This is a genomic window from Methylobacterium sp. AC315 (assembly GCF_979253755.1).
This window is the reverse complement of the sequence record NZ_CEEDEA010000012.1, coordinates 110,409-158,237: the sequence shown is the minus strand read 5'-3', so window position 1 is coordinate 158,237 and position 47,829 is coordinate 110,409. Positions and strand designations below refer to the sequence as shown.

Here is a 47,829-nt window from a genome sequence, read left to right as displayed (position 1 = left end):
ATCGGGGAGAAGCAGTCTGGCCATGCCAAACCAACGCTGAAAACCAAGCTCGGTGCCGTTCTGTTAGGCGTTCTTAGTTCTGAATGAGGACGGCGCATCAGGCGCCGTCCTACCTATTCCCGCGCGACGACGGGCCGCCCGAAGCTCACATGATTGTGCCCGGCCCGACAGGGTCACCGGGCATGATATCGGGTCCAGCAGGATCGCCGGGGACAGGGTCAGGCGGCGGCTGCGGCGACGGAGGATCACCCGGCGTTGGGTCGGTCGGAGGCGGTTCGCCGGGGTATGGGAGATCAGGGCCGCCGGGGTCGGGAATACCTGGGTTGGCCATGCCTTTTGTCCTCTTGGCGCTGGGCCGCGATCGAGGCCGCCATCACGCAAATCGGGAAATGGTGTCGAACGGTCTTGGTTGCATTTGGAAAGCGCTCGACCATCGCGACGAGCGCGCCTTTAGGAAATTCGCGAAGGTCGCCCGACCCCGATCCCGCAAGCCTTGATCCTGTTCCGCTGATTGGCAGATACGTCGATGCGCTGATGATGCTCCAAGCGCGCTAAGAAGCCCGCTCGCAGCCATCGCCAGTGTGTCGGCTTCCCCTATCGTCGAAGGTCTCGATCGCCACCCTAAGCGCTCCAATTTCGCGAGGCATCGCACCGCGGCCGCGGTTGATCTTCCTCGTGAAGCGGACGTGGAAGATCTCAACGAACAGGCGCAGTCCGAGAGCAGCGCGCCGAACAAGGTGTGGATCAGCGTCGAAGCGCCACCCCTTCCGCAAATGGGCTGAAGTTATTCGATCAAACTCGAATTGCATCACAAGGTGCGGTCGCGATCGGCGCAGATTATCACCCTACCTTAATCTCAGTTCTTGTAATTTTGACTGAGATTTAGCTGCATCTATGCCGGGGTCACGCTTCGGGCGCCGATCCACCGTCATGCATGGGGCTGGATTTGCAGGGCCTGCTTCAGACCTGCATCAGGCGGATGTTGTTGGTGGTGCCGCTGACGTGGAACGGGATGCCTGCGGTGACGACGATGATGTCGTTCGCCTTGGCGAACCCCTCGTCCTGAGCGTGGTGACACGCCTTCGTCGTCATCTCCTCGTAGGAGTCCACATCGCCCGTGTGCACGCTGTGGGCGCCCCACAGCAGGCATAGACGCCGCGAGGTCGCGAGGCTCGGGGTCAGCGCCAGGATCGGCGGTTCGGGGCGCTTGCGCGCCACACGCGCCGCGGTGGTGCCGCTCGCCGTATAAGCCACGATCGCCTTGGCGTGCACGGCCTCGGCGAGCGTCGCGGTCGCGGTGGCCACCGCGTGCGGCGGCGTCTCCTCCTCGCCGGGATCGGTGGCCGCCATGATCGAGTGGTAGAGCTTGTGCCCCTCCACGCTGCGGATGATCCGGTCCATCATCGACACGGCCTCGACCGGGTAGCTCCCCGTGGCCGACTCCGCCGAGAGCATCACGGCGTCCGCCCCGTCGTAGATCGCGGTCGCCACGTCCGAAGCTTCCGCTCGCGTCGGCGCAGGGGCATTGACCATCGAGTCCAGCATCTGCGTGGCCACGATCACCGGCTTCACCGCAAGCCGACAGGCGCGGATCAACTCCTTCTGACGGCCCGGCACGTCCTCGTGGGGGATCTCGACGCCGAGATCACCGCGGGCGACCATGACGGCGTCGGAGAGCCGGATGATGTCGTCGATCCGCTCCAGCGCCTGCGGCTTCTCGATCTTCGACATTATCCCGGCCCGATCGCCGATCAGGCCGCGCGCCTCAATTACATCCGAGGGCTTCTGCACGAAGGATAGGGCGACCCAGTCAATGCCGAGGTCCAGCCCGAAGGCGAGGTCCGCGCGATCCTTGGCCGTCAGCGGCGAGAGATCGAGCAGGGTGCCGGGCAGGTTGACGCCCTTGCGGTTCGAGATCACCCCGCCCGTGACGACCTCAGCGGTGATGGTGGCAGTCTCCAGCCCGACGACGCGCACGCGCACCCGCCCGTCGTCGATGAGAAGCTCCTGGCCCGGCACGAGGGCGGCGAAGATCTCCGGGTGGTGGAGCGGGATCGCCTGCTTGTCGCCATCCGCTCCCTTCAGCACGAAGCGGACGCTCTCGCCCACCGTCAGGTCGAGGCGACCGTCCTTGACCGTACCCACGCGGATCTTCGGTCCTTGTAGATCCTGAAGAATGCCAATTGGCCGACCGACTTCCTTCTCCAGGGCGCGGATCGCGGCGTGGACCTTGGCATGGTCATCCTGGGTGCCGTGGCTGAAGTTCAGCCGGAAGGTATCGACACCTGCCAGGAATAGGGACTTCAGCCGGTCGGGAGCGGAACTGGCCGGACCCACAGTAGCGACGATCTTGGCGTGGCGGTGACGGCGCATGGGCAGTTCGGCCAAGAACGGCCGCCTCTGTTCCGGGGGGCGTATCAGGCGATCAGGAGCGAGCGAAAGTAGTTGACGCTGAGCCCGGAGACCTCACCCACTGAGCGGCATCGATGGCTTTCGCCATCGATGCCGCAGATTTTCCGGCTCGACCGACAACCATACGATCATCCGACATCTCCGGGAGATGTCGGATGAGGCAAACGGAGGGATCGGCCGCCGCCACGGCGGCTGCAAACAGCCGCCGGAGAAAATCGCCGGGTTCGGTGACGATCCGGTTCTACTCGTTGTCGCCCTTCACGGCGGCGATCACCGCGTCCGTGACCTGACGGGTGGTGGCCGTGCCGCCGAGATCGGGTGTGTGCAGGCTCGGATCAGCAGTGACGCGTTCAACCGCGCGCATCAGCCGTTCGGCCGCGGGCTTCTCGCCGAGGTGTTCCAGCATCTGGCATGCGGTCCAGAAGGTCGCGATCGGGTTGGCGATGCCCTTGCCGGTGATGTCGAAGGCCGAGCCGTGGATCGGCTCGAACATAGACGGGAACGTGCGCTCGGGATTGATGTTGGCGGTGGGCGCGATGCCAAGCGATCCCGCCAGAGCCGCCGCGAGATCCGACAGGATGTCGGCGTGCAGGTTCGTCGCCACGATCGTATCGAGAGTCTGGGGCTTCATCGTCATGCGCATGGTCATCGCATCGACCAACATCTTGTCCCAGGTCACGTCCGGGAAGTCGGCAGCAACCTCGGCGGCTATCTCATCCCACATCACCATGGCGTGGCGCTGCGCGTTCGACTTGGTCACGACCGTGAGTAGCTTGCGCGGGCGAGACTGGGCGAGCTTGAACGCGTAGCGGATGATGCGATCGACGCCCGAGCGGGTCATCATAGACACGTCGGTGGCGACCTCGTTCGGGTGACCCTGGTGAACGCGTCCGCCGACGCCCGCGTACTCGCCCTCGGAGTTCTCACGGACGATCACCCAGTCGAGTTCCGGCCCGGTGACGTGGCGCAGGGGGCTGGTAATGCCCGGCAGGATGCGGGTCGGTCGGACGTTGGCGTACTGGTCGAACGGTTGGCAGATGGCCAACCGCAGACCCCACAAGGTGATGTGGTCGGGTACGTCCGGCGCGCCGACTGCGCCGAAGAAGATCGCGTCGTGGTTACGGATCTGCTCGCGTCCATCCGCAGGCATCATAACACCGTGCTTCTTGTAGTAGTCCGAGCCCCAGTCGAAGTGATCGAACTTGAACTTGAACGTTCCGTTCTTCTCGGCCAGGGCATCGAGTACCTCGATGCCTGCCGCGATCACCTCAATGCCGATGCCGTCCGCGGGAATGGCGGCGATGTTGTAGGTCTGTGTCATGACGGGTCTCCGTGAGTTTGAGAGGGTCTAGGAACGGGGAAGGTTCAGCGGGCGACGGCGCCCGTGGGTTCGGCACGCCGCCCCGCGCGAGCAACTAGGAGGGTGACGACGGCGGAGAGGACGAGCAGCCCGGCGACGAAGATCAGGCCGCCCGTGAAGCTGCCGGTCCGATCCTTGATCCATCCGATCGCCCAGGGGCCGACGAAGCCGCCGAGGTTGCCGATCGAGTTGATCGTGGCGATGCCCACCGCCGCGGCCGAACCAGACAGGAACATCGTCGGCATGGCCCAGAGCGGTGGCTTGGCCGAACTGATGCCGATGTTGACGAGGGTGAGGGCCGCGACGACCGCAATGGTCGAGGATGCTCCCCCGGCCAGCATCAGACCCGCTGCCGCGACGAGGCAAGCGATGACCACGTGCCACGTGCGCTCGCGTGTCTTGTCGGAGTGCCGCGCCCACAGGATCATGGCGATAATCGCGATGGTTGGCGGAACGCCGTTGAGGAAGCCGACCGCCATCGTGGACAAGCCGAAGCTCTTGATGATCTGCGGCGCCCAGATGCCGAGCGTGTACAGACCGGCCGAGGTGCCGAAGTAGATCAGCGCGAGCGCCAGGACGCGGGGGTCGCACATACCCGCTACGATCCCGTGCTTGGCGACCACCTTCTTGCGCGCATGTTCCTCGTTCATCTCGGAGACCAGCCACGTGCGCTGATCGTCCGGGAGCCACTTCGCCTTCTCGGGCCGGTCGGTCATGTAGAAAAGCACGATCACGCCGAGGATGACGGCCGGAACGGCCTCGATGATGAACATCCACTGCCAACCGTGCAGACCGAGGATGCCCTCCATCTCTAGTAGCGCGCTCGACAGCGGCGAGCCGAGCACAACTGAGATCGGTGCTGCGGCCATGAACAGGGAAACGACGCCCGCCCTGTAGCGGATCGGGAACCAGTAGCTCAAGTAAAGGATGATTCCGGGGAAGAAGCCCGCCTCCGCCGCGCCGAGCAGGAACCGGAGGGTGTAGAAGCTGTACTCGCCCTGCACGAAGGCAAACGCAAACGAGATGATCCCCCAAGTGATCATCACGCGGGCAATCCAGAGCCGCGCACCGACCTTGTCGAGGACCATGTTCGAGGGAACCTCGAACAGGAAATAACCGAAGAAAAATATCCCTGCTCCAAAGCCGAATACGGCTGACGTGAAGCCGAGATCCTTGTTCATCGTCAGTGCGGCGAACCCGATGTTCACTCGATCGATGAAGGCGATGAAGTAGAGCAGGCAGATGAAGGGGACCAAGCGCCATGAGACCCGGCGCATGGTCGCCTTTTCAAGCGACGCGTCCATCGTTTCCTCCTGCCGCCGGGTTGCTCCGTTGATCCTGGAGCGCCATCTTCCATGCAAGCTAGAATACGGTTAGGAGCGTCAGGTATCGGTGTCAATCCCTGTTCCTCAGCAGGCATGGAAGATGATAGGCATGCTGCGACGGGGGAGGCGAAGAATGGCGCGAGCGCGAGCCGAAGTACGGCCAGACACGGAAGAGACCGAGAAAAAGACCTCGCTCGTCGATGACGCCTATGCTGCCATGCGTGCTGCGATACGCGATGCCAGCTTCGCGCCGGGCTACCAAGCGTCAGAGCAGGAAATCGCGTTGCGATTGGGCATGAGCCGCACCCCCGTGCACGAGGCCGCGATCCGCCTGCAAGAGGACGGTCTGGTGCGTGTGCTGCCGCGCAAGGGCATTCTGATCCTGGCGCTCGCGCCAGATGATGTGCGCGAGATCTACGACGTACTCATCGGCATCGAAGGACGTGCGGCAGAACTTGTTGCTGCGCTGCCGGTGGTCGAGCGGCTTGCCGCCGTGCGTGTCCTCGATGTCCACACGGACGCCATGGAGGGCGCGCACAAGAGTGGGGACTTGCCAGCGTGGGGCGAGGCGGACGGAGCGTTTCACGCGGCGCTGATCGAGCACGCGCGCAACGGCCGGATAAGCCGGATCATCCAGGCGGTGAACGACCAGTCCCACCGCGCCCGAATGCTAACGCTCAACCTCCGCAGGGGGCTTGATGCCTCGATCATTGAGCACCGCAAGCTGGTTGTGGCCATTCGCGCAGGCAAACCCGTCGAAGCGCTGGAGGCCGCACGCCTGCACCGTATCCGCGCACGGGACGAGCTACTGCCGATCCTGAAGAATTACGGACTGAAGCACCTTTGAGGACGATACCGGCGAACCGGAAAGCGTGACGATTCTCGGTCAGTGGGGAGAAATCCCGGAGACTTCGCCGAGAGCCTGCCGGGATAATCTCGGTCTCAGTGCCGAAGGGGATGGATCAACTCTACAGGACTCGCATCGCGGGTGCGTCTTCGCGCAGGACATACCCGCGGCCCCAGACGGTCTCGATGTAGTTCTTGCCCTGGCTGGCGTTGGCGAGCTTCTCCCGCAGCTTGCAGAAGAACACGTCCATGATCATCAACTCGGTCTCGTTCATGCGACCGTGAAAACTACGCGGCCAAAAGCGATCGCGAACAAGAGCGTTGCGCTCACCATCCTTGTGCTGCCAGCCAGTCGTCGAACGCCTTCTGGTCGGTCTCGTACTCGAAGTCGAAGTACACCCGGTCGAGGCGGGCATGACGCACGCGTTCGACAATGAGCCGACGCCATTTGCCCCTGGCGTCGGCTTCACACCACTGCGCGGCGTATTGGTGGCGATCGTTCTGTGACCGGGAATTTAGGTCCAGTACCATCGCTGTAGAGGCGGCGGTGGCGAAGTTGTTACGCGCGATCATCGCCTTGAAGTGAGGATCAGAACGTAAGCGGGCGATCATGCGCCGGATGCTCTCGATATTTCGAATAGCCATCACGAGCACCGCGCATCGATCGAACGACGTGACAGTAGATCGACGACGTGAAGATCGCGGAGGATTTCAGCATCATATGCCTGCACGCGGTCGCGAAGTTCTCCGGTGAGAAGTGTACCGGCCTCGGCCAGCCGCATGCGGATCCGCTGGATTGTCCGCGGCGAAACCCTCGCCATCGCCCCATCACGCCGGGTATAATCATGGAGATATCCGGGACCGCGGTTGCACCAGGATCGCGAGAATTGCTCGTGTGACGAAGCCAAACCTACTGACTTCATATCATCGAATAGACGTAATAGTTGAAAACCGTACATGGAAATTTCCTTGGGTGGGATCTCGGAGATATCCCTCCATGTACTTATACATGAGCGCCGATCACGACGATCAAATATCCGTCCAATACGATGGACCGGAGCGTTTTAGACCAACAAATGACGGCACCGGTACATCGTAGAAGCTGATAACGGCCACGCCCGATCCGAAGACGAACCGAACGACCACGCCGTGAGAGGTTCAAGCGGCATCTTCCATTAGGCCGGACAGCGGGAACGCATCAGGCGGTTCCTCGATCTTCTTGAACTCCAAGATCTCGCTCACGCTTAGCGATCTTGGCAACGGTAGCCCGGCTGCATCCGGTCGCGGCTTGAATTTCCGACCAAGACATCTTCTTCTTCAGCATCATAGCGATGCTGGAGTTGCGCTTCGCGTCTTCGGCGCGGCCCTTGTAGCGGCCCTCAGCCTTCGCCTTAGCTTGTCCTTGAGCTTGACGCCGTCGCCGGTCCTCGAAGTCCTTCCGGGAGATCGCCGCCAACATATCGAGAAGCATGGCGTTGATGGCGGCGAACATGCGGGTGGTGAACTCGTCCGTGTTCTGGGAAATCATCGACCAGGATGTCGGAAGGTCGAGCGCTACCACCCGCACGTGTCGGTTCGAGATCTCGACCTTCAAAGTCTCCCAGTCGTCGGCGGTGAGACGCGACAGCCGGTCCACCTGCTCAATTAGTAATACGTCGCCGGGATGCGCATCTCGCAACAGGCGGAAGAGTTCGGGCCGGGCGAGCTTCGCGCCCGACTCGTTCTCGACATACCATGCGGCAATGCGCAGGCCACGTTCGTGGGCGAAACCTTCGAGAGCACCGCGGGCACGCTCGGCATCCTGGTGGACGGCTGACGCGCGCATGTAGGCCCGGACGTGCATCTACCATCCATCAGTTCACTTAGGATGGTTCAATGATGACCGGTTCAATTTGAATGGTCAAGTTGATGATTTCTAGCCGTCGCCCGGCTGGTTCAGGAGCGGCATACGAAATAAGACCTGCACGCCATGCAGGAACGCGACGGAGCAGCCAGGATGCCGTCACGTCGCCGATCCAGCTTAACCATTCGCTAACCATGTTCCGAGATATTTCAACCGAAGGTTGAGGGGGATACGGGCGAATGGTTGTGGTTGTTGGATGCTGCGCCTGCCTCGTCGCGACCGCGCTTGTGGCGATGGTGAATTTCGCTGAGACCGGTGTTCCGCACCTCGAATGGGACAATGCGGGGCAGGGCACCGATATCTGAGTGGCGGGAGGCCGGGGCGCATCCCACAAGCAATCATTTCTGGCTGTGGGATCGGGCAGTTGCCGAACCGTATGACCGGAAGTAATCTCGGCGGCGTCGCGAAAAACGACCGCCCGGCCTAGGGCTGTCGAATACATGTCATCCGCGCGCCTCGCGCGGGTCGGCCAGCGTCTCCAAAGCAACCGCCCGACGACCTCGGGCAACCGTGGTGATCGGCACGCAGAGGTGCTGATCGCATACGGTCGCAGGAGCGCACCCATGCGACAGTCGATCATAATCCTCGGCGCGGGCCTCGGCGGCCTCGTGCTGGCCCGCGTCCTCCATCTCCACGGGATCACGGCGGCGATCTACGAAGCCGAACCATCGGTCGATGCGAGAGCCCAGGGCGGCCTGCTCGACATCCACGAGCACACCGGACAGATCGCCTTGAGGGCTGCGGGTCTCCACGACGACTTCCTCCGCCTTGTGCGCCCTGGCGAAAACGCCAAGCGCGTCGTCGATCAGGGCGGCGATATCCTGTTCGACCTGCCCGGCGACCTCGTGGGTCATCGGCCCGAAGTCGATCGCGGTGACCTGCGGCGGATGCTGATCACCTCGTTCCCCGCGGAGACGATCCGCTGGGGCCACATGGCGATCACGGTCACCGCGTGCGGGAATGGGCGGCATGCGGTCGCCTTCACGAACGGCGCGACGATCACAGCCGACCTGCTCGTGGGCGCGGACGGGGCGTGGTCGAAGGTTCGTCCCCTGCTCTCGTGGGAGAGGCCCGCCTACGCGGGTGTCTCGTTCGTCGAGACGACCGTCCGCGACGGCGACACGCGCCTCAAGGCCAGCGCGGACGCGATCGGCGGTGGCACGCTCATGGCCGTGGCACCGGGCCAGGGCATCCTAGCTCACAGGCATGCAGATGGACGGCTGCACACCTACACAGCACCGAACAGGCCGGAGTCTTGGTTCGATGCCATGGACTTCTGTAACGTGGAGGCTGCCCTGGCCCACGTTGCGGCGGAGTTCGTGGGGTGGGCGCCGCACCTGACGGCCCTCATTACGACCCACGACGCCAATCCCATCCTTCGTCCCATCCACGCGCTTCCAGTCGGCCACCGCTGGGACCGTGTGCCCGGCCTGACCGTGCTGGGTGACGCGGCGCACCTGATGTCGCCGTTCGCGGGCGAGGGGGCGAACCTTGCCCTCTACGACGGTGCGGAACTCGCCAAGGCGATCGTTGAAGCACCCGACGACATCGGAACGGCGCTCGCCGCATACGAGTACGACCTGTTCCCCCGCAGCGCCCGGATCGCCGATGCGTCTGCGCAGAACCTCATGCAGTTCTTCGGCGCTGGCGCACCTCACAGCATGGTCGCGATGCTCGCTCCCATGCTTCCGTGAGCGTCCACTACGAGTCGGATGCAGTGGTAGAGAATGGTCTGGTGAAGTGTGAGATCCATCAGCGCCTCCCCATGAACTTCCAGCCGACGAAGAACCCGACCGCGAAGGCGATCATCCGCATCGAGATCCAGGCCAGCGGGCGACAGCAGGCGTAGGCGATCACGACCATCGAGATCAGCGTCATCAACGACGAAGCCTCTCGATCCTGTCGAAGGCCGCCGACGCAGTGGCGAACTGGGCCGACATCCTGATCTTGTCCTGCTCCGCCGCGCGATCGGGATGCAGATGCGCCAGCAGTGCGCGCCGGGCGGCGACTACCACGACATCTTCCGCCGTCACCGTCAGCCCGACGACCGAGTACACCGCTTCTCGTTCCTCGATATCCTCAGCCTCGGCGATCCTGGTCTGAAGCGTGGAGATCCAGGCGCGAGCGGTCTCAAGCTGGTGCTGGAGCGCTTCGATCCGGAGGACCGCCTCGTGGTAGTCGGCTTGGAGGCGTTCGTACTTGTGCGCGACATCTGGATGTTGGTCTCCTTCGTGAAGAAGAGCATCTACCAGCCGCAGAACGCACCGTGCCTTGATGGCATACTCCTCCAGGAGGGGACGGAGTGCTTCGAGACGATCATTTTCGAGATCGGCGTTCCAGTCCATCATCGGACGCCCATATCAAGCCGCCTCGTCAAGAAGCTGCTCCAGGTCCTGTGCGACCTCCAGCATTTCGACACCCCAGCCCGCGTCATTGTCTGGCTCGACGAGGGTGTGCTCGTTGAGCAGCCGCGCTGCCGCAACGACCGGCTCGTGTTCTCTGGGAGCATGCGCCAGTAGGGCTATCCCGCAGGCGGAGAGCTTCCTCCGGACGATCTGAGCCCGTTCGGGGTGTACGCGCCGGTTACCAGCCGCGTAGATCTTCTCCAGCAAGAAGCCTTGGTCGGTGTGGCGGAGTTCGGCGATCAGGCCGGGAGTACCACGCCGTCCGGGCTTGAACTCCACGTAGGCAGCGGAGCCGAGGAAGACCTCGTTGATCCTCGTGGCCAAGCAATTTCTGTAACGCCGTCCTGCGTCAGCAAGCGCTGCGGCACTGTCGAGGGCGATCAGCGTCGGGTCGTCATGGAGATCAAGTTCGACTGGGGGGATGTCGAAGCGCGCGGCCCAGTACCGGATCAGATCACCGCGATGACCGCCCGGCTTAAGCCGACACAGGCTTGCCCGAATTGCATCGTCGGTGGCACCGGAACATCTCGCCCTGATGTACGAGAGCGCATCCTGAATCTCTGCAACTTGGCGAACTTCGTAGAGGCACCCGACCAGTGCCGGGTGAAGGAGAACAGGGTCAAGGGCATCGACGACCTGGATCTGTGCACCAACAAGGTTACCGGCGATCTGGCCTAAGACCTTTACACGCTGCCGGTCGGCCGGATCCTTCGAGAGGTACATGCGAGCACAGTCGTAGTAGACACGAGGCTCTCCGATCGGATCAGGCCCAAATCGCCGAAGGGTTCCGAGCAGACCAACCGGTGGACCGGCAAGTATCGTCCTGACCAGATCACGAGGTCGGCGGACAGAGAGGATCGTTTGACCGATGACCGTCGCGGAAGTCGCGGCTCCAAATTTCGGCGTGATCGCCGAGGAGCGCAGGTGGCTGGCGATCTCATCGATGCCGAGGATCTCGACGAGCGCCAAGACGAGAAACATCGCCTGCCGCCGCTGTGCTCCGAAGCAGAAACTTGCCGCCAGTAGGCGCGGATTAAACCGATCGAGATCCATAACTCGAGCAAGCGCCCAGCCGGTGTAGGGTCTGGCCGGTGGCCTTCTATCCCGAGTCGTCAGATCAGCTTCTTGGGATAGCAGCATTGCCTATGGATAACATGATATCGGACTAAAATCGAGAACATACCCCTTGGTGAGACGCTGCGGTCTATTGCGTAGATCGCTTGTTGCGGCTGTCAGGCAACGTACTTGCTCTGAACGAGTTTCAGATTTAATTCGCTTCAGTGGGAACATCGGCCGTTAGGGTAAAGGCGTTCGGCGGCATGCAGAACACTCTGCCGAAGATCGACCGCGGGGCGATCTTCTCGGATCTTCTACGACGGCAGGTTCTACGTCGTGAAGCACGCTTGCCGCTGTTAGATGTTCGCGCTGAGTACCATCGGGCCGTCGAGCAAGCGCTCTGGCGGCGCCACGTCGAACTAAATCACGAACGCGTCCGGGCAGCCGTTTTGGCGCAGCTTCGTGCCAAGCATGGCGAACGATTTGGCGGAAGTTGGGGAGGGCGTATGGCGGTCTCGCTTCTGGCGCAGCAGGCGTTGCAGAACAGCTTCAGAAACCAGTGATGGGACAACTGTGAGTGGGAAACTGCGCTATGGGTCAGCCGCTCAAATCTTCGGCTGTCGCCGCCTGCTAACGCTGGAAAAAGCGTTCGACCATCTCGTCGTGCAGAGGAAAGGCGGTGCGCACTGGCTCGTGAATTACGACCACTTCCAGCACTTCGCCATCGTGGGCGAACGAGCCTTCATGTTCGACGGGCCGCGCTTGCCCAAACAGGAGATTCTGCCGTCGATCTGGTGTCGTCACGACTGTAAGCAGCCTCAGGCGATCGGTCTCGATGCGCACGCCGGTTTCCTCGAAGACCTCACGCGCGCCTGCCTCCTGCCATGTCTCTCCGCGCATCTGATAGCCGCCGGGCAACGCGAGTTCGCCATGCCCGTCTGCAACACCGCGGCGGATCATCAGAAGGCCGCCTCGGATCGGCACGAGGACAACGACGACAGTCGGTGTGTTGTCATAGTTGTCCATGATTAGGCGCCCTGCCGAACGGGAGACGTTCTACGCGGCGATAGGTTCAGCAATAGACGAGGTCGCAGGGTCGCAAGCTCTCTCGACGCTGCTTCCGCCGAACATGCGCCGGAACAGTTCCGCAGGTGTCCTCGAAAGGCCGTCCCCATCTGCGATCCGCACATCGGCCTTGCCTGATGCGCTCAGGCTCATGCCCTGAGAGATCGCATTCAGGAGTGAGGTGTGGTGGAAGATAGTCTCGCTCGACTGTGTGCGGGCGATGACAGTGAAGTTCACGGGCGATAATCCTGATGCGGGTTCGCTACGCGACCGTTGGCACGCTTCACAAACCCTGATTGCAAAAACGATTAAGGGCTGAGCCCTGTCGTGAGACGACGGCCGACCGGCATGCGTCTTCGCCCGCAATATCGACTTGTGGTTGACGGAATCTTGTCTGTGGTGGGGCGCGGTGACAGAAGCTGGCCGATGATGAAAATCGAGCCTCTGCCCGCGTGGTCGCTTCTCACGCGGTCCGGTGTTGCGGGACTGCTCGCGCGGCCTGACGGCGGCCCACCTCCTGCAATTCGGTTGGGGCCGAATCTCGACGCGATCAGCGCGGCCGAGATGCCGTTGCTGGCGACGCTGCGCCTCATGATCGCCCAAGCCCAAGCCCAAGCGAACAGCGGCCTGACGCTGACTGCCAAACATGCCCTATCGCGCGCCGACACACGCGCCCTGTTCGATAATCTCGTCTGGCCAGACTACGACAAGACTGAGGTGCTGGCCGTCAACAAGGTCCTCAACGAGGCCGACGTGATGCCGATCGAGACCACCCGCCTGATCGCACAGGCGGCCAAAATCTTCCGCCGCCGTGAGCGCAAACTGCTCGCCACCAAGGTCGGGCAGGATCTCGCGTTGGAGGACCGGAGCGTCGAACTCTTCCGGCGGTTGTTCGCGCTGGTGTTCTGGCGGCTCGACCTCGGCTCGCTGGACCGCGTGCCGATCAATGGCTGGCCGCAGGATCACGTTGGCCTCGTGCTCTGGTGTCTGTCGGCGGCGGCACGTGAGTGGAGCAGCGTCGGGGATCTGCTGCCGGTCTGCACCGTGCTTGATGCGGCAGCGGAAGAGACGGCACCCGACTTCCTCGCCTTCGCTTTCGAGGGCCGGATTCTGCGGCCGTTGACATGGTTCGGCCTGCTGGAGACGCGCAGGGTCGGTGAGCCGGGATCCTTCGCGTGGCGCTATGTGCGCGAGTACCGCACGGCCCCGCTGTTCGATCGGGCGCTCGCGTTCGAGGCGGAGGTCTCTCAACCTACCGGGTCGAGGCACTGAGCCGTGGCGCTCATGGTGCGGGCGCTTCATTGCAAAGATGGCCGCCCAACAAGGCGCATCGAAGGGCCGGGCGAGGTCGCTTGATCCAACCCGGCCTTACATCGCTCACTCAGCCAGTTCGCGCATCACCTTGATCAGATCCGATTTCCCCTCAAAACCGATGCCTGGAAGCTCCGGCATGACGATGTGCCCGTTCTCGACCTTCACACCGTCCGGGAACCCGCCGTAGGGCTGGAACAGGTCTGGGTAACTCTCGTTGCCGCCGAGCCCCAGCCCGGCGGCGATGTTGAGCGACATCTGGTGCCCACCGTGCGGGATGCAGCGCGAGGGCGACCAGCCGAACTGCGCAAGAACTTCCAAGGTGCGCAGGTACTCGACCAAGCCGTAGGACAAGGCGCAGTCGAACTGGAGGTAGTCCCGGTCCGGCCGCATGCCGCCGTAGCGCAGGAGGTTGCGTGCGTCTTGGTGCGAGAACAGGTTCTCGCCGGTCGCCATCGGTCCGGGATAGAACTCGGAGATGGCGGCCTGGAGCGCATAATCGAGCGGGTCTCCGATCTCCTCGTACCAGAACAGCGGATACTGCCGCAGCATCTTCGCGTAGGCGATACCGGTCTCCAGGTCGAAGCGGCCGTTCGCGTCCACCGCAAGCTGCGCTTGCGAGCCGATCTCCTTGAGAACTTCTTCGATTCGGCGCTGATCCTCCTCAATCGGCGCACCGCCGATCTTCATCTTGACCACGCTGTAGCCGCGGTCGAGATACCCGCGCATCTCCTTGCGCAGGGCGCTGTAGTCCTTGCCGGGGTAGTAGTACCCACCCGCCGCGTAGACGAAGACGCGGGGATTCGCCTCGACGCCCTTCTGCTCGGCGAGCATCCGGAACAGCGGCTTGCCCGCGATCTTGGCCGTGGCATCCCAGATCGCCATGTCGAGGGTGCCGATAGCCACCGAGCGCTCCCCATGACCGCCGGGCTTCTCGTTGGTCATCATCGCCGCCCAGAGCTTGTGAGGGCAGAGGTTGTCGCCCGCCTCATTCAGAACGCTCTTGGGGTCGGCCTCCAAGAGGCGGCCCTTGAACCGCTCGCGGATCAGGCCGCCCTGACCATAGCGGCCGTTGGAGTTGAAGCCGTAGCCCACGACCCGGCGGCCATCACGCTCCACATCGGTGACCACCGCAACGAGGCTGGCGGTCATCTTCGTGAAGTCGATGTAGGCGTTGCGGATGGGGGATGAGATCGGCTTGGTGATTTCGCAAACGTCAACGATGTGCATGGTCGTTCTCCTGTGTTGAGCGGGTTGGAGAGGGTAGGGGGTGGTTCGCCCGTAACGGTGCCGATGGTCGGCGTCAGTGCGCGCCTACGGCGCCCCTGGGAGCGGGCACAGCGCGCTCGGCTTCCGTCTCGGGGATGACGTCTCCGGCGGTGACGGCTGCCCGGTTGCAGTAGGCGATCTCGGCTTTGGTGAGATCGAAGGCGCCCTCCCACTTCGCCACGGCGATCGTCGCCACGGCGTTGCCGATCAGGTTGGTGACCGCTCGCGCCTCATTCATGAAGCGATCGACGCCAAGCAGAAGGACGAGACCGGCGACAGGGACGGTGTGAATGCTCGATAGCGTCGCCGCGAGTGTCACGAAGCCCGCACCAGCCACACCCGCCGACCCCTTCGAGGTCAGGAGCAGCACCCCGAGGACCACGAGTTGGTCGCCGATGCCGAGGGGTGTGTTGGTGGCCTGGGCGACGAAGATCGCCGCCATGGTCAGATAGATGCAAGTGCCGTCCGCGTTGAAGGTGTAACCAGTGGGCAGCACCAGCCCGACGACGGACTTCTCGCAGCCTAGGCGCTCCAGCTTGGCCATCATCCGGGGCATGACGGCCTCGGTCGAGCAAGTCCCGAAGGTTATAAGGATCTCGTCCTTGAAGTAGCCAAGTACCTTAACCAGCGAAAAGCCGGTCCAGTGACAGACGGAGCCGATCACCACGGCGATGAACATGGCCGAGGTGACGTACACAGCCAACATCAGGTAGGCGAGCGACCATACCGTGCCGAGACCGTATTTGCTGATGGTGAAGGCGACGCCCGCACCAGCACCGATTGGGGAAAGACGCATGACCATCGCGACGATACGGAACAGTCCGTCGAGGACGCTGTCGATGACGGCGACCGCCGCCTTGCCGCGCTCACCGGCCTGGATGAAAGCAAGGCCGAACAGCACCGAGAGTAGGATGATCTGGAGCATGGCGCCCTTCGCGAAGGCGTCCACCATCGTGGTCGGGATGATGTCCATCAGAAAGCCGACGAGGCCGGGCTGAGCCTCGGCCGCCTTGGCGTACCCCGCGATCGAACTACCGTTCAGCTGCGAGGCGTCGATGTTCATGCCGACGCCGGGCTGCATGACGTTGACGACGATGAGGCCGATCACGAGAGCCAACGTCGAGACGACCTCGAAGTAGATCAGTGCTCGCACGCCGATCCGGCCAACCTCCTTGAGATTGCCCATCTTGGCGATGCCAACGACGATCGTGCCGAAAATGACCGGCGCAAGCAGCATCTTGATCAGCTTGATGAAGCCGTCCGCGAGCGGTTGCAGGGTGACACCGACATCGGGGAGGAAGAAACCGATCAGACCGCCCAGAATAATTGCGATGAAGACCTGAATGTAAAGGCGGCTGAGCCATTCTTTCATCGCAATAATCCTCCCGATATTCACGCGCTGGACCACAGAGCGGTCGGCTCCTCGTTCGGGAGCTTGGAGGCGGCATACGGCTGGACACCGCGAGTCGGCCAATGCCATGTTCGGATCACGCTATGCGTGAACGGCATTGGCATGGACCTCGACTGGCTCAAGGACTTCCTGGCCCTAGCCGAGCAGAAGAATTTCTCGCGCGCGGCGGAGGCCAGGAACGTTACGCAACCGGCTTTCAGCCGCCGAATTCGGGCGCTGGAGGACTGGGTCGGTACGCCTTTATTCCTGCGCGGGGGCCAAGGCGCGGCACTCACACCGGCAGGTTCTTATTTCCAGCCCCTCGCGGCGGACCTCGCGCGCGACCTGGAGCAGGCGCGACGTGGGGCGCGCGCAGCGGGCGATCAGGAGACGACAGATCTGTCGATCGCAGCCACCCACGCGATCTCGTTCACGTTCTTTCCCGGCTGGATACGCCGTCACATGTCGTTCGAAGCGCTCGGCGGGCTGAGCTTAAGCTCCGACAGCCTGCAAGCCTGCGAACAAATCATGCTCAGCGGCGAGGCGCACTTTCTGCTGTGCCACTACCACGCCGACGCGCCGATGCGCTTAGATCCCGATCGCTACCCGAGTCTCCAAGTGGGCCGGGATGTGCTGATCCCCCTCTGCGCGCCCGGCGCGGATGGATCTCCCCTGTGGCCGATGCCGGGACGGGACACCAAGCCGATCCGCCACCTCGCCTACAGTCAAGCGTCGGGCCTCGGGCGCATCCTGGCGGCCCACCCAGCCGGGAGACGCCAGACCGCCGACATGGAGACGGTGATCACCTCACATCTGGCCGCGACTCTGATGACGATGGCCCGACAGGGACAAGGCGTCGCGTGGTTGCCGCGCACGCTGGCGGAGGATGAATTGTCGCGGGGGCGCTTGATCCGTGCCGGATCGGACGACTTCGACATCGCGATCGAGATCCGCTTGTTCCGGTCGCGTGAGAGGCGCAATCGGGCCGCTGACGATCTCTGGAGCAATCTGCTCGCGAACCAGATTTGAGCGTACGTTACGACTGGCCGTGGTTCTTAGAGGCGACGGCCAGCTTCAAGAAACCGCACGCCCCGCACCACGCGTGTCGGCCGCCACCTCCGGCCCCATGCCCCGATCGCGTCGTGGAGTGGCGTTTTTTCAGCGGTGGCTCCGAAAACGTAGAGGGCGAATTTCGATCGCCGCTCGAACAGCTACGCTTAGCCAAGCGGTATTCCAGGCTGCGCGAAGCCGCTGGCCGATTGCAGGTGTCAAGTTTCGCAAGCGAGTCGGGGCTAAAACGCCCCCCCGGTGCCCCGCGTCGGCACGATCACTTTGTCACACCCTTGGCACACCGGACGCCAAAAGGTCCTGAGGGGCTGACCATCCCTCAGCCAAGTCATTGATTTATATTGGAAAATTGGCGCACCCGACACGATTCGAACGTGTGACCTTTGCCTTCGGAGGGCAACGCTCTATCCAGCTGAGCTACGGGTGCTAGCCGCGTCGATTTCCTAACCCAACCGCGGCGCCAGTGCAACGGTCTGGGTGAGGCTGCCTTTGCCTGCGTCCGTGTCCGGACTGGGACCGGATACCGAACCGGTTCCGGCCGTCGGCGGCGCGATGGCTGCAGGGTGTTGCCCTGGCGGTCTTGTCTTCGCGTGCGGTTTCCCGGTCCTTGGTGGTCGCTAGGGAATTATGGGGCGAGGCGGGTGTCGCAGCGGGTCGGCGGGGAAGACCGAGCGGCGAACAATTTCGGCACGCTGCGCGTGCTGTTCGCGATCCTGGTCGTGCTCTCGCACGCGCCGGAGCTGGCGGATGGCAATCGGTCGCGCGAATGGCTCACGCAGGTGTTCGGCACGCTGTCGCTGGGCGAGGTCGCGGTGGACGGATTCTTCCTGGTGAGCGGCTACCTGATTACCGCGAGCTACCGCGCCAAGCGTTCGTTCTCCGACTACCTGAAGCGGCGGGCGCTGCGGATCTATCCGGGCTTCGTGGTGGCGTCCCTCGTCTGCATCGCCGTCGTCGCGCCCCTGAGCGGCGGTGACCTGGCCGCGATCTCGCCCGCCGAGACCGTGCTGCGCCTGTCCCTGCTGCTGATGCCGGTGGTTCCGGGCGCGTTCGAGGCGCTGCCCTATCCGATCCTCAACGGATCGCTCTGGACGATTCCGTGCGAGTTCGGCTGCTACCTGCTGCTCGGTCTGGTCGGCGGCGCGCGCGCCCTGCGGCGGCGGCGGCGGCGGCGCTACCTCGTCCTGCTCGCCGGCCTGGGGGGAGTGCTGGCCCTGCGCTGGCTCGTCCTGCCGATCGGCCAGCCCGGGCATGGGCTCGGCGTTCTGTCGGAGATGATCCGCCTGAGCTTCGTGTTCTGCTGCGGCGGCGCCTTCCAGCTGTTCGGCGACCGGATCGCCTATACCGGCCGGGGCGCAGCCGCCGCCGCGTCGCTGCTCCTGCCGCTGATGTTCAGCCCGCCGCTCGCCGAGCCGGCCTTCGCGATTCTCGGCGGCTACCTGATCTTCTGGTTCGCCCTGGCGGTGCGCCCCAACGCCCTCAGCCGCGCCACCGCGCGCGTCGATGCCTCGTACGGGCTCTATCTCTATGCCTGGCCTGTGCAGAACCTGCTGGTCGCCCATCGGCCGGATCTGCCACCCTGGACGGCCGCGATCCTGACCCTCGCGGCGGCGGCCCCCCTGGGGTTCCTGAGCTGGTACTTGGTCGAGAAGCCGATGCTCCGACACCGGCCCGGTACGCACCGGTCTGCGATCCGGGGTTCCGGCGACGCCCTGACGGCCGCCCCCGCGCTCGGCCCGTGACCGCGCGGTAACCGCGGGGGGCCTCGCGGGTTCTCGTCGGGAGAGCACCGGCCCTGCGGGTCGGGCGGAGGCCGGAGCAGGCGATGACGCAGACGATCGATCGCGGAACGCTGGACCGGCTGATCGCCCTCGGCCGGGCGCGGGGCGCACTCACGGCAATCGACCTGCAGGCCGTCCTCCCGGTCGACCGCATGGATGTCGACGCCCTGGTGCTGGTGATGCTGGAGCTCGACGCCGCGGGGGTGAGCGTCGAGCCGGAGGCCTTCGGACCGCCCCTGGATCGGGCGATCCCGGGATCGGTCATCCTCCCGGAGCAGCAGCCCGGGACGCCGCCGCCGGTCCTGCCGGCCGGCGGGACCGGGGCTCCGGCCGCGGCGGCGGAGCCCCGGCCGATTCGATCCGCCGCCGCGCCGGGCCTGGATCCCGACGACAGCCGCGACGCCACCCGGGCCGTCGCGTTGGCGGCCCTCGCGACGTTCCTCATCCTCGGCGCCGTGCTGCTGATGCTGTGAGCGGCGGGCCGGAACGCTTGCGCGGGCGGCTCCGTTGGCCCAGGCCCTGATGGATCGAGAGGATAGACCCGAACCATGCGTCAACGAGCCGACGGCACCCTGGCCCTGCTGGTCGCGGCCCTGCGCGAGAGCGCGACGCATCTGGAATCGCTCCTGAGCCTGGCGCGGACCGAGATCGACGGCAACGTCCGGGCCATCGTCTCGCTGGTCGCGATCGTCGGCACGATTCCCGTGCTGCTGATCGTCACGTTCTTTCTCGGGCTCGACGGACTCGTGAAGCTGCTCGCCGTGCCGTTCGGCTCCGAGGCGCCGGCGGCGCTGATCGTGGCGGCGCCGTTCCTGGTCGCGGCGTTCGCGCTCGGCTGGCTCGGCCTGCGCCGGATGGCGCTGTCGAACCTGGAGCCGTGGCGGACGTGGCGGCAGGTCAAGCAGGATGCCCGGGAGTTGGCGCGGCCCCGGGGGTAATCCTAGGTACCCGCCGCCTGCGGCAGGAGGGGGCGCCCTACCGCGTCGGCACCAGGATCGTGCTCGGCCCCGACTCGATCGGCACATCCAGATGGCAGCGCAGGCCCCCGGCCTCGAAGGCGAGGTCGACCATGCCGTCGAGCTCGCGCCGGACACCGCCGGAGATCAGGCGGGTCCCGAAGCCGGCCCGGGCCGGCGGCTGCACCGGCGGGCCGCCGCTCTCCTGCCAGTCGAGGCGCAGGCGCCGTATCCCGCCCTCCGGCGCGGCCAGCGACCACGAGACCCGCACCCGTCCCCCCGGCACCGCGAGGGCGCCATACTTGGCGGCGTTGGTGGTCAGCTCATGGATCGTCATCCCCAGGGCCAGCACGTGCCGGGGTGAGAGCGCGACGTCGGGCCCGTCGAGGCCGATCTGATCGGCGCCGGTGCGGTAGGGGTTCAGCTCGCTCTCCAGCACCTCACGCAGGGAGGCGCCGCTCCAATCTTCGCGGGTCAGGAGGTCGTGGGTCTTCGACAGCGCCAGGATCCGCGCCTCGAGGACGCCCTCGGCGCCGCGGGACTGGCGGGCCAGGGCCTGCACCGTGGCCAGGGTGTTCTTCACCCGGTGGTTCAGCTCGTGCAGCATCGTCACCTGCTGTTCCTGCAGGGCGCGGCCGTGGCGGATCTCGGCGTGCAGCGCGTCGGTGTTGCTCTGGAGCGCGGACGCCATGGCGTCGAGCTTGCGCCCGAGGCGGCCGAACTCCGCCAGGCCGCGCAGGCCCGTGCGGGCGGAGAGGTCGCCGTCCTGCCAGGCGGCCGCGACCCGGAGCAGGCGATCGATCGGGTGGCGGATAAACATCCGTCCGGCCAGGAGCGCCGCCGCCAGCGCCAGGACCGCGCCCAGGACGATCAGCACCAGCCCACGGCGGCTGGCGGCATCGATATCCGCGAACGCCGCCGCGCTGTCGCGCCCGGCCACGAGGCGCACCCCGGAGAGCGGCCCCTCCGGCATGGCCGTGGCGATGACCCGCGTGCGGCCGTCAAGGCCCTCGGCGATGCGCACCTCGCCGTCCCGGGCCGTCCGCATCACGACGCGCTCCTGCGGGATCAGCCTGCCGATCCAGTCCGCCCCGTCCGGGCGCCGCGCGATGATCAGGCCGTCGCGGTCCGTCACCGTGATGGCCGTCTCGGCCTGGTGCAGGGTCTGCTCCAGATGGTCGGACAGCCAGTCGAGATCGACGGCGGCCAGAAGGACGCCCGTCGCGGAGCCGTCGGTCGCGTCCCCCCCGGCCACGACCCGGGCGAAGTGGATCGAGGGCCGGTTCGAGACGGTCCCCAGCGCGTAGCCGCCGACCGCGAATCCGCCGGCTTCCAGGGCGCGGTGATGATAGGCGCGTGCGCCGGTCGAGTAGGATCCCGGTGCCGAGCCGGCGCTGTCGCAGATCACCACGCCGGCGGGATCCGTGAGCGCGATCAGGATCACGTGCGGGAGCCGGGCGGCGGAGCGCTTCAGGTAGGCCGCGCAGGCGGCGGGGTCGCGCGCCCGCACGGATGGATCCCCGGAGATGAGGTCGAGCGCCTGGCGCATCCGCTCCGACAGCTGGGAGAAATCCTCCGCGGCGCCCCGGACGGTGGCGAGCGCGTCGGCACGCACCGCCGCGTCGCGGCTCGTGCGCAGGGCAACCTCGTTGTAGCCCTGGATCGCCAGCGCCGGCGTGAGCGCCAGCAGCACCAGCAGCAGGATGCGGGTGGTGAGCGACATGGGCGGTCAGTCGAGACCCGCGATCATCGCGCGCACCCGGGCGGCCAGGGCCTCGACCGGGAACGGCTTGGTCATCATCCGCATGCCGGGTTCGAGGTGGCCGTTGCCGAAGGTCGCGTTCTCGGCGTAGCCGGTGATGAACAGCACCTTCAGGTCCGGCCGGTCCGGTCGGATGGCGTCGACCATCTGGCGGCCATTGAGGCCACCGGGCAATCCGACGTCGCTGATCAGCAGGTCGATCCGCCCCGGCGCGCGCAGCAGCGCGAGGCCCGCCTCGGCGTCCGCGGCCTGGAGTGCGGTGTAGCCGAGGTCGCCAAGAACCTCGGCGATCAGGTCGCGCACCACCGGGTCGTCCTCCACCACGAGCACCGTGTCGCCGCGCTCGGCCCGGTGCACCTCGATGAGACCGGACTCCGCCTCCTCGGGCGGCGCGGCGCCGTGGTGACGCGGGAGATAGAGCTTGACCGTCGTGCCGCAACCCGGCTCCGAGTAGATCCGGACATGTCCCTCGGACTGCTTGGCGAAGCCGTAGATCATCGAGAGGCCGAGGCCGGTGCCCTGGCCGAGGGGCTTGGTGGTGAAGAACGGGTCGAAGGCTCGGGCGGCGACCTCTGGGCTCATGCCGGTCCCGGTATCGCTGACGCTGAGGCAGACATACGCGCCCGCGTTCACGCCGGCGTGCCGGCGGGTGTAGGCGTGGTCGAGATGGGCGTTGGCGGTCTCGATCACGAGGCGGCCGCCCTCGGGCATCGCGTCCCGGGCGTTGATGGCGAGGTTGAGCAGCGCGTTCTCGAGCTGGTGCGGGTCGCAGAGGGTCAGCCACAGGCCACCGGCGGTGACGAGTTCGAGGTGGATCCGCTCGCCCAGGGTCCGCCGCAGCAGGTCCTCCATGCCGGTGACCAGCGGGTTGGCGGCGGTCGGCCGCGGCTCCAGCGGCTGGCGCCGGGCGAAGGCGAGGAGGCGGTGGGTCAGCGCCGCGGCGCGGTTGGCCGACGACAAGGCCGCGCGGGCGTAGCGCTCGATCGCGTCGGTGCGGCCCTGCTGGATGCGGGTCTGCATCAGGTCGAGGGAGCCGACGATGCCGGTCAGCAGGTTGTTGAAGTCGTGGGCGATGCCGCCGGTGAGCTGGCCGATCGCCTCCATCTTCTGCGCCTGGAGCAACTGCTCCTCGACCCGGCGCTGCTCGGTGAGGTCCCGCCCGACGATGTAGAACAGCCCGGTTCCCGGATCGGGCACCGCCGTCCACATCACCACCCGGCGCTCGCCCGCGCGGGTCAGGACGCGGTCGACGAAGCCCGCCACCGTCTCGCCGGCCGACAGGCGGCCCACCACCTCGGCGGTCTCGGCGTGGTCGCCCGGATCGACGACGTCCAGGAACGGCCGGCCGAGCAGTTCCGCCTCGCTCCAGCCGAGCATGTGCGTCCAGGCCGGATTGACGGTCTTGAGGAAGCCGTCGAGGCCCGCCGTGCCCATCAGGTCGTTGGTGGTCTCCCACAACCGGTCGCGTTCGCGGGTCCGCTGGGTGACCTCGGAGAGGAGGGTGGCCTCGACCCGCTTGCGGTCGGTGATGTCCTGCACGAACACGTGGAAGCCGTCGACCGCACCGTCGGCGCCGCGCCGGGGCAGGTAGCGGATCTCGGCGTCACGGTGGCGCCCGTCCTGGTGGGGCCAGGCGATCTCGAACCGGACGGCCTCGCCGGCGCGGGCGCGCTCGACATAGGCGCGCCGCAGCTCGAAGGCGGTCGGCCCGAGCAGCACCCGCACGTCCCGCCCCACGATCTCCGCGGCCGGGCGGAAGAACCAGTCCTGATACGCCGCATTGGCGAAGCGGTAGACGTAGCCCCAGTCGATGAAGGCGATGAGCACCGGCAACGCGTCGGTGATGAGGCGCAGCTCGCGCTGGTTGGCCTCCGCCCGCTGCTCGGCGGACTTGTGGTCGGTGATGTCGCGCACCGCCCCGACGAACCGGATCGGGCGCCCATCGGGGTCGCGCTCGAGCGCGCCGCGGCGGGCGATCCAGCGTTCCGCGCCGTCATCCGCCCGACGGATCCGATAGGCCACGTCGGCATCGGTCAGGCCGGCGCCCCGGTCCGCCCATTGCGCGACGCGTCCGGCATCCTCCGGGATGACGAGACGGACGACCGCGTCGATCGGCAACGTCTCCTGCTCGGCCAGGCCGTACAGGCGGAAGAAGTGCGGCGTGGCGTGGATGACGTTCCGGTCGAGGTCGATGGAGAACACCCCGACGCCGCCGGCCTCCTGGGCCCGGCGCAGGCGCGTCTCGGAGGTGCGGAGCGCCGCCTCGGCCCGGACCTGGGCACCGATCTCGGCGTTGACGCCGAACCAGCGCACCACCCGGCCGGTGGCGTCCCGCAGCGGCACGATCCGCGTCAGGAACGACCGGAACACGCCGTCGGCCCCGCGCAGGGGAAACACCATCTCGAACGGCTCGCCGGTGGCGATCGAGGCGGCCCAGACCGCCGTCACCCGGGGCAGCGCCTCCGGGTCGTGGACGCTCTGCCAGCCCCAGCCGGCCATGGCCGCCTGCGTGGTGCCGCAGTAATCGAGCCAGCGCCTGTTGTACCAGTAGAGATGGCCGTCGCCGCGGGCGAGCCAGCACAGGATCGGCAGGTGGTCGGCGAGCCGGCGGAACTCGGCATCGTCGATCCGCTCGGGATCGGGATCGGGATCGGGATCGGGCAGGAACGCGTCGACATGGGCTGACCTGTGCCAGTACGCGCGATCGAAGGCGGTCTCGTCCCGCGGCGCCTCTTCATGCTGCGGCACCTCGGCCCGGGTCTCCGCCCGGCTCGCGGCGAGGGCGGTGCGCAGGCGGGTGACTTCGTCCTCGAGGTCACGGGTGCGGCGCCGGAGAACGTCCGCCTCGTCCGCGCTCAAGGCACCGCTCACGGCGCGCGGACCGCGCGGCATCGGCCGGACACGGACGGCGCACCGGTAGGGATGAGATCGAAGGCTGTACGCCGGCTCATCTCGGCCTTGTTGCAGAACCGGCTGGCGCTCGCCAGCCCATCGGCCGGCCCGGACTTGAGAGGTGCGCGGCGTTAATGCTCGCGGCTGCGGCCGCCGCCGGCCACGGGGCGCAGGTGCAGGAAGCTGCGCTCGCCGGTGGCCGCCTCGGCCACGTGCTGGATCGTGTCGAGCAAATCGGTCACCGCCTGCGGGGCAGCGGGACGGAACTGCGCCTTGGGCTCGACCCAGCGCTTCTGCGTGCGCCGCGCGGCGATCTGCGCCTCGCTCAGTGCATCGAAATCCCGGCGTCGAACCATGGCTGAGCCCTCCGTCCGGAACTCTGTCGGCGCATGGTTGACGAAGGGTTAACGCCCCGGAGCGGCGATGCCGTCGCGACGATCGCGCGCGGACGGTGAGCCTATGCGACGCGCTCGCTTGCGCCGAACCGGTATCCACGTCGGCGGCGTGCGCTCTAGGTCGGCGTCGGTCCGCGCGGACCGGTCCGATCCGTCAACGTCCGCACCAGCCTGAGCAGTACCGCGCGGATATGGGCGCGAAGGGGGGTGTTTTCCGCCATGGGTCGGTTACGGCGCTACGGGGCTGGAGGTTTCAGAAACCCGCCATTTCGAAGGGCGTTGCTACGTAAAAAGGCGGTCGTGCGCGGAGGCCGTCGCTGCACCCATCACCCAAGGGCGTATGGTCAAGCCGCCATCAGCGCGTCTAATCCTTGGGTATTGATGAAGCACTGATCTTTGAGAGAACGCTTCGGATATGCACCCGCACCCTCTCTTTCCTGTTTGAGCCGTCGCCCGTTCCCTTCATGGCAGGCGGCTCATCGGCGGTCGACATGGCTAAGCCCCAAGGTCAGAAGCCCCGCCGCTTCGAGCCACCGGTGTGGGTGGGCGGGCTGTCTCTCAGCTCTATAGTAGATCGATGCGCTCAAATACCGGACGCATTGTGGTAAACCGGTCCAATTCACGTTTTAGACAGATTAAGGTTTATCGCAGCCGGCGTTGGTCACGGTGGCCCATTAAACGACGTCGAGATAGTCCTGGCGTCCGCCACAGGGTTTGAGCAGGGGGATGTCGGTGCCCGAGCGCTTCTACTTCGATGTCGAGAACGACCGGGAGCGGATCCGGGACGAGGTGGGCGTCGAGGCCGAGAGCCTGGAGGAGGCCCTGGACGAGGCGCGCAGCGTGATCGGAGAGATGGCGGGATCCATCGGCACGGGCGCGTCCGGCGCGTCCTGGACCCTCGTCGTACGGGATGCGTCGGGCTCGGTGGTCGGCCGCCTACCGATCCGTGCGTGAGGCTGCCGCAATCAAAGAACCCGCCGCGGCACGGGCCGGGCGGGTTTGGAGGTGGTCTCGTCTCGGAGAATGCCGGACCGTAGACGCGCCACCCCGGCGCCGCATCCCCCATCCGGGGGAAGGAGCCACACGATTTAGCGACCCGTCGATCGCTTTCGCCCGGCCGAGGGATCGGGCGGTCAGCCCCCGAACGCCCAGGGCGGCAGGCCGGTTACGCCAACATCGAGTTCGAACAGCGCGCCTGCGGACGGCTCGTGCTCGACGCCCCGCGACGCCGACGTGACGAACAGCCGGTCGAGCCCGGGTCCCGCGAAGGCGCAACTCGTGATGTTCGTGGCCGGAAGCGCGATGGCCCGCAGGAGGCACCCCTCCGGATCCAGCCGGCTGATCCGGCCGGCCCCCCAGTGGGCGATCCAGATGCAGCCGTCCGCATCCGTGGTCATCCCGTCGGGCCAGCCCCAGGCCTCGGGGAAGCGCAGGAATTCCCGCTTCCCCGTCAAGGTCCCGTCGGCGGAGAGGTCGAAGGCGAAGACGGTCCGGGCTGCGCTGTCGCTGTGATAGAGGATCCGGCCGTCACGGCTGAAGGTCGGGCCGTTGGCGACGCCGTAGGCACCGTCCATCCGACGCCAGGTCAGGTCCGGGTCGAGCCGGTGCAGGGCGCCCGAGACCGCGGTCTCAGGCTGGTGCATGCTCCCGGCCCAGATCCGGCCGGCCGAGTCGACCTTGGCGTCGTTCAGGCGGTTGTCCGGACAGTCCGGCTCCGGATTGCCGATCGGCGTGACGTGGTCGGCCTCCAGGTCGAACAGCGCAAATCCGCTCTTCAGGCCGATCACGAAGTCGCGCCGACCGGCGCGGGGGATGATCCAGCCGATCGGCTCGGGAAACGGGCGCGTGCCCGTCTCGTCGCTGGCGAGGTCGAGCCAGCGCAGGGCCGGCGCCTCGATGTCCACCCAGAACAGCCGCCCCCGCTCCGGCACCCAGACGGGTCCTTCGCCGAGCCGGTCGCGCTCGGGGCGGGTGACGATGCGGACCTGTGCCTCCATGGGATCGCCTTCTCGAGTCCGGCGGAGGACCGCAGCCCACCGCGTTACGCTGCACCGTCGGTGGTGACCGATATCTCAGGCGCGGTCGGAGGCGCCCAGGCCCGGCCGGCTGCCCCAAAGCGCGAAGAACAGGACGTAGAGCTCGCAGGCGGCCGTGATGAGGAAGGAGTGCTGCAGGCCGAACCGGTCGGCGGCCCAGCCCTGCACCACCACCAGGGAGCCCCCGGCGATCGCCATGATCAGCAGGCCCGCCCCCTCCTCGGTCAGCGGGCCGAGGCCGCGGATGCCGAGGGTGAAGATCGTCGGGAACATGACCGCGTGGAACAGCCCCACGGAGATCAGCGCCCACATCGCCAGCGACCCCGTCGCAAAGGTCGCCACCAGCATCACGGTGAAGGCCGCCAGGGCGGCTCCGGCCAGGATGGTCTCGGCGGACCGCACCTGCATCAGGTAGCTGCCGAGGAAGCGGCCGATCATCATCCCACCCCAGAGCAGGAAGAGGTAATGCGAGGCCTGCGTGTGCGTGAGGTCGCCGATCTCGGGCTGCGAGACGAAGTTGATGAACAGGTTCGACACCCCGATCTCGGCGATCAGGTAGATGAAGATCGCCGGCACGCCGAACACGAGGTTGCGGTGGCGCCAGAGCGAGAGGCCGGCGCGTTCGGCCTTGGCGGCCCGCTTCGCGGAGTCGCCTGCGCCGCCGCCCATGGCGGGCAGCGGAAAGCGCGCGATCACCATGGCGAGCACGACGAGGATCGCCGCCACGATCAGGTAGGGGAGTTGCACCGACTGTGCGTCGGCCAGCCGCTCGGCCGCGGTCAGGGTGGTGCCGGCGGCGAGGTTGCCCGAGGCCGAGCGTCCGAGGATCAGGTAACCGCCGAAGAGCGGCGCCAGGGTCGTGCCGAGCGAGTTGAAGGCCTGGACGAGGTTGAGGCGCGCCGGGGCGGCCTCCGGCGGCCCGACCACCGCCACGTAGGGGTTGGCCGCGACCTGGAGCAGGGTGATGCCGCTCGCGATGACGAACAGGGCGGTGAGCGTGATCGCATACGAGACCTGATGGGAGGCCAGGACCATGCCCAGCGTGCCCAGCGCCATGATGCAAAGGCCCACCACCAGGGCACGCTGGTAGCCGATGCGCGCGATCAGCTTCGCGGCCGGGATCGAGGCCACGAAATACGCGATGAACCACACCGACTCGATCAGCGTGGTCTGCGTGTAATCGAGGTCGAAGACGCTCCTGAGATGAGGTAGCAGGGTGTTGTTGATGACCGTAATGAAGCCCCACATGAAGAAGAGGCTCGCGAGCAGCGAGAGGGCCGGGCGGTAGCTGCCGCGGTCGGCCGACGCCGTTCCCGCCGCGGGCGCTCCGATGCTCGCGATCGGTCCTGCCATCAAACGTTTCCTCTCCCGGGAGCCGCTTTGCCGTGGCCCCATGTTGTGAAATTCATTTGTATGAGTATATAGCGGAGTTTAAGACGTCAACCGCGGCACGCGTGGAGCGCCGGCGTACGATCGGCAAGCGGGAGGCGGGCATCTTGCGGGGAGATCACATGCGTGGAGTCGGGGCTGTGGCGCTGGGCGCTTGCGCGGCGCTCCCTGTGGCGGCCCAGGCTGCCGAGCCGGTCCGGACAGTGTTCGGCACCCTGCCGGACGGCCGGACGGTCGAAGAGGTGACACTGACCAACGGCAGGGGCGTCACCGCCCGCGTGATCTCGTGGGGGGCCCTGCTGCGGACCCTCGAAGTCCCGGACCGCGCCGGAAAGTCCGCCGACATCGTCCTCGGCTACAACGATCTCGCCGGCTACCTGGCCAAGCCCAACTATTTCGGAGCGAGCGTCGGGCGCTACGCCAACCGGATCCGCGGAGGCCGCTTCACCCTCGACGGCCGGACCTACGCGCTGGCGACCAATAACGGGCCCAACGCCCTCCACGGCGGCACGGCCGGGTTCGACAAGCAGCTCTGGACCATCACCGAGGTCAAGGGCGGGGCAGCGCCGTCGGTCAGCCTGCGCTACGTCAGTCCGGACGGCGAGGAAGGCTATCCCGGTACGCTCACCGTCACCGCAACCTACGCGCTCGACGACACCGACACGCTGTCCGTGACCTACCAAGCCACCACCGACAAGCCGACGATCGTCAACCTGACCAACCACAGCTTCTTCAACCTCGCCGGGGAGGGGTCCGGCCGCTCGATCCTGGGCAACGTCCTGACGATCCCGGCCGAGCGCTACACGCCCGTGGACGCGACGCTGATCCCCACGGGCGCGCATGTCCCGGTGGCGGGTACGCCGTTCGACTTCCGCACGCCGACGGTGATCGGCGATCGCATCCGCGACGGACGCGACATCCAGATCGTCCGTGGGCGCGGCTACGACCACAACTGGGTCGTGACCGACGCCCCCACGACCGAGCCGCACCTCGTGGCCCGGGTCGAGGACCCCGAATCCGGCCGGGTTCTGGACGTCGCCAGCAACCAGCCGGGCGTCCAATTCTACGCGGGCAACTTCCTCGACGCGACCGCGGTGGGCAAGTCCGGCCTGGCCTACCGGCAGTCGGACGCCCTGGCGCTCGAGCCCGAACTCTTTCCCGACACCCCGAACCAACCGGCCTTCGGCTCGGCCCGCCTCGATCCGGGTTCGACCTACCGGAACGTGATCACCTATCGCTTCTCAACCAGTTCCGCACACCGGACCCATAAGAAATGACCGATCGCCCGAACACACGGCCCCTGCGCTCGCGCGCGTGGTTCGACAACCCCGACAACATCGACATGACCGCGCTCTACCTGGAGCGCTACCTGAACTTCGGCCTGAGCCTCGACGAGTTGCGCTCGGGCAAGCCGATCATCGGCATCGCCCAGACCGGCTCCGACCTGTCGCCGTGCAACCGGCACCACCTCGTGCTGGCGGAGCGCGTGCGTGAGGGCATCCGCGAGGCCGGCGGCATCGCGCTCGAATTCCCGGTCCATCCGATCCAGGAGACCGGCAAGCGGCCCACCGCCGGCCTCGACCGCAACCTCGCCTATCTCGGGCTGGTCGAGCTCTTGTACGGCTACCCCCTCGACGGGGTCGTGCTGACCACGGGCTGCGACAAGACCACGCCGGCCTGCCTGATGGCGGCCGCCACCGTGAACATCCCGGCCATCGCCCTGTCGGTGGGCCCGATGCTCAACGGATGGTACAAGGGCCAGCGCACCGGCTCGGGCACGATCGTGTGGCGCGCGCGCCAGATGCTGGCGGCGGGCGAGATCGACCACGACGGCTTCATCAAGCTGGTGACCTCGTCCGCGCCCTCCACGGGCTACTGCAACACCATGGGCACGGCGACGACGATGAACGCGCTCGCGGAGGCGCTCGGCATGATGCTGCCGGGCTCCGCGGCGATCCCGGCGCCCTACCGGGACCGGCAGGAGGTCGCCTACCTCACGGGCAAGCGCGTGGTCGAGATGGTCGCCGAGGACCTCAAGCCGACCGACATCCTGACCCGGGAGGCCTTCCTCAACGCGATCGTGCTCAATTCGGCGATCGGCGGCTCGACCAACGCCCCGATCCACCTGGCCGCGCTCGCCCGCCACGCCGGCGTCGAGCTCGACATCGCCGACTGGCAGACCCACGGCCTCGAGGTGCCGCTCCTGGTCAACCTGCAACCGGCCGGCGAGTATCTCGGCGAGGACTACTACCGTGCGGGCGGTCTCCCGGCGGTGGCCGCGCAGCTGATGCAGCGCGGGCTGCTCCATGAGGATGCCCTGACGGTGAACGGGCGCACCATCGGCGACAATTGCCGCGGCGCGGTGATCGAGGACGAGGACGTGATCCGCCCGATCGACCGGCCGCTGAAGGAGGCCGCCGGCTTCCTGGTGCTGCGCGGCAACCTGTTCGACGCGGCGATCATGAAGACCAGCGTGATCGGCGAGGAGTTCCGGGACCGCTACCTCTCGAACCCCGACGATCCGGAGGCCTTCGAGGGCCGCGCCGTCGTGTTCGACGGACCGGAGGATTACCACCACCGCATCGACGACCCGGCTCTGGCGATCGACGACAACAGCATCCTCATCATGCGGGGCGCCGGCCCGGTCGGCTATCCGGGCGCCGCCGAGGTGGTGAACATGCGCCCGCCCGCCTACCTGATCCGCTCGGGGGTGCACGCGCTGCCCTGCCTCGGCGACGGGCGCCAATCCGGCACCTCGGCTTCGCCCTCGATCCTCAACGCCTCGCCCGAGGCGGCGGTCGGCGGCGGGCTCGCCCTGCTGCGCACCGGCGACCGGGTGCGGATCGACCTGAAGCGCGGCACCGCCGACATGCTGCTCGACGCCGACGAGATCGAGAGGCGGCGCAAGGCCCTGGAGGAGGCCGGGGGATACGCGTATCCGGCATCCCAGACCCCGTGGCAGGCAATGCAGCGGGCCGCCGTGGGGCAGATGCACACCGGCGCGATCCTGGAGGGGGCCGAGCACTTCCAGCGCATCGCCCAGACCAGCGGCCTGCCGCGCGACAACCACTGACACGGAACCCCGCGGCCGCCGCGACGGCGGCCGCGGGGTTCACGCCGTCAGGGACAGCTCGGTGTCGGTCAGGGCGAGGCGGACCAGTTCGGTCATCGCCGCCCGCGCCGCCTCGACGTCGCCGGCCACGATCGCCTCGTACAGGATCCGGTGATCCGGCATGGGGTCCCGGGGCAGGGCGCTGCGACGCTGCTTGAAGATCGTCGTCCAAGTTACTGCAGCGGCTATCGAACTCGACAGAGCCATCAACGGTCCGTTGCGGGCCGCCTCCAAGATCGTGTTGTGGAACGCCTGGTCGGCGGCCCGCCCGAGCTCGGTGGCGAGGCCATAGCGTCCCATCTCCTCCAGGGCGTGCCCCATCCGGGAGATGTCGAGGGCTGAACGCCGCTCGGCTGCCAGGGCCGCCGCCGCCGGCTCGACGATCATGCGCAGCTCGAACAGGTCCCGGATGAACGTTTCGCTCGGCTCGGCCTCGAACGCCCAGGCAAGGATGTCCGGGTCGAGGAGGTTCCAGCGGCTGCGCTGGGTCACGCGGGTACCGGTGCGCGGCCGGCTCTCCACCAGCCCCTTGGCGCTCAGGATGCGAATCGCCTCGCGATAGGCGGTGCGTGAGACCTTCAGCTGCTCCGAGAACTCGATCTCGCCGGGCAGCACGTCCCCGGGTGCGTACCGGCCGGCCAGGATCGCGATGCCCAGATCGCGCGCCACCGAACCGTGGATCCTGCGCGAGCCCGAGGCCAGCGGCAGCTTGATGTCCTCGTAGCCTGGATCCCCCCTCAACTGCCACCTCCAGTCCGAAGCCGCCAGGACGGGGCAGGATCGCCGTGATCGTACCCGGAAGTTGTAGGAGTGCAAGCGCCCGCACCCACAAGCACCATAGTGCTGCGACACTTGCAGCCACTGCACAACTGCTCTAAGTTATTTGTATGAGTAAAGAGCTGACGATGAACGCGGAACTTCGCGGCACGATCCTGATCGGCGCCGAGGATGCGACCACCACCGATACGTTCCGGGCTACCGACGCTGCAAGCGGCGCGGCTCTGGAGCCCGCCTTTTCGGCCGCCGGCACGGCCGAGGTCGAGGCAGCCTGCGCGCTGGCGGATGCGGCGTTCCCGAGCTTTTCCGAATCGACCCCCGCGGTGCGTGCGGGCTTCCTGGACGCCGTGGCCGAGGCCGTGGGCGATCTCGGCGAAGCCCTGATCGCGCGGGCCATGGCCGAGACCGGTCTGCCGCGGGCGCGGCTCGAGGGCGAGCGTGCCCGCACCATCGGCCAGCTGCGCCTGTTCGCGAATGTCGTCCGCGCGGGCGACTGGGTCCAGGCCACGATCGATCCGGCCCAGCCGAAGCGCCTGCCCTTGCCGCGGCCCGACCTGCGCCGCCGTCACGTCGCCCTGGGACCGGTGGCGGTGTTCGGCGCCAGCAACTTCCCGCTCGCGTTCTCTGTGGCCGGGGGCGACACGGCCTCGGCCCTGGCGGCCGGCTGCCCGGTGGTGGTCAAGGGCCATCCGGCCCATCCCGGAACCGGCGAGCTGGTCGCCCGTGCGGTGCGTGCGGCAGTGGCCGCCAGCGACCTGCATCCGGGCGTGTTCTCCTATCTGCCGGGGCCCTCGAACGCCCTGGGGACGGCGCTGGTCGCCGATGCGCGCATCAAGGCGGTCGGCTTCACCGGTTCGCGTGGCGGCGGGCTCGCCCTGATGCGGGTGGCGGCGGGACGCCCCGAGCCGATCCCGGTCTATGCCGAGATGAGCGCGGTCAACCCGGTCCTGCTGCTGCCCGGCGCCCTGCGGGCACGGGGCGCGGCCCTGGCGGCCGGCTTCGTCCAGTCGGTGACCATGGGGGCCGGGCAGTTCTGCACCAATCCGGGCCTCCTGATCGGGATCGCGGGCTCCGACCTGGAGGCCTTCGCGGAGGCCGCCGCGACAGCGATTCGCGAGAGCGCGCCGCACGCGATGCTGACCGCCGACATCCGCGCTCGCTTCGAGCACGGCGTCGCCGAGATGGCGGGCCGCCCAGGGGTCACGGTGGCGGCGCGCGGCGCGAGCGCCGGGCCGGGCGGCGCACCCGCCGCCCTGCTGCGCACCGACGGGGCGCGGTTCCTGGCGGATCCCAGCCTTGCCGACGAGATGTTCGGCCCCGCGGCGATCCTGGTGGCGGCCGCGGATCTCGAAGAGGTCCATCGCATCATCGCCGCGCTGCCGGGCCAGCTCACCGCGACGCTGCATCTCGATCGCGCGGACGAGCACATCGCCGCCGGCCTGGTCCCGGCGCTGGCCCGCAAGGTCGGCCGCATCCTGGCGAACGGCTGGCCCACCGGGGTCGAGGTCGCCCCCGCGATGGTCCATGGCGGCCCGTTCCCGGCCACCTCCGACGGGCGGACCACCTCGGTCGGCACCCTGGCCATCGAGCGCTTCCTGCGACCGGTCTGCTACCAGGACCTGCCCGACGCGCTGCTGCCGCAGCCCCTGCGTCCGGACAATCCCTGGCATCTGACCCGGAGGGTCGACGGCACCATCAGCTCGGCCTTCGAGCGCTGACAGCGGCACACTTCGATTTCGAGCCGGCGCGGTCAAGACTGGCCTTGGGAGAGCACGAGATGGGGCAATCACTCCTACAATTCCGCGTCTCGGACGGGCGACGGGGTGTGGCGGTGCTGCAGGACGGCCAGGCGCGGTCCGTGGTCGGCGTGGACAGCGTCCTGGAGCTGGCCCGGCGCGCGCTCGCGGCGGGGGACAGCCTGGTCGAGACGGCGACCCGACTCGGGTTCGGCGACGCGGTGGATCTCGACGCCGTGCGGCTGCTGCCGCCGATCAACCACACGGACCCCGCGCACCTGCTCCTGAGCGGCACCGGGCTGACGCATCTCGGCTCGGCGGAGGGCCGGGACAAGATGCACCGGGCCGCCGCGGCGGATCCGGCCCCGACCGATTCGATGCGGATGTTCCGGATGGGCGTCGAAGGCGGCAAGCCCGCCCCGGGCGAGACCGGGGTCCAGCCCGAGTGGTTCTACAAGGGCGATGGCGCCGCGATCGTCGGCACCGGCGAGCCGCTCGTGTCGCCGGCCTTCGCCCTCGACGGCGGCGAGGAGCCCGAGATCGCCGGCATCTACCTGATCGACGCGGACGGCACGCCCGTGCGCCTCGGCTTCGCGCTGGCGAACGAGTTCTCCGATCACGTCACCGAGCGCGGCAACTACCTGTGGCTCGCCCACTCGAAGCTCCGTCCGGCGGCGCTCGGCCCGGAGCTGTGGCTGGGGGCGCTGCCCGCGGACGTGCGCGGCTCCAGCCGTATCCTGCGCGACGGCGCCGTGCTGTGGGAGAAGCCGTTTCTCTCGGGTGAGGCGAACATGTCCCACTCAATCGAGAACCTGGAGCGGCACCACTTCAAATACGCGCCGTTCCTCTGCCCCGGCGACCTGCACGTCCACTTCTTCGGCACCGCGACCCTGTCGTTCAGCGACGGCGTCACGGCGCGGCCCGGGGACGTGTTCGAGATCGAAGCCGCCCCGTTCACCCTACCGCTGCGCAACCCCCTGGCGGTCGCGCCCATCCGCGATCTGTCCGTGAAGGTCCTCTGAGATGTCGGCTTCGAACGGGACCATCCGCATCGGTCTGGTCGGCGTCGGCAAGATCGCCCGCGACCAGCATCTGCCGGTCATCGGCGCCTCGCCGGACTACACCCTGTCGGCCGTGGCGAGCCGCGAAGGCCGCTTCGAGGGGGTGCCGAACTACCGCACGCTCGCGGAGATGCTGGCGGCAGAGGGCGACCTCGACGCGGTCGCCCTCTGCCAGCCGCCGCAGGTCCGGTTCGCCGCCGCCCTTGCGGCGATCGAGGCCGGCCGGCACGTGTTCCTGGAAAAGCCCCCGGGGGCGACGCTCGCGGAGGTCGGGATCCTGGTCGAGGCCGCGCGGTCGCGGGGCGTCACCCTGTTCGCCAGCTGGCACTCCCGCTACGCCCCCGGGGTCGAGCCCGCGCGCCAATGGCTGTCCGGCCGCCGGCTCCGGTCGGTGGCGATCGCCTGGATGGAGGATGTCCGGCACTGGCATCCGAACCAGGCCTGGATCTGGCAAGCCGGCGGCATGGGCGTATTCGATCCGGGCATCAACGCCCTGTCGATCGCGACCCACATCCTGCCGCCTTTCTTCCTCACCGGCGCGACACTCTCGGTCCCGGAGAACCGGCAGGCGCCGATCGCCGCCGACCTGCACTTCACCGACGCCGCCGGCACCCCGATCCAGGCGGTGTTCGACTGGCGCCAGACCGGCCCGCAGACCTGGGACATCCGCGTCGACACCGAGGACGGCCTGCTGGTGCTGTCTCAGGGCGGCGGCGTCCTCACGATCGACGGTAATCCGCAGCCGCTGCCACCGGAGGCCGAGTATCGCGGCCTCTACGACCGATTCGCCGCCCTCGTCCGATCCGGCACGAGCGACGTCGACCTGAACCCGCTGATCCACGTCGCCGACGCATTCCTGCGCGGCGAGCGCCGCTCCGTGGAGACCTTCACGGACTGACCGGAGGGATCCCGGCGGAACACCAACGCGACAGAGCCAATCAGGGCCGCGCGTCTTAGGGGGAGTTATCTCATGGGAAAGCACACGCGATGGGCGGCGCTCGCACTTTGCGCCACCACATTCTCTGCGGGCATCAGCTCAGCTGAAGCTCAAATGGCAGACGCCCCGGACGGGGGGCCGTCCCTGGTCAATCCTGGCCCGAGGGCAACTCCGTCGGCCAAGGCCAAGTACCGGGCGAATCGCGCGCGGCGTCGGACGATCCGCGAGTCACGAAGTGCGGCCGGCCCGAGCAGCGCGGCGGCCTCGATCGACGTGCAGGGCAGCAGCGCGACACCGCCTGGCCTGCCGCCGGGGACCCTCTATCTCGGCCACGGGATCAGCATGGTCCTGAACTATACAGGCGAGTTCGCCGCGAACCCGTCCGGCGGCATCCGCCAGGGATCGGCCTATGCCGGCCAGGTCGTGTTCGGCCTTGACGCGGACCTCAGCCGACTCGCCGGGATCGACGGCGGCTCGTTCCATACGATCGTGACGCAGCGCCACGGGCGCAGCCTCGCATCGGCTTCGACGGAAGCGTGCAGGAAATCTACGGTGGCGGCCAGACGGCACACCTCTCGTCGATCTCCTACGAGCAGAAGCTGTTCGACAACCGTCTCGATATCGAGGTCGGCCGTCTTCTGGCCAATCCAAACTTCCTCGGTTCTCCGTTGTATTGCAACTTCCAGAATAACGCAACCTGCGGCGCGCCGAAATCGATCTTCAAGCTGACGAACTTCACGTATTGGCCGATCGCCACCTGGGGCGCCCATGCCAAGGCCTGGGTCACCGATAAGGTGTTCATCCATGCCGGCGTCTACGAGGTGAATCCCCGCGATCAGCAGGCCAACCAGAACGGCATCGACTGGTCGACCCGGGGCGCCACCGGCGTCCTGATCCCGGTGGAGGCCGGCTACTCGACCAACTTCGGCAACGATCCACTGCCGCGCAACTACAGCATCGGCGTGGTCTTCGATCAGTCCGACTACAAGGATCCGGTCTACGACGTGCGCGGACGGCTTCGGGCCTTCAGCGATCTCGATTCGCTGACCCGGTTCGGCCGGTCGGCGGTCTATGCCCGCTTCGACCAGATGGTGTGGCGTCCGGACCCGAACGGCGTCCAGGGCCTGTCGGTGTTCGGGGTCGCGCTCGGCGGCACCGGCGGACGGCAGTTCCAGGACTTCTTCCTTGAGGGCGGCGCCGTGCTGACCGGCACCTTCCCGGGCCGGCCCTACGACACGCTCGGGTTCGTGTTCGCCATGGAGAAGCTGTCGCCCCTGGGCACGGCCAACATCCGGGCCGCGCGGGCCTCGTACGGGCTCAGCAGCCGCAACGTCGACACCCTGCAGACCATCCTGGAACTCAGCTACGGGATCCAGCTCACCCCGGCGGTCCGGCTGATGCCGAACCTGCAATACGTGATCGGCCCGGACCAGACCCGCTTCCCGCTCCGCCCGAAGCCGATCCTCAATGCCTTCGTCATCGGCGCGAAGCTCTCGGTCGACCTGTTCACGCTGGGCGGCTTGGCCAAGGGCCCGGGAAGCCTCTGACTGCACGTCCCGCGCGCCCACCTTGGTGGGTGCGCGGGCGGAAGAATCGCCAGAATCGGCGCGCGCGGAATCTCCGCGCGCGCCGATCGCATTTCAGCGGCCGGGTCGTCCTGCGGCCGACGCTGAAGCTTCCATGAATTCAGAAAGCTGCGGCCCTCGCGGGAACCGCCCGTCCGGCGATCGGTTGACCAGCAGATTGTAGCTGTTCTAATTCGCAAGAGAGAACGGCAGGCAGCCGAACCGACACGGGAGAATCGAGACATGGCCAACGCGAACTGCGAGAGCTGCAAGTTCTTCGATGAGCACAAGGGCAACGGTGCGAGCGCCCAGGGCGATGCCGGCCTGTGCCGCTTCAACCCGCCGGTGAGCCAGCCCGCACCCGAGTCCAAGGGCCTGTGGCCGGTCGTGGCCACCAACGACTGGTGCGGTCACTTCACCGCCGAGATGACCGCAGCGGAGTAATCCCGAGCGCGCGCACCGCCCAACCGGCGACGCGCGCGACGCATGAGGATCGTCGAACAATGCAGGGTCAGCCGCCACGGCTGGCCCTTTTTCGTTCGCCCCCGGATCCGAACCGGGACGCCTGTTTCGGAGCCTGTGTATCCACGCGGCTTCACCCGGCCGGCCCGAATTGTACGAACCGATGCCCTTGCGAAGGGTTGTGGCCACCGCCCGGCGACACAATCATCCCCGCAAGACGATCCTTCTCCCGATACGTCGATCCGAACGCTTTTCCTCTCCATCCGTCAGAACGGCGAGACTGATTGCGCGCCAAAATCAAATTTTTTCTCCTGCCGAGCGGGGGGGGGCGGCCTGTACCGCACCCGGATCGCGAGATGAAATCGCGCTCTGAACCGCCTTTTTCGAGCAGAACGTTTTTCTATTCCAGATGAATTAGAAAACCCGTTTCATTGACGTCGCACAGCGCAGTCAGCAATTCTACTGCTCTATTCGGATATCCGGTTGCGCCGCCGCCATTCGCCATCGCGCAGGGCGGCCCGGTCTTATCGCAAGGCTACTGCAATGACACGACCGAGACTCGTCGGGCTGAGCGCGAATGTTCAGCGTCCGTCCAAGACCCGCACGCTGGTTGACGCCGTGCTGCACGAGGCCTGCGCCCAGGCAGCCTTCGACGGGCGGATCTTCGACTTCGTCGATGCCGGCTCCGGGTTGGGAGCGGCCTGGACGCGCGACCAGCTGCCGCTGCCGGCCCGCCGCGTGCTCGATGCGATCGAGGAGGCTGATGGGCTCGTCGTCGGCTCGCCGGTCTACAAGGGTGCCTATACCGGCCTGTTCAAGCACCTGTTCGACCTGGTCGATCCGACCGCGCTGGCCGGCAAGCCTGTGGCCATCGTGGCCACAGGTGGCGGGACGCGCCACGCCCTGGTGGTCGAGCACGCTTTCCGGCCGCTCTTCGGCTTCTTCGGCGCGCTGCAGATCCCGACTGCGGTCTACGCGTCCGATGCGGATTTCAGCGACGGTGTCCTGACCGACGCTGGCGTGCGGGCCCGCGCCGCCGAGGCTGGCGCCCAGCTCGCCGCCCTTCTGCTGCACCGGGCTGCGGCGGCGACCGGCCCGGCCGAACTCGCCGCCGCCGAATGAGCCGCGCGATGCTCGACCGACGCACCTTCCTGGCCGCATCCCTTGCGGCCGTCCCGGCCCTGCGCGGCGCGCGGGCGGCCGAGCCCGGCGTGCTGCGCATCGGCTACCAGAAGAACGGCATCCTGGTGGTGGCCAAGCAGCAAGGGATCATCGAGCGACGCCTTGCGGCCCTGGGTCATACGGTGCGCTGGGTGGAGTTCTCGCTCGGGCCGCCCTTGGTCGAGGCTCTGTCCCTCGACGGGATCGATTTCGGCCAAACCGGCGACGCACCGCCAATCTTCGCCCAGGCGGCGCGCTCCAGCCTCGTCTACGTAGCCGCCCAGGAAGCCGGCGGCTCCGGGGCCGGGATCCTGCTGCCCAAGGGTTCGACCTTGCGGAGCCTCGCGGATCTCAAGGGAAGGCGCGTCGCCTTCGGCAAGGCAACGAGCGCACACAACCTTACGGTGGCGGCTCTGGAGAAAGCGGGTCTCAGCTACGCCGATATCGAGCCGGTGCTGCTGGCACCAGCCGACGCGGCGGCAGCCTTCGCCCGCGGCAGCGTCGACGCCTGGGTGATCTGGGATCCTTATCTCGCCATCGCCGAGGCGGGGGAGGGCGTGCGCGTGCTGGCCTTCGCCACCGAGATCACGCCACAGAACAATTTCTTCCTGGCGAGCCGTGCCTTTGCGGAAGCACACGGCCCGGTGCTGGTCGCGGCGATCGACGCGCTGAGCGAGGTCGCCGCCTGGTGCCGGGAGAACCGCGGCGCGGTCGCGGCGCTCCTGTCGCAGGGCACCGGCGTGCCGCTGCCGGCCACCCGCCGGGCGGTGGATCGCAACGATTACGTGATCGGCCCGATGACGGCGCGCGTCACTGCCGAGCAGCAGGCCGTCGCCGACCGTTTCCACGCCCTCAAGCTGATTCCCCAACCGATCCGCATCACCGACGCGGTCTGGACACCGCCCGCCCGCAACGGCTGAGATCTCATGACCGACCGAACCTTCCGCATAGCCGGGTCCGGGCTTGCCCCGCACCGCCGAAAGCTCCTGTCCGTGGGCCTCGGCCTGGCGGCGACCGGCGTCCTGCGGCCTGCCCGGGCCGCAGGCGGCACCGTCCGGGTCGGCTACCAGAAATACGGGTCGCTCGTGCTGCTGAAGGCCCGCGGCACCCTCGAGACGGCGCTGAAGCCGCTGGGCTACGCGGTGACGTGGTCGGAATTCCCGTCCGGCCCGCCCCTGATGGAGGCCCTGAATGCCGGGGCGATCGATTTCGGCACGGCCGGCGAGGCGCCGCCGATCTTCGCGCAGGCGGCAAGCCCGGACTTGCGCTACGTGGCGACCGAGCCGCCGGCCCCGCGGGGCGAGGCGATCCTCGTGCCCAGGGACAGCCCGGTGCGCAGCGTCGCCGACCTGCGCGGCCGGACGCTGGCGCTCAACAAGGGCTCGAACGTTCACTTCCTGGTGGTGCGGGCGCTGGAGCAGGCCGGCCTGCCCTACGACGCGGTGAAGTTCGCCTTCCTGGCGCCAGCGGATGCCAACGCCGCCTTCGTGCGCGGCGCCGTGGATGCCTGGGCGATCTGGGATCCCTATCTCGCCGCCGCCGAGCGCGCCACCGGCGCCCGCGTGCTAGCGGACGGGCGGGGGATCGCACCCAACCGCGAGTTCTATCTCTCGCGTCGCGGCTTCACGGAAGCCAGCCCGGAGATCATCGCGGCCGTGCTGACGGCGATCGGGGCGATCGACACCTGGGCGGCGGGCCACGCCGAGACCGTGGCGGCGGAACTCGCGCCCTCCGTCGGCATCCCGGCGCCGGTCCTCAAGATCGCCCTCGAACGCCAATCCTACGGGGCCGCCCCCCTGGACGCCGCTGCGATCGCCGACCAGCAGCGGGTGGCGGACGCCTTCCACGGCCTCGGCCTGCTGCCGAAGCCGATCCGCGTGGCCGACGCGGTCTGGACACAGCCCGAACGCCGGGCGGAGAGCCGATGATGCGCCCCACCCCCCTCGCACGCCTGCGCGACACGGCGCTGCCGTGGCTCCTGCCGATCGCGATCCTGCTGGGCTGGCAGGCTGCGGTGTCGGCCGGCCTCGTCTCGAACCGGTTCATGCCGGCCCCCCTGGACGTGGTCCGGGCCGGCTGGGAGGCCGGGCGCACCGGCGAACTTTGGACCAACCTTTGGGTCAGCACCCTGCGGGCCCTCTCGGGCTTCGTTGTGGGCGGCGGCATCGGCTTCGCCCTCGGGTTGGCCAACGGCCTCTCCCGCGTGTCGGAGCAGCTGACCGACACCTCCGTCCAGATGGTGCGCAACGTGCCCCACCTGTCGCTGATCCCGCTGGTGATCCTGTGGTTCGGCATCGGCGAGGAGGCCAAGCTGTTCCTGGTGGCGCTCGGCGTGTTCTTCCCGATCTACGCCAACACCCTGCACGGGATCCGCTCGGTGGACCCGGCGCTGGTGGAGATGGGCCGCGTCTACGGCATGTCGCGCACGGAGCTGTTCACCAAGGTGGTGCTACCCGGCGCCCTGCCGTCGATCTTCGTCGGCCTGCGCTACGCGCTCGGCATCATGTGGTTGACGTTGATCGTCGCCGAGACGATCTCCGCCTCTTCGGGGCTCGGCTACATGGCCATGCAGGCGCGTGAGTTCATGCTGGTCGACGTCGTGGTGCTGGCGATCCTGATCTACGCCGCCCTGGGCAAGCTCGCGGACGCGCTGACGCGCCAGCTCGAGCGTGCCTGCCTCGCCTGGAACCCCGCCTACAGGAGCGCCTGATGCTGCTCGACGCCCTTCGCCGAGAGGCTCCGGCCGATCCCGTCCCCGAGACCCGGAGCGCCGACGCGGGCTCGCTGCCGCCGCCCCATCAGCCGGCGCCGGCCGCCGGCCGCGGCATCGCCGTAACCGCCCGCGATCTCAGAAAGAGTTTCGACGGCCATGCCGTCATCGAGGGGCTCGACCTCTACCTGCCGGCCGGCGGGTTCACCGCCGTGGTCGGGCGCTCCGGCTGCGGCAAGAGCACCCTGCTGCGGCTGATCCTGGGGCTCGAGGCGCCAACGGGCGGCCGGATCGTGCTGGAGGGCCCCGAGACCGGCCCGCGCCGGAGCGATCCGCCCAAGCGCATCATGTTCCAGGAGCCGCGGCTGCTGCCCTGGGCGCGCGTGGTCGACAACGTCACGGTCGGCCTGTCGGGCCAGGGCTCCCGGGCCGAGCGCCGGGACAAGGCGCTCGCGGCCCTGGCCGAGGTCGGCCTCGCCGAGAAGGCGGGGCACTGGCCCGCGACCCTGTCGGGCGGCCAGCGCCAGCGCGTCGCGCTGGCCCGGGCACTGGTCGGCCGGCCGGGCCTGCTGGCCCTGGACGAGCCGCTCGGCGCCCTCGACGCGCTCACCCGCATCGGCATGCAGGATCTGATCGAGCGGATCTGGCTGGCCCAGGGCTTCACCGCCCTGCTGGTCACCCACGACGTCTCCGAGGCGGTGGCGCTGGCCGACCGCATCCTGGTGGTCGAGGCCGGCCGCATCGCCCTCGACCTGCGGGTCGACGTGCCGCGCCCGCGTCGGCGTGGGGATCCGGATCTGGCGCGTCTCGAAGGGCGTATTCTCGATCATCTGCTCGGCGCCGAGCCGAACGTCTGACGCCGGGTCGCCGTTTCCTTGAAGCGGCGGCCTGCCCTAGCTCTTGGTGATCGCCGGATGCGAAAAGTCGGATCCGGCTTTTCCGCATCCGGCCCATAGCCGCAATGGAGACCCCGATGACCGCGACGAATGACGGGCGCGCCGACGTCCTCTGGTTCCTGCCGACCCACGGCGACGGGCGCTATCTCGGCGCCCAGGAAGGGGCTCGCGACGTCTCGATCAGCTACCTCCGGCAGATCGCCCAGGGCGCCGACGAACTCGGCTATTACGGCGTGCTGCTGCCCACCGGACGCTCCTGCGAGGATTCCTGGATCATCGCCTCGGCGCTGGCGCCGCTGACCAAGCGTCTGCGCTTCCTGGTGGCGGTGCGGCCGGGCCTGATGGAGCCGTCCGCGGCCGCCCGCATGACCGCGACCCTCGACCGGATCTCGGACGGGCGCCTCCTGATCAACGTCGTCACCGGCGGCGATCCGGTGGAGCTGGCCGGCGACGGCGTGTTCCTGTCCCACGACGCGCGCTACGCCGTCACCGACGAGTTCCTGACGATCTGGCGCGGCCTGCTCTCGGGCGAGACCGTGACCTTCCAGGGCCAGCACCTGCGCACCGAGAACGGACGAGTGATCTTCCCGCCCGTGCAGAAGCCCTACCCACCGCTCTATTTCGGCGGCTCCTCCCCCGCCGGCATGGAGGTCGCGGCCGAGCATTGCGACGTGTACCTCACCTGGGGCGAGCCCCCGGCCCAGGTCGCGGAGAAGATCGCCGCCGCCCGGCAGGCCGCGGAGGCCAAGGGCAAGGAATTCTCCTACGGCATCCGCCTGCACGTGATTGCCCGGGAGACCGAGGCCGAGGCCTGGGACGCCGCGGAGAAGCTGATCTCGAAGCTCGACGACGCCACCATCGCCAAGGCGCAGGAGACCCTCAAGCGGCAGGATTCGGTCGGCCAGAGCCGCATGATGGCGCTCCACGGCGGCTCCCGCGAAAAGCTCGTGGTCTCGCCCAACCTCTGGGCCGGGGTCGGGCTGGTGCGCGGCGGCGCCGGAACGGCGCTGGTCGGCTCGGCCGATCAGGTCGCCGACCGGATGAAGGAATACATCGATCTCGGGATCGACCGCTTCATCCTCTCGGGCTACCCGCATCTTGAGGAGGCCTACCGCTTCGCCGAGCTGGTCTTCCCGAAGCTGCCGCTGCGCGCCACCACGGGCCGGCCGGCGGGCAATGCCCGCAACGACGGACCGTTCGGCGAGATCATCGCCAACGACCTCGTGCCCGCCCGCCGGGTCGGCGCGCACTGAGACGGTATTCCGGCCCGGCTCGCCGCACCCGGGATGCCCGCGCCATCGGCCGGATGGCGGGCAAGACATCAGGGTTTCCGGAGGGCCTGTCGCCCTCCGGCAGCGTTCGGGACGCGCAGCCCGGCAGGCCCGGCGACGCCCTGCCGCATGGCCGTGCCGGCACCGGAAGAGGGTCCATCACCTTCAGAAGACAGGATTTTCCCCGACATCGTCGCACAATGACGATGGAAAGAACGGGGGATGGCGCAGGTTCGGCACATCCGCGCCAAAGTCACGCCATCCTTGACGCTCAGGTGCCGCGGCTATCACCGCGCAGCTCGATCGCGCGATCATCGCACAGCGACAAGGACATCCATGACTTCGACCAAGGCGGTCCTCCTGACCCTCGGTCTCTGCCTCGGCCCGGCCGCGGCGCTGGCCGAGCAATCCCCGGCCCGCGAGGCGCTCAAGCAGCACTGCACCGGCGACTACATGGATTATTGCAGCGCCTACGCGCCCGGCGGCCCGGAGGTCGAGGCCTGCTTCAAGGCGAACATGAAGAACCTGTCGCCCGGCTGTTCGGCGGCGATCACCGCCTACAAGCAGGAGAAGAAGGCGACCAAGCGCGTCAGCGAGGTGCGCTGAGATCGACGCCGCGGCGCCTGTCCGGTAGCCATCCCGTCATCGCGCGCGTCGCGAAGCAACACAGCGTGGCGCGGCGGTTGGCCGTGTCGTGCTGGCCCGGGTCACTGCTCCTCTGGTGATGACGGTGCGGGTGACGTTTTTTGAGCGCGCTGCGGTGCCCGCAGCGTGTGATGAAAACCGGGACATATGCTGCGTTTATTTCAGATCAGCTCACAATAAAGCAGTTCATACGCCTACGATAAGTGAAATACGTTTTACTTCTCAGCTATATTGCTTGCGTTTTACTTTTTAGATATTACAAAATATCGCGAAACATCGCAGGCGTGACATTCCTGCACTTTCCGAAGCCGGGCGCGGCATTAGCCTCCGCCATGCCGCAAATCGGAGATTGCCTCGTGTCCACTGCACGTTGTTTCGCAAAGAATCCTCTCACGCGCGTTCTGGTCCTGGCCGTGCTGGCTGCCAGCGTCGCCGCCTGCGCAACCAAGCCGCCGGCTGAGCCGGTGCCGCTGATCAAGAAGGGCTGAGCACCGCGTCCCGACAGGCGCGGGTTCGCCTTCAGGACGATACCCCAGCACCGTCCCGAATCCGGGGCGGCGCGTTCGGCCGGCCTCACCGCACGGCGATCCCCAGCGGGGCGCCGCGGCAATTGAGATGGGCCGGGTTTGTGGAGACCACGCCTGCGTTGCAGCCGCCCTGCAGCCCGACATAGAGCGGCGTCCCGTTCGCACCGGTGGCCGCCAGGTATCCGATCGGCCGCGTGCCGGCGTCGAGATGGCGCGGGTTGTTGGTGACCAGGCCGGCATCGAGCCCGGCCGTGGTGCCGGCGTAGACCGGCGCGTCGGCGGCCGAGGATGGCTGCGTCAGGGTCGCGCCGATCGGGGCCGTGGTGCACCCCTTGTAACCGGGGTCGATCGTCACTTCGCCGGCATTGCAGCCCGGCTGCGTCCCGACATAGAGCGCCACGCCCGGCGCCCGCGCCGCCGGCGGAGCAGCGGCTGCCCGGGGTGCCGGGGCCGGGTTGTTGGCGGGGAGGGGAGCCGCCTGCCCGCCGGTCAGGGCCGCCCGCAGGGCGACGAGGCCCGCGCGGACGTCCTGCAGGGTGCCGACCACCACGTAGCAGGTGTAGCTGTGCGCCCCCGCGGGGACGTTGTTCTCCCGGAAGACGCAGTTCCACTTCACGGTGGCGTTGCCCGGGCCCGGCAGGGTCGCGAAGTTGAACCGGCCGTAACCGGCATTCGGAACGGTCGCCTGGGGGAGGGCGGGGCTGTAGACGCCCATCGCCCGGGAGCCGTCGGGGGTGGCCAGGATCACCGGCACGCCCTGCTCGCCCGGCCCGGCCGAGAGCGGCACGGACTGGCCGGTCGCCGAGTCGAGGTTCCAGAAGGCCGTGAAGTCCGGCGGCATGTAGGCGGTCGTCGCCTCGAAGGTCGCCGATTTGTGGGGTTGCGCGGTGATGTAGGTGGCGCGGTACGCGATGGCGTTGGCCACGCCCGCGGCGCCCAGGGTGACGGTCTTGGCCAGGACGTCGTCGGACCGGGGTCCGGCATGGGGGCCGGGTCCCTTCGGGCAGCTGCCGGTGACGCGGCCCGGCTCGATCCAGTAGGCCATCTGCGACCGCGTCTGGAGCGTGTCCGGTCCGCGTTTCAGCTCCGTCAGCAGGGTCGTGCTGCGCGGACCCGTACCATCGGAGTCGCTGCCGGCCTCGGTGGGGTTCAGGCACTCGCCGTAGCCGTCGTAGGACGAGGCCGATTGCAGTTCGCGGCCGTGATCGTGGGCGTTGATGAACTGCGTGCCGCCCCAGGTCAGGCTGTCGATCGCGCCGCCGGTGCGGGACGAGACCCCGACCGTGATCGGGGATCCGTTGAAGGCCCGGCTGATCGTCGCCCGGCCGCCGGGCTCGGGCCAGGCGATCGACGGCGCATCCTCGGCCTGCGCGGCCCCCGCGAGGCCGGCAAGCAGGAGCGCGGCGCGCACGGGACGGGGCAGGCGGGTCGAGGCGGGCATCGGCGGTTCCTGTTTGCAGCCGGCTTAGAGCATGACGCCGGGGAGAGGAATCCGTCTCCCGAATCGCCAGGCCCGGCAGAGGGATAGCTCCGGATGCCCAGCCGAAACCGCATTCCCGCAGGGTTCGAGCCGCAGCGGATTCGGTTGAAACTTGAACAACACCGTCGCCCGCCCCTTGCTGCCGGTACGATAATTTAAGCCCCGAGCTGCCATCGGGTTAGAAAGCTGCGGCCAAGCCTGATTCCCGCACGTCCGCGCTGCCTGTGCATGCGGCGGCCGGGGATCTGCTGCTCCGGCCGGGAACACATCTTCGGAATGCGGAAACCGTACCGATGACAACCACCGATATGGCCTCCGCCGGCAGTGGGCGGCCGACCGAGGGACGCGAGGCGCTGGTGCGCACGGCGCGCACGATCGCGGCCGCCGCAGTCGCCACCATGGTCCTGCTTCTCGACCTGATCAGCTTCTCGCAGCTGATCTTTTCCGGCCCGCTCGCGGAGAGCCGCGTCGCCGGGATGTCGGCGATGCTGGCGGCCTACGTGCTGGGCAGCCTCGTCTTCGTCGCGCTGCGGCGAACCGTGGTGGTGTCGCTGTCCTTCATCGGGGCGGCCGCGATCGTGCAGGCGGCGATCGCCGCCGCGGTGGCCGGGGAACTCCGCGACAGCGGCATCACCGATCCCGCCACGGTCGGCCGGATCGTGCTGGTCGCCTGCGGCGTCTCGACCTTCGCCACCGGCCTCGTCTTCGCCCTGCTCGGCACGCTGCGCGCCTCGCTGCTGGCGCAGCTCCTGCCCTACCCGGTCCTGACCGGCTTCCTCGGCGGCGTCGGCCTGCTGTTCCTGAAGAGCGGCCTGCAGATCGGCGCGCATCTCGACGATCCCGCCGCGGCGATGCTGAACCTGCTCGA

At 67.6% G+C, this 47,829-nt stretch carries 46 protein-coding genes, 1 tRNA gene and 2 pseudogenes (1 of these 49 cut by a window edge); 26 read left to right on the top strand and 23 right to left on the bottom strand.

The genetic code is table 11. The features are described from left to right. Positions 1–960: 960 nt before the first annotated feature. The 4 genes from pyk to AC0IY0_RS19775 are packed head-to-tail and all read right to left on the bottom strand — an operon-like array spanning position 961 to position 5,076. Positions 961–2,373 carry a pyruvate kinase gene (gene pyk / locus AC0IY0_RS19790; protein WP_419828545.1) on the bottom strand — a complete coding sequence of 471 codons (1,413 nt, stop codon included), beginning with the start codon at positions 2,371–2,373 and terminating at the stop codon, positions 961–963. A gap of 52 nt (positions 2,374–2,425) precedes the next feature. Continuing rightward, entirely contained in the window at positions 2,426–2,599 is a 174-nt protein-coding gene (locus AC0IY0_RS19785) for a hypothetical protein (protein ID WP_419828308.1), read from the bottom strand. Positions 2,600–2,653: 54 nt separating this feature from the next. Beyond that, positions 2,654–3,733, bottom strand: coding sequence for a tartrate dehydrogenase (locus tag AC0IY0_RS19780; protein WP_147939594.1), 1,080 nt, complete (start codon positions 3,731–3,733; stop codon positions 2,654–2,656). Positions 3,734–3,777: 44 nt separating this feature from the next. Next, positions 3,778–5,076, bottom strand: coding sequence for an MFS transporter (locus AC0IY0_RS19775; RefSeq protein ID WP_147939593.1), 1,299 nt, complete (start codon positions 5,074–5,076; stop codon positions 3,778–3,780). A 154-nt stretch (positions 5,077–5,230) separates the two neighbouring features. Between AC0IY0_RS19775 and AC0IY0_RS19770 the strand changes: the two genes are divergently transcribed. Further along, positions 5,231–5,944 (top strand): GntR family transcriptional regulator, encoded by a 714-nt coding sequence (locus AC0IY0_RS19770; RefSeq protein WP_147939592.1) that lies wholly within the window; start codon positions 5,231–5,233, stop codon positions 5,942–5,944. Positions 5,945–6,065: 121 nt separating this feature from the next. On the opposite strand, the pseudogene AC0IY0_RS19765 reads toward AC0IY0_RS19770, so the two are convergent. The 4 genes and pseudogenes from AC0IY0_RS19765 to AC0IY0_RS19750 all read right to left on the bottom strand — a co-directional run. Then, positions 6,066–6,227 (bottom strand): annotated as a pseudogene (locus AC0IY0_RS19765) (winged helix-turn-helix domain-containing protein); the annotation flags it as partial. 43 nt (positions 6,228–6,270) lie between these two features. Next, positions 6,271–6,588, bottom strand: a complete 318-nt coding sequence (locus AC0IY0_RS19760) for a hypothetical protein (protein WP_471765105.1) — start codon at positions 6,586–6,588, stop codon at positions 6,271–6,273. After that, positions 6,588–6,902, bottom strand: a complete 315-nt coding sequence (locus tag AC0IY0_RS19755) for a hypothetical protein (protein WP_471765099.1) — start codon at positions 6,900–6,902, stop codon at positions 6,588–6,590. The genes AC0IY0_RS19760 and AC0IY0_RS19755 overlap by 1 nt, the downstream gene beginning before the upstream one ends. Positions 6,903–7,141: 239 nt before the next feature. Beyond that, the gene (locus AC0IY0_RS19750; protein WP_447671813.1) at positions 7,142–7,786 is read right to left on the bottom strand and encodes a recombinase family protein; all 645 of its coding nucleotides are present in this window, start codon (positions 7,784–7,786) and stop codon (positions 7,142–7,144) included. Between the two features lie 500 nt (positions 7,787–8,286). Between AC0IY0_RS19750 and AC0IY0_RS19745 the strand changes: the two genes are divergently transcribed. Further along, positions 8,287–9,540: an FAD-dependent oxidoreductase gene (locus tag AC0IY0_RS19745; RefSeq protein WP_471765098.1), complete on the top strand. Its 1,254-nt coding sequence runs from the start codon at positions 8,287–8,289 to the stop codon at positions 9,538–9,540. A gap of 58 nt (positions 9,541–9,598) precedes the next feature. On the opposite strand, the gene AC0IY0_RS19740 is transcribed toward AC0IY0_RS19745, so the two are convergent. From AC0IY0_RS19740 to AC0IY0_RS19730, 3 genes are read right to left on the bottom strand one after another with little or no spacing between them, the layout of a single operon-like run. After that, a complete protein-coding gene (locus AC0IY0_RS19740; RefSeq protein ID WP_471765097.1) occupies positions 9,599–9,724 on the bottom strand; it encodes a hypothetical protein in 126 nt (41 codons plus the stop codon). Continuing rightward, positions 9,724–10,194: a molecular chaperone DnaJ gene (locus AC0IY0_RS19735; protein WP_471765096.1), complete on the bottom strand. Its 471-nt coding sequence runs from the start codon at positions 10,192–10,194 to the stop codon at positions 9,724–9,726. The genes AC0IY0_RS19740 and AC0IY0_RS19735 overlap by 1 nt, the downstream gene beginning before the upstream one ends. A 12-nt stretch (positions 10,195–10,206) precedes the next feature. Further along, positions 10,207–11,232, bottom strand: coding sequence for a hypothetical protein (locus AC0IY0_RS19730; RefSeq protein ID WP_471765095.1), 1,026 nt, complete (start codon positions 11,230–11,232; stop codon positions 10,207–10,209). A 338-nt stretch (positions 11,233–11,570) separates the two neighbouring features. On the opposite strand from AC0IY0_RS19730, the gene AC0IY0_RS19725 reads away from it, so the two are divergent. Beyond that, a complete protein-coding gene (locus tag AC0IY0_RS19725) occupies positions 11,571–11,870 on the top strand; it encodes a hypothetical protein (RefSeq protein ID WP_419829804.1) in 300 nt (99 codons plus the stop codon). A gap of 67 nt (positions 11,871–11,937) precedes the next feature. Here AC0IY0_RS19725 and AC0IY0_RS19720 read toward each other — a convergent pair whose 3' ends face one another. Continuing rightward, positions 11,938–12,333 (bottom strand): NUDIX domain-containing protein, encoded by a 396-nt coding sequence (locus AC0IY0_RS19720; protein WP_419829805.1) that lies wholly within the window; start codon positions 12,331–12,333, stop codon positions 11,938–11,940. Between the two features lie 30 nt (positions 12,334–12,363). After that, positions 12,364–12,609 (bottom strand): hypothetical protein, encoded by a 246-nt coding sequence (locus AC0IY0_RS19715; RefSeq protein ID WP_419829806.1) that lies wholly within the window; start codon positions 12,607–12,609, stop codon positions 12,364–12,366. Between the two features lie 189 nt (positions 12,610–12,798). Between AC0IY0_RS19715 and AC0IY0_RS19710 the strand changes: the two genes are divergently transcribed. Continuing rightward, the gene (locus AC0IY0_RS19710) at positions 12,799–13,644 is read left to right on the top strand and encodes a hypothetical protein (RefSeq protein WP_447671816.1); all 846 of its coding nucleotides are present in this window, start codon (positions 12,799–12,801) and stop codon (positions 13,642–13,644) included. A gap of 105 nt (positions 13,645–13,749) precedes the next feature. Here AC0IY0_RS19710 and AC0IY0_RS19705 read toward each other — a convergent pair whose 3' ends face one another. Both AC0IY0_RS19705 and dctA read right to left on the bottom strand, forming a co-directional pair. Beyond that, complete coding sequence (locus AC0IY0_RS19705) at positions 13,750–14,913, bottom strand: mandelate racemase/muconate lactonizing enzyme family protein (protein WP_471765092.1); 1,164 nt, start codon at positions 14,911–14,913, stop codon at positions 13,750–13,752. A 73-nt stretch (positions 14,914–14,986) separates the two neighbouring features. Continuing rightward, positions 14,987–16,324 carry a C4-dicarboxylate transporter DctA gene (gene dctA, locus AC0IY0_RS19700; protein WP_471765090.1) on the bottom strand — a complete coding sequence of 446 codons (1,338 nt, stop codon included), beginning with the start codon at positions 16,322–16,324 and terminating at the stop codon, positions 14,987–14,989. 126 nt (positions 16,325–16,450) lie between these two features. Here dctA and AC0IY0_RS19695 point away from each other — a divergent pair, with 126 nt between their 5' ends. Then, positions 16,451–17,371, top strand: a complete 921-nt coding sequence (locus AC0IY0_RS19695) for a LysR family transcriptional regulator (protein ID WP_471765088.1) — start codon at positions 16,451–16,453, stop codon at positions 17,369–17,371. Between the two features lie 389 nt (positions 17,372–17,760). Here the strand turns inward: AC0IY0_RS19695 and AC0IY0_RS19690 are convergent. Then, positions 17,761–17,837 (bottom strand) — tRNA-Arg (locus tag AC0IY0_RS19690). A gap of 214 nt (positions 17,838–18,051) precedes the next feature. On the opposite strand from AC0IY0_RS19690, the gene AC0IY0_RS19685 reads away from it, so the two are divergent. The 3 genes from AC0IY0_RS19685 to AC0IY0_RS19675 all read left to right on the top strand — a co-directional run bounded on the left by AC0IY0_RS19685 (position 18,052) and on the right by AC0IY0_RS19675 (position 20,129). After that, positions 18,052–19,152, top strand: coding sequence for an acyltransferase family protein (locus tag AC0IY0_RS19685; RefSeq protein ID WP_147907264.1), 1,101 nt, complete (start codon positions 18,052–18,054; stop codon positions 19,150–19,152). A gap of 83 nt (positions 19,153–19,235) precedes the next feature. Continuing rightward, positions 19,236–19,664, top strand: coding sequence for an RNA polymerase sigma factor region1.1 domain-containing protein (locus AC0IY0_RS19680; protein ID WP_147907265.1), 429 nt, complete (start codon positions 19,236–19,238; stop codon positions 19,662–19,664). 75 nt (positions 19,665–19,739) lie between these two features. Then, on the top strand, positions 19,740–20,129 hold the full coding sequence (locus tag AC0IY0_RS19675) for a phage holin family protein (protein WP_147907266.1): 390 nt from the start codon (positions 19,740–19,742) through the stop codon (positions 20,127–20,129). A gap of 37 nt (positions 20,130–20,166) precedes the next feature. Here AC0IY0_RS19675 and AC0IY0_RS19670 read toward each other — a convergent pair whose 3' ends face one another. The 3 genes from AC0IY0_RS19670 to AC0IY0_RS19660 form a co-directional block, all read right to left on the bottom strand. Then, positions 20,167–21,870: a sensor histidine kinase gene (locus tag AC0IY0_RS19670; RefSeq protein ID WP_471765086.1), complete on the bottom strand. Its 1,704-nt coding sequence runs from the start codon at positions 21,868–21,870 to the stop codon at positions 20,167–20,169. Between the two features lie 6 nt (positions 21,871–21,876). Next, positions 21,877–24,768, bottom strand: coding sequence for a PAS domain S-box protein (locus AC0IY0_RS19665; protein WP_471765085.1), 2,892 nt, complete (start codon positions 24,766–24,768; stop codon positions 21,877–21,879). A 164-nt stretch (positions 24,769–24,932) separates the two neighbouring features. Then, complete coding sequence (locus AC0IY0_RS19660; RefSeq protein WP_147907269.1) at positions 24,933–25,157, bottom strand: hypothetical protein; 225 nt, start codon at positions 25,155–25,157, stop codon at positions 24,933–24,935. Between the two features lie 765 nt (positions 25,158–25,922). Between AC0IY0_RS19660 and AC0IY0_RS19655 the strand changes: the two genes are divergently transcribed. Further along, the gene (locus tag AC0IY0_RS19655; protein WP_306440292.1) at positions 25,923–26,150 is read left to right on the top strand and encodes a DUF6894 family protein; all 228 of its coding nucleotides are present in this window, start codon (positions 25,923–25,925) and stop codon (positions 26,148–26,150) included. Between the two features lie 179 nt (positions 26,151–26,329). On the opposite strand, the gene AC0IY0_RS19650 is transcribed toward AC0IY0_RS19655, so the two are convergent. Both AC0IY0_RS19650 and AC0IY0_RS19645 read right to left on the bottom strand, forming a co-directional pair. Next, positions 26,330–27,193, bottom strand: a complete 864-nt coding sequence (locus AC0IY0_RS19650) for an SMP-30/gluconolactonase/LRE family protein (protein WP_471765083.1) — start codon at positions 27,191–27,193, stop codon at positions 26,330–26,332. A 75-nt stretch (positions 27,194–27,268) separates the two neighbouring features. After that, on the bottom strand, positions 27,269–28,585 hold the full coding sequence (locus tag AC0IY0_RS19645; protein ID WP_471765082.1) for a sugar MFS transporter: 1,317 nt from the start codon (positions 28,583–28,585) through the stop codon (positions 27,269–27,271). A 158-nt stretch (positions 28,586–28,743) separates the two neighbouring features. Between AC0IY0_RS19645 and AC0IY0_RS19640 the strand changes: the two genes are divergently transcribed. Together AC0IY0_RS19640 and AC0IY0_RS19635 are read left to right on the top strand one after the other, a co-directional pair. After that, positions 28,744–29,898, top strand: coding sequence for an aldose epimerase family protein (locus AC0IY0_RS19640; protein ID WP_471765080.1), 1,155 nt, complete (start codon positions 28,744–28,746; stop codon positions 29,896–29,898). Beyond that, positions 29,895–31,694 (top strand): IlvD/Edd family dehydratase, encoded by a 1,800-nt coding sequence (locus tag AC0IY0_RS19635; protein ID WP_471765078.1) that lies wholly within the window; start codon positions 29,895–29,897, stop codon positions 31,692–31,694. The genes AC0IY0_RS19640 and AC0IY0_RS19635 overlap by 4 nt, the downstream gene beginning before the upstream one ends. 39 nt (positions 31,695–31,733) lie before the next feature. On the opposite strand, the gene AC0IY0_RS19630 is transcribed toward AC0IY0_RS19635, so the two are convergent. Beyond that, a complete protein-coding gene (locus AC0IY0_RS19630) occupies positions 31,734–32,474 on the bottom strand; it encodes a FadR/GntR family transcriptional regulator (protein ID WP_147907274.1) in 741 nt (246 codons plus the stop codon). A 164-nt stretch (positions 32,475–32,638) separates the two neighbouring features. Between AC0IY0_RS19630 and AC0IY0_RS19625 the strand changes: the two genes are divergently transcribed. The 14 genes and pseudogenes from AC0IY0_RS19625 to AC0IY0_RS19560 all read left to right on the top strand — a co-directional run bounded on the left by AC0IY0_RS19625 (position 32,639) and on the right by AC0IY0_RS19560 (position 45,442). Further along, a complete protein-coding gene (locus tag AC0IY0_RS19625; protein WP_471765077.1) occupies positions 32,639–34,228 on the top strand; it encodes an aldehyde dehydrogenase (NADP(+)) in 1,590 nt (529 codons plus the stop codon). A 59-nt stretch (positions 34,229–34,287) separates the two neighbouring features. Further along, entirely contained in the window at positions 34,288–35,268 is a 981-nt protein-coding gene (araD1, locus tag AC0IY0_RS19620; RefSeq protein ID WP_471765076.1) for an AraD1 family protein, read from the top strand. Position 35,269: 1 nt separating this feature from the next. Then, on the top strand, positions 35,270–36,205 hold the full coding sequence (locus AC0IY0_RS19615; protein WP_471765074.1) for a Gfo/Idh/MocA family protein: 936 nt from the start codon (positions 35,270–35,272) through the stop codon (positions 36,203–36,205). Positions 36,206–36,277: 72 nt separating this feature from the next. Then, positions 36,278–36,709, top strand: a pseudogene (locus AC0IY0_RS19610) (carbohydrate porin); the annotation flags it as partial. A gap of 71 nt (positions 36,710–36,780) precedes the next feature. Further along, positions 36,781–37,791, top strand: a complete 1,011-nt coding sequence (locus tag AC0IY0_RS19605) for a carbohydrate porin (protein ID WP_471765072.1) — start codon at positions 36,781–36,783, stop codon at positions 37,789–37,791. A 261-nt stretch (positions 37,792–38,052) separates the two neighbouring features. Beyond that, a complete protein-coding gene (locus tag AC0IY0_RS19600) occupies positions 38,053–38,253 on the top strand; it encodes a hypothetical protein (protein ID WP_471765071.1) in 201 nt (66 codons plus the stop codon). 561 nt (positions 38,254–38,814) lie between these two features. After that, on the top strand, positions 38,815–39,393 hold the full coding sequence (gene msuE / locus AC0IY0_RS19595; RefSeq protein ID WP_147910692.1) for an FMN reductase: 579 nt from the start codon (positions 38,815–38,817) through the stop codon (positions 39,391–39,393). A gap of 8 nt (positions 39,394–39,401) precedes the next feature. Continuing rightward, the gene (locus tag AC0IY0_RS19590) at positions 39,402–40,352 is read left to right on the top strand and encodes an aliphatic sulfonate ABC transporter substrate-binding protein (RefSeq protein ID WP_147910691.1); all 951 of its coding nucleotides are present in this window, start codon (positions 39,402–39,404) and stop codon (positions 40,350–40,352) included. 6 nt (positions 40,353–40,358) lie between these two features. Then, entirely contained in the window at positions 40,359–41,360 is a 1,002-nt protein-coding gene (locus tag AC0IY0_RS19585; protein WP_471765070.1) for a sulfonate ABC transporter substrate-binding protein, read from the top strand. Next, positions 41,360–42,142 (top strand): aliphatic sulfonate ABC transporter permease SsuC, encoded by a 783-nt coding sequence (ssuC, locus tag AC0IY0_RS19580; protein ID WP_147910693.1) that lies wholly within the window; start codon positions 41,360–41,362, stop codon positions 42,140–42,142. The genes AC0IY0_RS19585 and ssuC overlap by 1 nt, the downstream gene beginning before the upstream one ends. Beyond that, complete coding sequence (locus AC0IY0_RS19575; RefSeq protein WP_147910689.1) at positions 42,142–42,999, top strand: ABC transporter ATP-binding protein; 858 nt, start codon at positions 42,142–42,144, stop codon at positions 42,997–42,999. The genes ssuC and AC0IY0_RS19575 overlap by 1 nt, the downstream gene beginning before the upstream one ends. Positions 43,000–43,115: 116 nt before the next feature. Next, positions 43,116–44,291, top strand: a complete 1,176-nt coding sequence (ssuD, locus tag AC0IY0_RS19570) for an FMNH2-dependent alkanesulfonate monooxygenase (protein ID WP_147910688.1) — start codon at positions 43,116–43,118, stop codon at positions 44,289–44,291. A gap of 354 nt (positions 44,292–44,645) precedes the next feature. Further along, positions 44,646–44,915 (top strand): hypothetical protein, encoded by a 270-nt coding sequence (locus tag AC0IY0_RS19565; protein ID WP_092043558.1) that lies wholly within the window; start codon positions 44,646–44,648, stop codon positions 44,913–44,915. Positions 44,916–45,238: 323 nt separating this feature from the next. Continuing rightward, entirely contained in the window at positions 45,239–45,442 is a 204-nt protein-coding gene (locus tag AC0IY0_RS19560) for a hypothetical protein (RefSeq protein ID WP_471765068.1), read from the top strand. 85 nt (positions 45,443–45,527) lie between these two features. On the opposite strand, the gene AC0IY0_RS19555 is transcribed toward AC0IY0_RS19560, so the two are convergent. Then, positions 45,528–46,922, bottom strand: coding sequence for a hypothetical protein (locus tag AC0IY0_RS19555; RefSeq protein WP_471765067.1), 1,395 nt, complete (start codon positions 46,920–46,922; stop codon positions 45,528–45,530). Between the two features lie 332 nt (positions 46,923–47,254). Here AC0IY0_RS19555 and AC0IY0_RS19550 point away from each other — a divergent pair, with 332 nt between their 5' ends. Beyond that, positions 47,255–47,829, top strand: partial view of a cyclic nucleotide-binding domain-containing protein gene (locus AC0IY0_RS19550; RefSeq protein ID WP_471765065.1) — the beginning only. Its footprint extends 1,678 nt past the window's final position; 575 of the gene's 2,253 nt are visible here — the first part of the coding sequence; it begins with the start codon at positions 47,255–47,257; the stop codon falls past the right edge of the window.

What these genes read in the sequence shown, in the direction of transcription:
- pyk (WP_419828545.1), bottom strand. Translation starts at nt 2,373, where the DNA reads ATGCGCCGTCACCGCCACGCCAAGATCGTCGCTACTGTGGGTCCGGCC.
- AC0IY0_RS19780 (WP_147939594.1), bottom strand. Translation starts at nt 3,733, where the DNA reads ATGACACAGACCTACAACATCGCCGCCATTCCCGCGGACGGCATCGGC.
- AC0IY0_RS19775 (WP_147939593.1), bottom strand. Translation starts at nt 5,076, where the DNA reads ATGGACGCGTCGCTTGAAAAGGCGACCATGCGCCGGGTCTCATGGCGC.
- AC0IY0_RS19770 (WP_147939592.1), top strand. Translation starts at nt 5,231, where the DNA reads ATGGCGCGAGCGCGAGCCGAAGTACGGCCAGACACGGAAGAGACCGAG.
- AC0IY0_RS19760 (WP_471765105.1), bottom strand. Translation starts at nt 6,588, where the DNA reads ATGGCTATTCGAAATATCGAGAGCATCCGGCGCATGATCGCCCGCTTA.
- AC0IY0_RS19755 (WP_471765099.1), bottom strand. Translation starts at nt 6,902, where the DNA reads ATGTACGGTTTTCAACTATTACGTCTATTCGATGATATGAAGTCAGTA.
- AC0IY0_RS19750 (WP_447671813.1), bottom strand. Translation starts at nt 7,786, where the DNA reads ATGCACGTCCGGGCCTACATGCGCGCGTCAGCCGTCCACCAGGATGCC.
- AC0IY0_RS19745 (WP_471765098.1), top strand. Translation starts at nt 8,287, where the DNA reads ATGTCATCCGCGCGCCTCGCGCGGGTCGGCCAGCGTCTCCAAAGCAAC.
- AC0IY0_RS19740 (WP_471765097.1), bottom strand. Translation starts at nt 9,724, where the DNA reads ATGACGCTGATCTCGATGGTCGTGATCGCCTACGCCTGCTGTCGCCCG.
- AC0IY0_RS19735 (WP_471765096.1), bottom strand. Translation starts at nt 10,194, where the DNA reads ATGATGGACTGGAACGCCGATCTCGAAAATGATCGTCTCGAAGCACTC.
- AC0IY0_RS19730 (WP_471765095.1), bottom strand. Translation starts at nt 11,232, where the DNA reads ATGTTTCTCGTCTTGGCGCTCGTCGAGATCCTCGGCATCGATGAGATC.
- AC0IY0_RS19725 (WP_419829804.1), top strand. Translation starts at nt 11,571, where the DNA reads ATGCAGAACACTCTGCCGAAGATCGACCGCGGGGCGATCTTCTCGGAT.
- AC0IY0_RS19720 (WP_419829805.1), bottom strand. Translation starts at nt 12,333, where the DNA reads ATGGACAACTATGACAACACACCGACTGTCGTCGTTGTCCTCGTGCCG.
- AC0IY0_RS19710 (WP_447671816.1), top strand. Translation starts at nt 12,799, where the DNA reads ATGATGAAAATCGAGCCTCTGCCCGCGTGGTCGCTTCTCACGCGGTCC.
- AC0IY0_RS19705 (WP_471765092.1), bottom strand. Translation starts at nt 14,913, where the DNA reads ATGCACATCGTTGACGTTTGCGAAATCACCAAGCCGATCTCATCCCCC.
- dctA (WP_471765090.1), bottom strand. Translation starts at nt 16,324, where the DNA reads ATGAAAGAATGGCTCAGCCGCCTTTACATTCAGGTCTTCATCGCAATT.
- AC0IY0_RS19680 (WP_147907265.1), top strand. Translation starts at nt 19,236, where the DNA reads ATGACGCAGACGATCGATCGCGGAACGCTGGACCGGCTGATCGCCCTC.
- AC0IY0_RS19675 (WP_147907266.1), top strand. Translation starts at nt 19,740, where the DNA reads ATGCGTCAACGAGCCGACGGCACCCTGGCCCTGCTGGTCGCGGCCCTG.
- AC0IY0_RS19670 (WP_471765086.1), bottom strand. Translation starts at nt 21,870, where the DNA reads ATGTCGCTCACCACCCGCATCCTGCTGCTGGTGCTGCTGGCGCTCACG.
- AC0IY0_RS19660 (WP_147907269.1), bottom strand. Translation starts at nt 25,157, where the DNA reads ATGGTTCGACGCCGGGATTTCGATGCACTGAGCGAGGCGCAGATCGCC.
- AC0IY0_RS19655 (WP_306440292.1), top strand. Translation starts at nt 25,923, where the DNA reads ATGTCGGTGCCCGAGCGCTTCTACTTCGATGTCGAGAACGACCGGGAG.
- AC0IY0_RS19650 (WP_471765083.1), bottom strand. Translation starts at nt 27,193, where the DNA reads ATGGAGGCACAGGTCCGCATCGTCACCCGCCCCGAGCGCGACCGGCTC.
- AC0IY0_RS19645 (WP_471765082.1), bottom strand. Translation starts at nt 28,585, where the DNA reads ATGGCAGGACCGATCGCGAGCATCGGAGCGCCCGCGGCGGGAACGGCG.
- AC0IY0_RS19640 (WP_471765080.1), top strand. Translation starts at nt 28,744, where the DNA reads ATGCGTGGAGTCGGGGCTGTGGCGCTGGGCGCTTGCGCGGCGCTCCCT.
- AC0IY0_RS19635 (WP_471765078.1), top strand. Translation starts at nt 29,895, where the DNA reads ATGACCGATCGCCCGAACACACGGCCCCTGCGCTCGCGCGCGTGGTTC.
- AC0IY0_RS19625 (WP_471765077.1), top strand. Translation starts at nt 32,639, where the DNA reads ATGAACGCGGAACTTCGCGGCACGATCCTGATCGGCGCCGAGGATGCG.
- araD1 (WP_471765076.1), top strand. Translation starts at nt 34,288, where the DNA reads ATGGGGCAATCACTCCTACAATTCCGCGTCTCGGACGGGCGACGGGGT.
- AC0IY0_RS19615 (WP_471765074.1), top strand. Translation starts at nt 35,270, where the DNA reads ATGTCGGCTTCGAACGGGACCATCCGCATCGGTCTGGTCGGCGTCGGC.
- AC0IY0_RS19600 (WP_471765071.1), top strand. Translation starts at nt 38,053, where the DNA reads ATGGCCAACGCGAACTGCGAGAGCTGCAAGTTCTTCGATGAGCACAAG.
- msuE (WP_147910692.1), top strand. Translation starts at nt 38,815, where the DNA reads ATGACACGACCGAGACTCGTCGGGCTGAGCGCGAATGTTCAGCGTCCG.
- AC0IY0_RS19590 (WP_147910691.1), top strand. Translation starts at nt 39,402, where the DNA reads ATGCTCGACCGACGCACCTTCCTGGCCGCATCCCTTGCGGCCGTCCCG.
- AC0IY0_RS19585 (WP_471765070.1), top strand. Translation starts at nt 40,359, where the DNA reads ATGACCGACCGAACCTTCCGCATAGCCGGGTCCGGGCTTGCCCCGCAC.
- ssuC (WP_147910693.1), top strand. Translation starts at nt 41,360, where the DNA reads ATGCGCCCCACCCCCCTCGCACGCCTGCGCGACACGGCGCTGCCGTGG.
- AC0IY0_RS19575 (WP_147910689.1), top strand. Translation starts at nt 42,142, where the DNA reads ATGCTGCTCGACGCCCTTCGCCGAGAGGCTCCGGCCGATCCCGTCCCC.
- ssuD (WP_147910688.1), top strand. Translation starts at nt 43,116, where the DNA reads ATGACCGCGACGAATGACGGGCGCGCCGACGTCCTCTGGTTCCTGCCG.
- AC0IY0_RS19565 (WP_092043558.1), top strand. Translation starts at nt 44,646, where the DNA reads ATGACTTCGACCAAGGCGGTCCTCCTGACCCTCGGTCTCTGCCTCGGC.
- AC0IY0_RS19555 (WP_471765067.1), bottom strand. Translation starts at nt 46,922, where the DNA reads ATGCCCGCCTCGACCCGCCTGCCCCGTCCCGTGCGCGCCGCGCTCCTG.